Here is a 55,969-nt window from a genome sequence, read left to right as displayed (position 1 = left end):
CGTGACGCGCCCCGCCGCGTTGACCAGGGCGAGCGGCCGCCCGGCGGCGAGCATCCCGGGGAGCAGCTCGCGCTCCAGCCGCTTGACGTACACGTCGACCCCGACGACCCCGATCATCGCGCCCGAACGCTCCACCGGCGAGGTCACGGTGACGATGTAGTCGCACGCGCACAGATGGTCGACGTACGGGCCGGTGACGTGCGTGCGGTGGGTGGACTGCGGGATGCGGTACCACTCCAGCGAGCGGAGGTCGCGGAGGTACTCGGAGTACGAACGGGACGCGAGATCGAGCTTCGACGGCCCCGAGGTGGCGCCGAAGACGGGATTGTCGTCGAGCGCGCCCAGCCACCAGGCGAACCGCAGGTCGCCCTCCGGCCCCTCCGGCGCGGCGATGTAGCCCGCGCCGATGAGCAGCGGGTCGTCGGCGTCGAGTGCGGGCAGCACCAGCGCGGCGACACGCTCGTCCACCGTCCCGTCGCCCGGGCCGGGCAGCGCCTCGCGCCAGCCGTCGAGGGTCGCGTGGATGCGTGCGAACAGCTCCTCGACCTGAGCCGCCGCCGCGTCGACCGCCGCCGCGTCGACCGCCTCCGCGCCGTGCGCCGCCGGCGTCTCAGCCACCGATCGCACCCCCGGTCTCGATCCGCGCCTTCGCGGCGAGCAGCCACCGGGCGACGGCACCGAGGAGGGCGCTCACACCCGCACGGGCGCGCTCGGCGTCGCGGGCCGCGACCGCGTCGGCGACGCCGTGCACCGCATCCCGGGTCGCCGTCCGCAGGGCCGCGTCGCGCATCCCCAGCCAGAGCAGCGGCCCGAACTCGGCCTGCAGCCGCAGCTGCTCGCGCACCAGCCGGGTGGACTGGCTGAGCACGGCGAGTTCGAGCAGGAAGCCGCCGGCGCTGCGCCGCGCCTCCGGAGCCTTGGAGAAGTCCGCCGCCGCGAGCCAGGCGCGCAGGCGCGCGTCGTCCTCGGCGGTCGCACGCTCGGCGGCGCGGTCGGCGCAGCCCGCGGCGATCGCGGTGACGTACACCGCGAGGTCGCCCAGCTCGACCTGCGAGAGTCCGCGGAGACGCGTGGTGAGGAGGGCGTCGTCCGGGTCGCCCGGACGGACCACGAAGCTGCCTCCGTCACGTCCGCGACGAGTCTCCAGGAGTCCGTCCTGGCGCAGCATCCCCAGGCCCTCGCGAGTGGTCACCAGGGCGACGCCGAAGCGACGGGCGAGCTCCGCCTCGCTGGGCAGCCGCTCCCCCGGCGCGAGGACGCCGAGCACGATGGCGTCGGCGAGCCGCCGGGCGACCTGCTCCGCCCGGCCGGCGTCCGCGAGCTGAGCGAAGACGGCGTCGCGCGCACCCGGGACAGCGCGCGTCGTCTGCGGCACGGTGCGGGGCTCGCTGGTCACGGGACCACGATATCCCGCGCGATTCATCCGGTATAGGATGAATCGACGTCGAGCAAAGGAGCGCGGATGGCGGAGCCGACCCCGGAGGGCCTCCCGGCCGGCGTCCTCGCAGGTGTCCGCGTCGCCGACTTCTCGCGCGTCCTGGCCGGGCCCTACGCCACGATGATGCTCGCCGACTTCGGCGCGGACGTGGTGAAGATCGAGAGCCCGACGGGCGACGACACGCGCGCTTGGCGGCCGCCGGCCGACGAGGCGGGCGAATCCACCTACTTCGGCGCGGTCAACCGGAACAAGCGGTCCGTCGTCTGCGACCTCGGCACGTCCGACGGCCTCGCCGCCGCGCGCCGGCTGGCGGAGACCGCCGACATCGTCGTCGAGAACTTCCGCCCCGGCGTCATGGAGCGCTTCGGCCTCGACGAGGCGACGCTCCGAGCAGCGAACCCGCGGCTCGTGTACTGCTCGATCACCGGTTTCGGCCGCGACGCGGGCGCGGCGCTGCCCGGCTACGACCTCCTCGTCCAGGCGGTCGGCGGCCTCATGAGCATCACGGGATCACCCGGCGGCGAGCCCACGAAGGTCGGCGTCGCCCTGGTGGATGTGCTCACCGGCCTGAACGCGTTCTCCGGCATCCTGCTCGCCCTCCGGCAGCGGGAGGCGACCGGGCGCGGCTCGCGCGTCGACGTCGACCTCCTCGGCTCGCTGCTCGCCGCCCTCACCAACCAGGCGTCGGGCACCCTGGCGACGGGACGCTCCCCCGAGCGGCTCGGGAACGCGCATCCCAGCATCGCGCCCTACGAGCTGTTCCGGGCCGCCGACCGCGACCTGGTCGTCGCCGTCGGCAACGATCGTCAATTCGCCGCCTTCGCCGCCGCACTCGGGCGGCCCGCACTGGCGACGGACCCGCGCTTCGCGACCAACGAGGCGCGCGTCGCCCACCGCGCGGAGCTGCGCGAGGCGCTCGAACCGCTGCTCGCCGTCCGCCCCGCCGCGGACTGGGTCGCGACGCTGACCCGCGAGCGGGTCCCGGCGGGTCTCGTCAACGGCGTGGCCGAGGCGTTCGCGTTCGCGGCGTCGCTCGGCCTCGACCCGGTCGTCGAGACCGTGGACCCCGCCACCGGCCGCCGCTCCCGGCAGCCGGCGACGCCCATCCACCTGGACACGGCACCGGCCGTGCACCGCACCCCCGCCCCGCTGCTCGGCGCGCACGACGCGCGCTGGGCCGACGAGGACTGACCACCGGCGAGAGGACCCACCGTGACGACGACGCTCGACGAGGCGTTCAGCATCGACCATCTGCTCAGCGACGAGGAGCGGGGCTGGCGCGACCGCGCGCGCGCCTTCGCCGCCGACCGCATCCGGCCGGTGATCGAGCAGGACTTCGAGGACAAGCACTTCCGCCGCGAGCTGGTCGCCGAGCTGGGTGCGCTCGGCGTGCTCGGCATGCACCTGAAGGATGAGGGATGCGCGGGAGCGGGCGCGGTCAGCTACGGTCTCGTCTGCCACGAGCTGGAGGCGGCCGACAGCGGCTGGCGCACCTTCGTCTCGGTGCAGGGGTCGCTTGCGATGAGCGCGATCTCGAAATTCGGCTCCGACGAGCAGAAGGCCGAGTGGCTCCCGCCGATGGCGCGCGGCGAGAAGATCGGCTGCTTCGCCCTCACCGAGCCCGACGGCGGCAGCGACCCGGCGGCCATGCGCACCCGCGCACGGCGCGACGGCGACGACTGGGTCATCACGGGCAGCAAGCGGTGGATCGGCCTCGCCGCCCTCGCCGACATCGCCGTCGTGTGGGCCGCGACCGACGACGGCGTGCGCGGGTTCCTCGTCCCGACGTCGACCCCCGGCTTCACGGCCACGGCGATCGACGGCAAGCTCTCGATGCGCGGGTCGGTGCAGTGCGACATCGTGCTCGATGAGGTGCGCATCCCCGGCTCCGCGCAGTTGCCCGGGGCGCGCGGGCTCTCCGGGCCGTTCGCGTGCCTCAACGAGGCCCGCTACGGGATCGTCTGGGGAGCGATGGGCGCCGCACGCGACTGCCTGGAGGTGTCCATCGCGCGGGCGACGAGCCGGGAGGTGTTCGGCCGTCCGATCGGCGCCAACCAGCTCATCCAGGAGAAGCTCGCGAACATGCTCGTCGAGTACGAGAAGGGCGTGCTCCTCGCCCTGCACCTCGGGCGCCTCAAGGAGGCGGGAAATCTCACGCCGACGCAGATCAGCGTCGGCAAGCTCAACAGCGTGCGCGAGGCGCTCGCGATCGCGCGCGAGGCCCGCACCATCCTCGGCGGCGACGGCATCACGAACGCGTTCCCGGTCATGCGGCACATGGCGAATCTCGAGTCGGTGCGGACCTACGAGGGAACCGACGAGATCCACACCCTCGTGCTCGGCCGGGCGCTCACCGGGCTGGCGGCGTTCGCATGAGCGGCGGGACTGCGACGACGATGACCGCAGTGGATGACGCGGTCGCGGCCGCTTCACGCTCCGGGATCGCGCGCACCACGCGGGACGAGCGCGCCGACCGGCTGGAGGCGCTCGCCGACGCCCTGGAGGCCGACCGCGCGGACCTCGTCGCCATCGCCCACGACGAGACCCACCTCTCGACCGCGCGTCTCGACGGCGAGGTGACCCGCACGGCGGCGCAGCTCCGCTTCTTCGCGGGCGTCGCTCGCGAAGGCGGATACCTGGAGGCCGTCGTCGAGTCTCCCGACCCGTCGCTCGTGCCGCCGCGCCCGGATCTCCGCCGCATCCTGCGCCCGCTCGGCCCGGTCGCCGTGTACGCGGCCTCCAACTTCCCGTTCGCGTTCTCGGTGCTCGGCAACGACACCGCGTCGGCCCTGGCCGCCGGGTGTCCCGTGATCGTGAAGGCGCACCCCGGGCATCCAGAGCTCTCGCGCGCGACCGCTGCTCTCGCCGCGGCGGTTCTGCCCGCGGGCTGGTTCGGCTTGGTGGAAGGGATGGACGCGGGCGTCGAGCTGGTGCGTCACCCCGGCGTCCGCGCCGCCGGCTTCACCGGCTCCGTCCGCGGCGGCCGCGCGCTGTTCGACCTCGCGGTGTCGCGTCCCGACCCCATCCCCTTCTACGGCGAACTGGGCAGCATCAACCCGGTCGTCGTCACCCGGCAGGCCGCGGCGGAACGCGCGGCCGAGATCGGCACGGGACTCGTCGGCTCCTTCACCCGCGACGCCGGCCAGTACTGCACCAAGCCGGGGCTCGTCATCATCCCGGCGGGCGGCGGGGTCGAGGAGGCGGCGCGGGCCGCCCTCGGCGACGCGCCCGCGAGCCGGCAGCTGACGCCGCGGATGGCCGATGCGTTCGCGGACGGCGTCGAGGCGCTGGCCGCGCGACCGGAGGTGACGGTCACCCGCGGCAGCGGTGGCGATGGTGTCTCGACGCCCACCATCGTGTCGGTTCCGGCCGGCGCGTTCCTGGCGGATCCCGAGACCTTCCTCGCCGAGTGCTTCGGCCCGGTGACCGTGGTGGTGAGCTACGCGGACGACGAGCTCGACCGCATCCTGAGCGCCCTGGAGCACTCGCTCACCGCGACGATCCACCGCGGATCCGGGGAGGACGTCACCGCGCTCGCCGAGCGCCTGTCGGGCATCGCGGGACGTCTGCTCTTCGACGGCTGGCCGACCGGCGTCGCGATCGGCTGGGCGCAGCACCACGGCGGCGGCTGGCCGGCCACCACCGCGAGCGTGCACACCTCGGTCGGCGCGACGGCCATCCGCCGCTGGCTGACGCCGATCGCCTACCAGGACGCGCCCCAGGAGGTGCTCCCGCCGGAGCTCCGCGACGGCAACCCCCTCGGGATCCCGCGCCGCGAGTCCTGACCCGCCGCACGAGATTCGTGCCAAATCGCGGTCTCACCGAGGCGAGAACCGCGATTCGGCACAAATCGTGCGCTCAGACGGCGGCGTCGGGAGCGGTCGCCGCGGGGGCCGCATGCTCCGTGGGCGCCGCGCGCCGCGCGCGCAGCAGCTCGGCGACGCGGATCGCGTCGCCCTCCGGCGCATCCGAGTGACGGTCCGGCCGCGCGATGAACAGGTAGAGCAGACCGGCCCCGGCGACGATCCCGAGCCCGATGAGCACGATCCAGTCGTTGAACACGCTGCCCGTCGCCGTCGGCCACGCCAGCAGCACCATCGCGAACACGCCGTAGGCGAGCGCCAGGATGTTGACGACCAGACCGGCGCCGCCCAAACTGAACGGCCCGGCGGGACGCCACCCCTTCACCCGCTGCCGCAGCGACGCCAGCACGACCGACTGGAACGCCACGTAGATGCCGAGCACGGCGAAGGCGGTCACCTGCGTGATCAGGCCGTCGGGACCGACGTAGACGATCAGCGTGATGAGCACCGGGATGCTGCACGCCACGATCAGCGCGTTGACCGGCACCTTCGTCCGCGGCGACACCTTCGCCAGCCACCGGTGCGCCGGGATCATCCCGTCGCGGGCGAACGAGAACAGCAGCCGGCTCGCCGCCGCCTGCAGGCTCAGCACGCAGGACAGGAACGCGGTCACCGCGACGACGAGGAAGATCTTGGCGCCGACCGTGCCGAGCGCCGACTGCAGGATCTCGGGGATCGGGTCCACGTCCTTGCCCGCGACGATCTTCTCGAGGTCGGGAGCGGCGAGCACATAGCCGCCGAACGCGAACAGCGCCGAGACGCCGCCGACGAGGATCGTCATCGACATGGCCTTCGGGATGCGACGCGCCGGGTCCGCGACCTCCTCCGCCACATCCCCGCACGCCTCGAACCCGTAGAACAGGAACAGGCCGGCCAGGGCCGCGCCGAGGAACGCCACAAGGTACGACCCGTCGCCCTGCACACCCATGGTGTCGAAGAACACCGAGAACGGGTGCTTGCGCTGGAAGATCAGCAGGTACAGCCCGACCGCGATCACGCCGATCAGCTCCGCTGCGAGCCCGATGCGGGCGACGGTCGCCAGCGTCTTCGTCCCCGTGAAGTTGAGGGCAAGCGCCACCACCAGAAGCAGCACGGTGAGCCCGAGCGTGACCTCCTTGGTCGGCTCCAGCCCGAACAGGCTGGCGAGGAAGCCGCTCCCGTATCCGGCGACCGCGGTGATGGTCACGATCATCGCCCAGATGTAGATCCAGGCCGCCATCCAGGCGTACCTCCGGCCCCACAGCCGCCGCGCCCACGGGTAGATGCCGCCGTGGATCGGGTACTGCGAGACCACCTCGCCGAAGACGAGGGACACCAGGAGCTGCCCGGCGCCGACGATCACGATCCACCAGATGGAGGGCGGCCCGCCGGTGGCCATCGCCACGGCGAACAGCGAGTACACGCCGACCAGGGGCGACAGATAGGTGAAACCGAGGGCGAAGTTCGCCCAGAAGGTCATCGACCGGTTGAAGGAGTCCTCGTATCCGAGGACGGCGAGGTGCTCGCCGTCCCCGAGGTGCTCGGACGGGTGCTCTGCAGACATCGACTGCCTTTCGCTTCTGTTCCACACGACGATGTGTGTGGAGGCAGCGTAGCGGAGACGGCGGCTCGATACCTATAGGACAGGATGATTCACTCGCCGATGTACGACATCACGTGCTTGATGCGGGTGTAGTCCTCGAAGCCGTACTGCGAGAGGTCCTTGCCGTAGCCGGAGTGCTTGAACCCGCCGTGCGGCATCTCGGCCACGATCGGGATGTGCGTGTTGATCCACACGCAGCCGAAGTCGAGCCCCTTGGCGAACCGCATGGCGCGACCGTGGTCCTTCGTCCAGACGGACGACGCGAGCCCGTAGCTCACGCCGTTGGCGTTCGCCAGCGCCTCCCGCTCGTCGGAGAACCGCTGCACCGTCTGCACCGGGCCGAAAATCTCGTTCTGAACCGCCTCGTCGTCCTGCCGCAGCCCGGACACGATCGTCGCCTCCCAGAAGTAGCCGCGGTCGCCCTGACGGCGGCCGCCGGTCTCCACCCGTGCGTGGTCGGGCAGCCGGTCGACGAAGCCCTCCACCTGCGCGAGCTGGTTGGCGTTGTTGAGCGGACCGTAGAGGATGCCGGCCTCGCGCGGCGCTCCCGTGCGGGCGTTGTCGCGGGCGTACTGCGCGAGCGCCGCAACGAACTCGTCGTGGATGCCGTCCTGCACCAGCAGCCGGGTGGCCGCGGTGCAGTCCTGACCGGCGTTGAAGTACCCGGCCGCGACGATGCCCTCCACCGCCTTCTCGAGGTCGGCGTCGTCGAAGACGATCACCGGCGCCTTGCCGCCGAGCTCCAGGTGCACACGCTTCAGGTCGAAGGAGGCGGCGCGTGCCACCTCCATGCCCGCGCGGACGGAGCCGGTGATCGAGATCAGCTGGGGCACCGGGTCCGCGGTCATCGCGGCCCCCGTCGTGCGGTCGCCGAGCACCACGTTCAGCACGCCCGCCGGGAGGAACTCGGCGGCGACCTCCGCCAGCAGCAGGGTCGAGAGCGGCGTCGTGTCCGACGGCTTGAGCACGGTCGTGTTGCCGGCCGCCAGCGCCGGGGCGAACTTCCACACCGCCATGTTCAGCGGGTAGTTCCACGGCGTCACCTGGCCGACGACGCCGATCGGCTCGCGACGGATGAACGACGTGTGGTCGGGCATGTACTCCCCCGCCGAGCGGCCCTCCAGGTTGCGGGCGGCCCCGGCGAAGAAGCGGATCTGGTCGACGGAGAGCAGGATCTCGTCCTCGACGAGCGTGGCACGCGGCTTGCCGGTGTCCAGGGACTCGACGTCGGCGAACTCCTCGGCCCGCGCCTCCATCGCGTCGGCGATCCGGAACAGGGCGAGCTGCCGCTCGGCCGGCGTGGTCTGTCCCCACACGCCGAAAGCACGCTCCGCAGCACGGTAGGCGTCGGCCACATCCTCCGCCGTCGAGACGGGAGCCGTCCCGTACACGTCCTCGGTCGCGGGGTCGATCAGGGGGATGCCGGACGAGCCGCGCGCCTCCACGTGGCGGCCGTCGACGAAGTTCCGCAGTTCGGGTGTGCTCATGCCCGCAGCCTACTGATTTCGTCACCGGAATGGCCAGATACGTGCGGAATCGCTTGCCAGGTGCCTGATCCGCTGACAGAATCGGTCCATGAGTACCCCTCGGGCAACGAACGGCCAGAAGGCTGCGACGATCGACGACGTCTCGAAGGCGATCATCGAGCAGTTGCAGGTGGACGGCCGCAAGTCGTACGCGGAGATCGGCAAGGCCGTCGGTCTCAGCGAGGCGGCTGTGCGCCAGCGCGTGCAGAAGCTCACCGAGTCGGGTGTGATGCAGATCGTGGCCGTGACGGACCCGATGCAGCTCGGCTTCTACCGGCAGGCGATGATCGGCGTGCGCTGCACGGGCGACACGCGGGCGGTCGCCGACAAGCTGGCGGCCATGCCGGACGTGGACTACGTGGTGCTGACCGCGGGCACGTTCGACATCCTCGCCGAGGTGGTGTGCGAGAACGACCTCGACCTCATCACGATGCTCAATTCCGAGATCCGGACGCTGGAGGGCGTGCTCTCCACCGAGACGTTCGTGTATCTGAAACTCCACAAACAGTTCTACAACTGGGGAACGCGATAACCATGACGACAACCGTAGAAACGTTCGGCGAACCCATCGCGGCCGAGGAGGCGGCGCTGCAGGCCAAAGCGCGCGATCACCTCTGGATGCACTTCGCCCGCCAGTCGGTGATGGAGGAGGGCCACGGCGTCCCGATCATCACGCGCGGCGAGGGCCACCACATCTGGGACTCCCACGGCAAGCAGTACATCGACGGCCTCTCCGGACTCTTCGTCGTGAATGCCGGCCACGGCCGCAAGCGCCTCGCCGAGACGGCGGCCAAGCAGGCCGAGCAGCTCGCGTTCTTCCCCATCTGGTCCTACGCCCACCCGAACGCGATCGAGCTGGCCGACCGGCTGGCCTCCTACGCTCCGGGCGATCTGAACCGCGTCTTCTTCTCCACCGGCGGCGGCGAGGCGGTCGAGACCGCCTTCAAGCTGGCCAAGTACTACTGGAAGCTGCAGGGGCGCCCCACCAAGCACAAGGTGCTCTCCCGCGCCGTCGCCTACCACGGCACCCCGCAGGGCGCGCTGGCGATCACCGGCATCCCCGCCATGAAGGAGATGTTCGAGCCGCTGACGCCGGGCGGGTTCCGCGTCCCGAACACCAACTTCTACCGCGCCGACGAGATGGGCGCTCCGAGCGACGACATCGAGGCCTTCGGCGTCTGGGCGGCGAACCGCATCGAGGAGATGATCCAGTTCGAGGGTCCGGAGACCGTCGCCGCGATCTTCCTCGAGCCGGTGCAGAACTCCGGCGGATGCTTCCCGCCGCCCCCCGGCTACTTCCAGCGGGTGCGCGAGATCTGCGACAAGTACGACGTGCTCATGGTGAGCGACGAGGTCATCTGCGCCTTCGGCCGCATCGGCCACATGTTCGCGTGCGACGAGTACGGCTACGTGCCGGACATGATCACCTGCGCCAAGGGCATGACCAGCGGCTACTCCCCCATCGGCGCGACGATCATCAGCGACCGGATCTACGAGCCCTTCAAGCACGGCAACACGTCGTTCTACCACGGCTACACCTTCGGCGGTCACCCGGTCTCGGCCGCGGTGGCGCTCGACAACCTGGACATCTTCGAGGAGGAGCGCCTCAACGAGCGCGTCCGCGAGAACTCGCCGCTGTTCCGCGCCGAGCTCGAGAAGCTGCTCGACCTGCCGATCGTCGGCGACGTGCGCGGCGCCGGCTACTTCTTCGGCATCGAGCTGGTGAAGGACAAGAACACCAAGGAGACGTTCGACGACGACGAGTCGGAGCGCCTGCTCCGCGGGTTCCTGTCGAAGGCCCTCTTCGACGCGGGCCTCTACTGCCGCGCCGACGACCGCGGCGACCCCGTCGTCCAGCTCGCCCCGCCGCTCACCATCGGGCCGAGCGAGTTCGTCGAGATCCGCCAGATCCTGGAGTCGGTGCTCACCGAGGCGTCGAACCACCTGTAGGCCACCCGAGGGACGAGTCCGGGATCGCGCACGCGGTCCCGGACTCGTCTCTTAAGGAAGAGGAGCGCAATGGACTACCGCAGCGTCGGCTTCTGGTTCGACTCCATCGCGGAGGCGGAGGACGGCTTCCGCCCCCGCCCCGGCCTCGACGCCGACCTGGAGGCGGACGTCGCCATCGTCGGCGCCGGCCTGACCGGCCTGTGGACGGCGTACTACCTGCAGGAGCACGACCCGGCGCTCCGGATCGTGCTGCTGGAGAAGGAGGTCGCCGGGTTCGGCGCCTCCGGCCGCAACGGCGGCTGGTGCTCGTCCCTCTTCCCCTGGTCGGCGTCCAAGCTCGAGCAGCGGTACGGCTTCGACGCCGCTGTGGCCACACGGCGCGCGATGGTCGGGACCGTGGACGAGGTGGGCCGCGTCGCCGAGGCCGAGGGCATCGACATCGACTACGCGCGCGGAGGAACGGTGACCTTCGCGCGGTCCGCCCCGCAGGTGGCCGCCGCGCGCGCCGAGTTCGAGGAGTCGGAGCGCTTCGGCGTCGACCACGTGTCCCTGTGGGGCACCGAGACGGTGCGCGCCCGGTTCCGGGCGGCGGACGCCGTGGCCGCGATCTTCACGCCCGCGTGCGCGCGCATCCACCCGGCGAAGCTGGTGCGGGGCCTCGCCCGGGTCGTGGAGCGGCGGGGCGCCACGATCGCCGAGGGCACCACGGTGCAGTCGTGGGAGGGCGGGACCGTCCGGGTGCGCTCGGGAGGCGCGGACCGCGTCGTCCGGGCCGGAACCGTGGTGAACGCGACCGAGGGATACGGCTCGCAGCTCCCCCAGATCGGACGGCGCATCCTGCCGCTCTACTCGCTGATGATCGCGACGGAGCCGCTGCCCGACGCGACCTGGGAGCGCATCGGAATCGAGCACGGTCAGACGTTCACCGACTTCCGGAACCTCATCGTCTACGGGCAGCGCACCGCCGACAACCGCTTCGCGTTCGGCGGACGCGGCGCGCGCTACCATCTCGGCAGCGCCATCCGGCCGGAGTACGACCGGTCTCCGCGGGTACGCGAGCACCTCATCCGCACCCTGTTCGACCTGTTCCCGGATGCGGCGGGCGCCCGGGTGACGCACCACTGGGGCGGCCCGCTCGGCGTGCCCCGCGACTGGCACGCGAGCGTCGGCTACGACGCCGAGGCACGCGAGGCCTGGGCCGGCGGCTACGTCGGCGACGGGCTGAGCACGACCAACCTGGCCGGCCGCACGCTCGCCGACCTGCTCACGGGTACCCGTACCGAGCTGACCGCGCTGCCGTGGGTCGGGCACCGCTCGCCGCGCTGGGAGCCGGAGCCGCTGCGCTTCGCCGGCGCGAACGCCGGGCTCGTCGCGATGGAGTCCGCCGACCTCGAGGAGTCGGTCACCCGCCAGCCCTCCGTCGTCTCCCGCGCCCTCGGCCCGCTGATCGGTCACTGAACGGCGAACGCCCCGCCGTCGAGTCCACGATTTCTGCACGCTCGCGGGGCGATCAGCGTGCAGAAAGTGCGGACTCGACGACGGGGCGTCGTCGAGGGGGCGCGGAGGCTCAGGCGGCTGCGATCAGGCCTGAGCGAGGACGGCCTGGAGCTCCAGCGTGATGGTGACCTCGTCGCCGAGCAGCATGCCGCCGGTCTCGAGCGCGGCGTTGTAGGTGAGGCCGAAGTCCTCGCGGTTGATCTTGGTCTTGGCGGTCGCGCCGGCCTTGTAGTTGCCGTACGGGTCCTGACCGAAGCCGCCGAAGTCGAACTCGAAGGTGACGGGCTTGGTGACGCCCTTGATGGTGAGGTCGCCGTCGACGAGGAACTCGCCGCCCTCGTGGCGCACGCCGGTCGACACGAAGTCGATGGTCGGGTGCTCCTCGGCCAGGAAGAAGTCACCGGTGCGCAGGTGCGCGTCGCGGTTCTTGTCCTTGGTGTTGATGGAGGCGACGTCGGCCTTGGCGGTGACCTTCGACTCGAGCGGGTTCTCGGCGGTCACGAAGGTGGCGTCGAAGTTCTCGAACACGCCCTTGACCTTGCTGATCATCAGGTGACGGATGCTGAAGCCGACCTCGCTGTGGGCGGGGTCGATGGTCCAGGTGCCTGCCTTGTAGCCGGGGATCTCGATGGTCACGGTTGTCTCCTCGAAGTCGTGCGCGGGCGGCCTTTCCACCCTGCGTCGAATACATGCAAGCGCATCGAATCCCGCTTCATTCCCGATTCCGGAAAAAATGTTGACGCGTCACTCTTTCGGCGCGAGCGACCGCCGCAGTCGGAGCAGCTTCAGCACGTCGGCGTCGAGCTGGGCGGCGGGGATGCGGCCCTGCTGCACGGCGGCGACCACCGCATCCACCAAGGCCGCGGGATCGGAACCGGCCGGCAGCACATCCAGCACCATCGTGTTGCCCGCGGCGATCGCCTGCACGGCGTTCTCACCCGGGTCCTGGTACTGCGGCAGACCCGAGTCCTGCAGCATCCGCAGGTCGTCGGTGATGGAGGCGCCGCGGAAGCCGAGCCGGTCGGTGAGCACGCGGTGCCAGGCGGCGGAGAGGGATGCGGGGGCCGCATCCACCTGCGTGTAGGCGAGGTGCCCGAACATCACCAGCTCGGCGCCGGCATCCACCCCGGCGCGGAAGCTCGGCGCATCCCGTGCCGCCCAGTCGGCCTCGCTGACGCCGGTCGAGGGGATGGCGTGGTGCGAGTCGGCCTCGCTCTCGCCGTGACCCGGGAAGTGCTTGAGCGTGCTGAGGACCGTACCGCGCTCCCCCGCCACCGACGCGGCGACCCGGGCGGAGGACGCCGCGGGGTCGGTCCCGAGCACCCGGTCCGCGATGAAGGAGGCCGGGTCGGCGGTGACGTCGGCCACGGTCCCGAAGTTCACCGAGACGCCCGCCTGCTTCAGCAGCTGCGCCCGGCGGGCGAACGCGGCCTGGGTCGCGGTGGGAGCCTGGCCGCGAAGCACGTCCGCGCCGGGCTGGTCGTCCCACGGCAGGCGGGTGACGTCGCCGCCCTCCTCGTCGATGCCGATCAGCGGAGGCAGGCCCGGGTCCGAGGCGCCCATGGCCGCCGTCTCGGCGGCCAGCGCCGCGGGCGTCGCCGGGATGTTGTCGCCCATCAGGATCATGCCGCCGAGCCCGTAGCGGTCGACGAAGCCTCGCAGAGCCGCCGGGTCGGTACCGGGCAGGTGCAGCATCAACAGGCTCGCCGCCTTCTGGCGCAGCGTCATGTTGGCCAGCCGCTGCCGGGCGTAGGCGGCGACGGGGTCGGGCGCGGGCGTCGCCGTGGCTCGGGCGGAGGGCGACGAGGATGCCGTACCGGTGTGCCCGCTCGTGCTCGGCCGCGCGGCCGGCGCCGCCGAGGCGCACCCCGCCAGGGTCGCGCCGAGCACCGCCATCACGGCGGCGGCCACGATCGCGGTCGTCCTCCGCCCGGCTCTGCGCATCCCTCGATGCTAGCCGTCAGCCCTTGACGGCGCCTCCGAGTCCCGCGCTGCGCAGGAACAGCCCCTGGAAGACGAGGAACAGCGCGATCGGGATGAGCGTGGAGATCGCCAGCGCCGCCAGGTAGACGTCGAGCTGGATGGCCGCCTGCAGGGTGGGCAGCCGCACCGACAGCGGCTGCATGCCGGGGTCCCGCAGCACGAGCAGGGGCCAGAGGTAGTCCTTCCAGGCCGCGATGATCGCGAACACCGACACGACGCCGAGGATGGGCTTCGACATCGGCAGCACGATCGACCAGAACAGGCGGAACGGGCCTGCGCCGTCCGTCCGCGCCGCCTCGAACACCTCGCGCGGCAGGTTGTCGAAGAACCGCTTCACCAGCACGACGTTGAACGCGCTCGCCCCCGCCGGCAGCCAGACCGCCCAGAAGGTGTTGATCAGCGACTGCCCGAGCAGCGGCGGGTTCAGGATGGTGAGGTAGAGCGGCACGAGCAGCACCACCGACGGCACGAACAGCGTCGTGAGGATGAGCCCGTAGAGCACCTTCCCGTACGCCGGCCGCAGGACGCTGAGCGCGTAGCCGGCGGTCGTCGCCACGATCAGCTGCGCGGCCCACGAGCCGGCAGCGACCCAGATCGTGTTCATGAACTGCACGTCGATGTGGACGGTCGACCACGCGGTCGACAGGTTCGCCCAGTCCACCCCGTGCGGGAACAGGGCCATCGGCGTCCGGAGCGTGTCCTCGGTCGGCGTGATGGCCGACTTGGCGAGCCACAGGAGCGGACCGAGACCGACGATCACCAGCACCACGAGCAGGACGCCGTGGACCACGCGCGTGGTCCAGCGCACCCCGGCCCTACGCCGGTCCGACACCGAGAGGATGCCGCGGTCGGCCGACTCGGCGGCCCGTCGACGGCGGCGCCGGCGCCGCGGAGGCTCGGGCGACGCACCGTCCTCGATGACGTCCGTCAGGACGGTGCGGACTTCGGGCGGGAGCGACGTCGTGGTGGTCAATTCTGGCTCCAGGACTTGGTGAGGCGGAAGTACACGAGCGACAGCACGGCGAGGAAGGCGGCGAGCATCAGGCTGAGCGCCGTCGCCGCGCCGTAGTCGCCGCCGAGCGAGTTCTGGAACGCGTAGCGGTAGATCAGCAGCAGGATGGTCACCGTCGAGTCGACCGGCCCGCCGCCGGTGAAGAGGAACGGCTCGAGGAACACCTGCGCCGTGCCGATGATCTGCAGGATGAGCGTGATGAGCAGGATGCTGCGCAGCTGGGGCAGGGTGACGTGCCAGATCTTGTGCCAGATGCCCGCGCCGTCCACCTCCGCCGCGTCGTAGAGCTCGGGCGCCACACCGGTGATCGCGGCCAGGTAGATGATGATGGTCCCGCCGGCCGCCGCCCAGGTCGCCTCGACGACGAGGGACGGCATCGCCTGCGCCGCCGACTGGATCCACGGCTGCGGCGGGATGCCCACCCAGCCCAGGATGGTGTTGAACACGCCGTCGGGGCGGGCGTCGTAGAAGAACTTCCACAGCAGCACCGCCACGACCGGCGGCACGACGACCGGCAGGTACGCCAGCGCGCTGTACAGTCCCCGCGCCCGCTTGACCTCGCTCATCAGCACCGCCGCGATCAGCGGCACCGGGTAACCGAGCACTAGCGCCAGCAGGGCGAACCAGGCGGTGTTGCCGACCGCGGTCCAGAACAGCGGGTCGTTCACCACCTGCACGAAGTTGTCCCAGCCCACCCAGGTCGGCGCGCTGACGAGGTTGGTGTGCTGGAAGCTCATCACCACACTGCGAACGATGGGCCACCACGAGAAGATCCCGAAGATCACCAGCATCGGCAGGAGGAACAGGAGGGAGCTGAGGCCCCCGCCGCGCACCCAGGTGAGGGGCGTGCGGCGGGGACGGCTCAGCTGTCGATCGTGTGTCGTCACTTGTCTGCGTTCGTCACTTGTCTGTATTCGTCACTTATCGGCGTCGACGAGCTTCTGGATGTCGCTGTCGACCTTGCTGAGCAGCTGGTCGATGTCGGCCTTCTCATCCGTCAGCACGGCCTGGACGACCGAGTCGAGCGCGCCGTACAGCTCCTGCGTGTGCTTGTTCGGCTCCGGCACCAGGGAGGCGTCGAAGATCTTGTCGGTGAACGGCGCCACGTTCTCCTGCGGCACGTTCACCTCGTCCGCGATCCACTCCATGTTCTGGTCGTAGGTGGCCTTGTCGAACACCGGGAGCGTCGGGACGCCGACCGGCTGGTTCGACTTCACCAGCACCTTGGCGTCGGCGATCGCCTGCTCCTTGTTGAGCAGCTTCTGCATGTAGTAGAAGTCGATCCACTTCACCGCGGCCTCCTTCTGCGCCTGCGACGACTTGGGGCTGACCGCCGCCACGTTGCCGCCGACGAGCACTCCGGCGTCGCTGTTCGCGCTGTCGATCGGCAGCATCGTCAGGCCGTAGTTCTTCGGGTCGACGTTGTTCTGCTGCACCAGCGAGGTGAGCACGTCCGAGCCGGAGGGGTACATCGCGATCTGACCGGCGCCGAACGCCTGGTTGATGCCGCTCCAGTCGAGCAGGAAGTTGCTGCCGACCGAGTCGTCCTTCCAGCGGAGGTCGTGCAGCCACTGCAGCGCCTCCTTGGTGACCGGGTTGTTCGTGGTGACCTTCGTCTTCCCGCCGTCAGTGGTCTCCATCCGGCCGCCGCGCGAGTAGACCGTGGTGGTCAGCTCCCAGCCGCCGGTGTTGCCCTGCGTCATCTGCATGTAGCCGGCGACGCCGGGGACCTTCTCGGCGATCGTCTTCGCGTCGGCGCGCACCTCGTCCCAGGTGGTCGGCGGCTTGTCCGGGTCGAGCCCGGCCTTCTGGAAGATCTCGCGGTTGTAGGACAGGCCCATCGCGTACGGTCCGTACGGGATGCCGTAGATCTTGTCGCCGGACTTGGCGACCGCCAGCACGTTCTCGTTGAACTTGTCGGCGTAGGGCAGCTTCTTCACCTCGGCGGTGATGTCCGCGAGCTGGCCGGCCTGCAGCAGCGACTGCGAGTCGGTGAAGGGGACGTTGAACACGTCCGGGAGCGTGCCGCCCGCGAGCTGCGTCGCGAAGGTCGGGCCCGTCCACTGGTACTCCTCGGACTTGATGACGATGTCCGGGTTGGCCTTCTCGAACTCCTTCACCCGGTCGTCGAAGGCCTTGAAGGCGGCCTTGTCGCTGCCCGGGATGAGGCTGGCGACGGTGATGTGGACCTTGCCGTCGGCCGCGTCGCCGCCGGCGGACGAGCATCCCGCCAGGAGACCCGCTCCGGCGAGGGTGACCGCGGCTACGGCCGCGATCGTGCGTGGTGACTTCATTGTCTTGACCCTTTCGAGTGCGATGTGTTGCGTGGATGGTGCGTTTCAGGTGGTGAGGTGCCCCGCGGGCCGGGCGTGCGTGCGCAGCCAGGCCGTGGAGTCGGGAGGGAGCAGCCCGCCGACGAGCGGGCTGCTGCTGAGGAGGATCGCCTGGTGCTCCGGCAGCGGCACCGGCGCGGCGGAGAGGTTCGTGACGCTGGTGAAGACCGGCCCACGCGCGAAGGCGAGCACGCCGTCGGGGGCGTCCAGCCACTGCAGCGAGCCGTCGCCGAGTCCCGGCTCGGCGCGGCGGATGCGCAGCGCCTGCCGGTAGAGCCAGAGCATCGACGACGGGTCGCTCTGCTGCGCCTGGACGGTGAGCCCGGCCCACTCCGCCGGTTGCGGCAGCCAGGGAGGGGCGCTCGCGCCGTCCGGGCTGAACCCGAACGGTGCGGCGGTCCCGCGCCACGGCAGCGGCACCCGGCATCCGTCGCGCCCGGGGTCGATGCCGCCGGACCGCTCGTGCATCGGATCCTCCCGCAACTCGTCCGGCAGGTCCTCCACCTCCGGCAGCCCGAGCTCGTCGCCTTGATAGATGTAGAGCGATCCGGGCAGCGCCGCCGTGAGCAGCGCGGCGGCGCGGGCCCGGCGGCGGCCGAGCTCCGGGTCGGTGGGCGTGCCCTTGCGCTTGGTGGCGAAGGCGAACGACGAGTCCTCGCGGCCGTAGCGGGTCACCGCGCGGGTGACGTCGTGGTTCGACAGCACCCACGTACTGGGTGCGTGCACGGGAGCGTGCGCCCGCAGCGTCTCGTCGATGGAGGCGCGGAGCTCGCGAGCATCCCACGGCCGCGCGAGGAAGTCGAAGTTGAACGCCGTGTGCAGTTCGTCGGGGCGCAGGTACGCCGCGAACCGCTCGATGTCCGGCAGCCACAGCTCGCCCACCAGCACACGGGCGCCGGGGTAGCCGTCGGCGAGAGCCCGCCAGGCGCGGTAGATGTCGTGCAGCTCGTCGCGGTCCTGTGTGGGATGCGCGCCCGGCGCCGGCTCCTCGGGCACTTCGGGAAGGGACGGGTCCTTGACCAGCAGGGCGGCCGAGTCGATGCGGACGCCCGCGACGCCGCGGTCGAACCAGAAGCGCAGGATGTCCTCGTGCTCGCGACGCACATCCGGGTGGTTCCAGTTGAGGTCCGGCTGCTGCGGGCTGAACAGGTGCAGGTACCACTCGCCGGGCGTGCCGTCCGGGTTCGTCGTGCGCGTCCACGTGTCCCCGGAGAAGTTCGATCGCCACCCGGTGGGCATCCGGTCGCCGTCGGGCCCCAGGCCGCGCCGGAACCAGAACCGCTCCCGCTCCGGGGAGCCCGGTCCCGCCGCGAGAGCCTCCTGGAACCACCGGTGACGGTCGGAGACGTGGTTGGGGACGACGTCGACGATGGTGCGGATGCCGAGGGCGAGCGCGTCCCGGATGAGCGCCTCGGCCTCGGCGAGGTCGCCGAACGCCGGGTGGATGCGGCGGTAGTCCGCGACGTCGTACCCGCCGTCGGCGAGCGGCGACGCGTACCAGGGCGTGAACCAGAGCGCGTCGACCCCGAGATCGGCCAGATACGGCAGGTGCTGGCGGACGCCGGCGAGGTCGCCGACCCCGTCGCCGTTCCCGTCGGCGAAACTGCGGGGGTAGATCTGGTAGATGACCGCGCTGCGCCACCAGTCGGGATCGTCGCCGGGAAGCGTCGGGAAGCCCGCGCCGCGCGCCGCGGTCGCGGTGCTGTCGCCGTCCATCACGGAGAGATCCACGCTCAGCCTTTCGGTCGTCGGAGCCGACGGACCGTGCGGCGCCGTCGTCGTTCACCGAAATGTAGCTAAGCCGACAGAATGACGCAAGAACTCAACAATACGTAATTGGTTTGCGCACTTTTGCGTGCGATTGCGTGTTTCAGGCCATGTGCGGGGCCGGGCCGGTGGATCCGCGGACCACCAGCTCGGGCTCGAACAGCAACTCGTCCCGCAGGGCCGAATCGCTCGAGATCTGCCGCAGCAGGAGTTCGATCACCGTGCGCCCCATGGGCTCGATCGGTTGCCGGATGGTGGTCAGCGGAGGCTCGGTGCAGTTCATCAGCGCAGAGTCGTCGTAGCCGACGATCGACACATCGCCGGGCACCGAGAGCCCGGCCCGGCGTGCTGCGCGGATCGCCCCGAGCGCCATCGGGTCGCTCGCGCACAGGATCGCCGTCACGCCCGCGGCGAGCAGGCGGGCGGCGGCGGCCTGGCCGGCCTCGAGCGAGTAGAGCGAGTGCACGACGAGGGACTCGTCCAGAGGCGTCCCCCATCCGTCGGCCAGCCGGCGCGCCGCCTCCAGCTTGCGCTGCGACGGGACGTGGTCGCGCGGCCCGAGCAGCAGCCCGATCCGCTCGTGGCCGAGGGAGCGGAGGTGGCTCAGCGCCTGCTGCGTGGCGACGGTGTCGTCGCACGAGACCGTGGCGAAGTGCAGCGAGTCCACGGGCGCGTTGACCAGCACCGTCGGCAGGTTGAGGTCCGCCAGGCGCCCGTAGTGCGTGTGGTCCGCATCCTGCTGCGCGTAGGCGCCGCCGACGAACACGACGCCCGACACCTGCTGCTGCAGGAGCAGGTCGACGTAGTCGGACTCCGTGATGCCGCCGGCCGTCTGCGTGCACAGCACCGGTGTGTAGCCGTTCTGCGCGAGCGCGCCGCCGATGATCTCGGCGAACGCCGGGAAGATCGGGTTCTGCAGCTCCGGCAGCACCAGGCCCACCAGGCGCGCGCGCTCCCCGCGGAGCTTGGTCGGCCGCTCGTACCCGAGCACGTCGAGCGCGGTGAGTACCGCGCGGCGCGTGGCCTCCGAGACACCGGGCTTGTCGTTGAGCACCCGGCTCACCGTCGCCTCACTCACCCCGACCTTGCGGGCCACCTCGGCCAGACGTTTCGACATGCCGACAGTGTACGCAAGTGTTTGCGTATTCGCGCAAGATCTTTGCAGCCGGGGATCGGGATACGATGACCAGCATGGCGAAGAAGGTGCTCTCCCTCCTCCTCGCCAGCCATCCCGGCCCCACCGTCGTCGTGACGGTCATCGCGACGGGCCTCGGACTCGGCCTCGGCTATCCGCCCCTCCGGCTCGCCGTGCTCGCCCTGGCCGTCCTGCTGGGCCAGCTCTCCATCGGATGGTGCAACGACTGGCTCGATGCGGCGCGTGACCGCGCAGTGGCGCGCACCGACAAGCCGGCGGCGCGTGGGGATGTGTCCGTCGCCACCGTCCGTGCCTCCGCCTTCGTGGCGCTCGTCGGCGGCATCCTCGTCACCCTCCCGCTCGGCGCAGGCGCGCTGGTCGCCCACGTCATCGCGATCGCGAGCGGATGGGCGTACAACCTCGGCCTCAAGGCCACCGCCTGGTCGTGGCTGCCGTTCGCCGTCGCCTTCGGGGTGCTGCCCGCCATCGCGACCCTCGGCCAGGAGACGCCGGCGCTCCCCCAGTGGTGGGTGTTCGTCGCGGGCGCCCTCCTGGGCGTGGCGGCGCACGTGACCAACGTGCTGCCCGACCTCGACGACGACGCCCGCACGGGCATCCGCGGCCTGCCTCACCGGCTGGGCGCGCGCGTCAGCGGGCTGCTCGCCTTCGCGGCGCTCGCGGTCGCCACGCTCCTGATCACGTTCGGTCCGGGCCTTCCCGTCCGTCCGCTGCTGATCGTCGGGCTCGTCATCGGCCTGGCGGCGACCGTCGCCGGCGTCGTCCTGCTGCTGCGCCGCAGCCCGACGCGCCTGCTGATGCAGCTCATCATGACCTGCGCCATCGTCGACGTCGCGATGCTGGCGCTCTCCGGTCAGTCCGTCACGGTCTGAACCTTCGCCGCCGCCCGGGCGCGGTTCTGGATGCCGACGGCCGAGACCACGCCGCCGACCAGCAGCAGCAGGGCCGCGGTGAGCATCGCGCGGTGGAGGCCCGCCGTGTCGAGCGTCCCGCCGATGATCATGCCCGCCGCCGCGATCGCCAGCAGGCCCGCGATGCGCGAGACCGCATTGTTGACGGCGGAGGCGATGCCCGCCTGCTCCGGGTGGATCGCGCCGAGGATCGCGCTGGTGAGCGGTGCGACGGTGATGGAGAGGCCGACGCCGAACAGGAGGACGGCGGGGAGCAGCGTGGTCCAGTAGTTCACGTTGCTGCCCATCATGAGCAGCCAGACGAACCCGGTGGCCGCGATCATGGGACCGACCGCCATGAACAGCCGGGGACCGTAACGCCCGGCCAGACCGCCGAACAGACCGGACAGGAGGAGCATGCACAGGGTCGACGGGATGAAGACGAAACCGGCGGCGATGGCCGAGAACCCGGCGACCTGCTGGAGGTACAGCGTCACGATCAGCGGACCGAACGAGAGGGCGGCGTAGACGAAGAACGTGGCGATGTTGCCGACCCAGAAGTTGTGCACGCGGAACAGACCCAGCGGCAGCATCGGCTGCTTCACGCGGGTCTCGACCACGAAGAACGTCGCGAGGCAGAGCAGTCCGACGACCAGCGGGATCCAGACGCGCGGGTCCGACCAGCCGTACGTCCCCTGCTCGATGAGTGCGAACACGGTGCCGGCGAGGCCGACCGAGCCGAGGACCGCTCCGACGTAGTCGACGCGGCCGCCCCTCCCCGTGTCCGTGGTGCCGAGGGTCATCATCAGCACGAGCGTGATCGCGATCGGGATCACATTGATGACGAACACCCAGCGCCAGCCGAGGGTGTCGACGAAGATGCCGCCCACCACGGGACCCGCGATCATCGCGACGCCCGTCCACGCCGTCCAGCGGCCGATCGCCTTCGCCTGAGCGGGCCCCTCGAAGCGGGAGATGATGATCGCGAGGGAGCTCGGCACCAGCAGCGCCCCGGCGACACCCTGCAGTGCCCGCGCGAGCACCAGGAAGATGCCGGTCGGCGCGAATGCGCACAGCAGCGACGTCACGCCGAACCCGATCAGCCCCGCGTAGAGCACGCGCTTGCGCCCGAACACATCGGAGAGCGACCCGGCGATCAGGATGAGCGACCCGAGGGTGACGAGGTACGCATCCACCACCCACTGCTGGAGTGGCAGCCCACCGCCCAGATCCCGTGAGATCGCGGGCAGCGCGACGTTGATGACGGCGCCGTCGAGGAAGGCGACGAAACTCGACAGGATCGCGATGATGAGCACCCGAAGCTGGAGCGACGTCATCGGCTCGATCCGTGTGTTGGTCATGTCCTCAGTTAACGTGTCCGGCCCCGGTCGTGGCAAGCGCGATGCCCCGCCCCGCCCCTCGGAAGGCGGAGCAGGTCAGTCGTTGCCCTTGGTGCACGTCTGCTGCGCGGCGGTCTGACCCGTGATCGTGGAGGGCAGCTCGACCGGCGCGCCGGCACTGTCCGTCGGCGCCGGGGTGGCGCCCGGCGCGGGCGCCGCGGGAGCCGCGGGCGCGGCGGGGGTCGCCGGGGTCACCGGCGAGGGTTCGCCGCCCGCCCCGGCGTCGGGCGCCGGCGATGCGGTCGCGGTCGGATCCTCCGCGGCCCGGCCGGTGGAGCCCGTCAGCTTGACCGGCTGGTCGTTCACCAGGGCCTCGTCGAGCGCATCCGCCGCCGAGTCCTGAGGCACGACACGGTTCGGGTTGTCGGGATCCGTCACCGCCGGGTACTGGACGAAGACCATGTTGTCGAGCCCGGTGTCCTTGAGCGCGAGCGCGATCTGGACGAGGGTCGTCGGATTCGTGAGCGTCTCGGACGGCGTGATGTTGTTGACCGCGGCCTTCGCCAGGGCGTAGAGCTCGACCGGGTTGGACAGCACGCCGCCGCTCACGACCTTGCGGGCGAGCGCCGAGAGGAACACCTGCTGGTTGGAGATTCGGCCCAGGTCGCTGCCGTCGCCCACGCCGTGGCGGCTGCGCAGGAACGACAGCGCCACATCCCCGACGATCGTGTTCTCACCGGCCGGGAGGTCGAGCGGCGGGTTGGTGTAGTCGTCGGTGACCGGGCTGGCGAGGCAGACGGTCACGCCGCCGACCGCACTCGACATCGCGCTCACGCCGTTGAAGTTGATGACCGCGGCGAACGGGATGGTGAGGCCGGTCATCTTGGACACGGTGGCCACGACGCAGTTCAGCCCGCCGCGGGAGAGCGCGGTGTTGAACTGGGCGTAGGAGCTGCCGTCGATCGTGCCCTGACCGTCGGGAGACGGGCAGTCCGGGATGGGGACCATCAGGTCGCGGGGGAAGCTGACCACGACCATGCTCTTGTGGTCCTGGGCGATGTGCAGCAGCATCGTCACGTCGTTGTTGCCCGCGCCGCTGCTCGCATCCTGCTCGTCGGCGCTGTTGTAGACCCCGCCCAGGTCGCTGCGGCTGTCGGTGCCGGCGAGCAGCAGGTTGACGCCGCCGGGTATCGCGGACACGTTCGGGATGTCCTGCGGGATCGCCGAGTGGCCGGGCAGCGCCTGGAGGTGGACGCCGGTCTTGATCGAGTGGGCGACATCCCAGACGGCGTAGGCCGCGACCGAGCCGACACTGACGACCACCACGGCGACGAGTGCGGCCAGCAGCTTGAGCGCCGCCACGCCGCCACGCCTCCGCGGCAGCCGGCCGTGACGCACGCCCTCCGGTCCGCGGGCGCGCTGGTGACGTCGCGGCAGATCGGTCATCGGCATCCCTCGGGTCGTCGGTCGTTGTCGAAATCCTAGTCGGCGGCGCTTTCCGTCCGCTGCGAGACGCGCTCGGCGGATGAAGGGGTTCACACACGCACCCTGCCGCTGCGGGGTTCCCCCCAATTCCGTGTCCAGCGGGGACGGCGGTGGGGGTTTCCCGGATGCCGCGGGCGCCGCGCCCGGTCCAGTCTCGGACCGCGGCGGCCGACCGGCCGCCGGTCACGCGACCCAGGAGCTCTACCATGACCATCGCCGAACCCCGCCCGGACGCCGACAGCTCCCCCGCCGCCGTCCGCCCCTTCACGTACACCGCCTCGCAGGACGAGCTCGACGACCTCCGGCGCCGGATCCGCGCCACACGCTGGCCGGAGCGCGAGACCGTCGACGACACGTCGCAGGGCGTCCGCCTCGAGACGATGCGCGCGCTCGCCCAGTACTGGGCCGAGGACTACGACTGGCGCGGCGTCGAAGCCCGGCTGGCCGACCTCCCCCAGTTCACGACGGAGATCGACGGGCTCGACATCCACTTCATCCACGTGCGCTCACCCCACGAGGACGCCCTTCCGATGATCGTCACCCACGGGTGGCCCGGCTCCATCATCGAGCAGCTCAAGATCGTCGGGCCGTTGACCGACCCCACCGCCCACGGCGCGGACGCCGCCGACGCGTTCCATCTGGTCATCCCGTCGCTTCCCGGGCACGGCTTCTCCGGCAAGCCGACCGCGACCGGGTGGGACCCCATCCGCATCGCCAAGGCCTGGGCCGAGCTCATGACCCGGCTCGGCTACGACCGGTACGTCGCGCAGGGCGGCGACTGGGGCAACGCGGTCACCGAGCAGCTCGCGCTGCTCACCCCGCCCGGCCTGATCGGCATCCACACCAACATGCCGGCCACGGTGCCCGACGCGATCCAGAAGGCTCTGGATGCGAAGGAGGAGCCGCCCGCCGACCTGAACGACGAGGAGCGCGGCGCCTGGAACCAGCTCGCCTTCTTCTACGCGCACGGCCTCGCCTACGCGCAGGAGATGGGCAACCGCCCGCAGACCCTGTACGCCCTCGCCGACTCCCCCGTCGGCCTGGCCGCGTGGATGCTCGACCACGACGCCCGCAGCCACGACCTGATCGCCCGCGTCTTCGCCGGCGGCTCGGAGGGCCTCAGCAGGGACGACGTGCTCGACAACGTGACCCTGTACTGGCTCACGAACACCGCCGTCTCCTCCGCGCGGCTCTACTGGGAGAGCAAGCTCGCGTTCTTCGCCCCCAAGGGCGTGCCGCTCCCGACCGGGGTCAGCGTCTTCCCCGACGAGATCTACGCCGCTCCGCGGACGTGGGCGACGGCGGCGTACCCGCACCTCATCCACTTCAACCGGCTCGACCGGGGAGGGCACTTCGCGGCCTGGGAGCAGCCGGAACTGTTCTCGCAGGAGATGCGCGCCACCTTCCGGTCGCTGCGCTGAACCGGCACGGACATGACCGAACTCCGACAGGTGGATGCCGGCGACCTGAACGTCGGCTACACGGACAGCGGACCGGCCGACGGCCCCGTCGCGCTGCTGCTGCACGGCTGGCCGTACGACCTCCACAGCTTCGACGCCGTGGTGCCGCTGCTCGTGGACGCCGGGTTCCGCGTCGTCGTGCCGTCCCTCCGCGGCTACGGGACGACGACCTTCCGGGATCCGTCCGCGCCCCGCAACGCGCAGCAGGCGGTCTTCGCGCTGGACGCCGTCGCCCTGCTGGATGCGCTGAGCATCCGGTCGGCGGTGGTCGGCGGCTTCGACTGGGGCGCGCGCACGGCCAACATCCTCGCGGCGCTGTGGCCGGACCGCTGCCGCGCCCAGGTGACCGCGAGCGGCTACCTGATCGGCAGCCGGGCGGTGAACGCGCAGCCGCTGCCGCCCGCAGCCGAGCTCGCCTGGTGGTACCAGTTCTACTTCGCCACCGAGCGCGGCCGCCTCGGCTACGACCAGAACCGCGTCGAGTTCGCACGGCTGATCTGGCACACCGCCTCCCCGGGGTGGGACTTCGACGACGACACCTTCGCCCGCTCGGCGGAGTCGTTCGCGAACCCCGACCACGTCGACATCGTCATCCACAACTACCGGTGGCGGCTCGGGCTCGCGGAGGGCGACCCGGCCTACGACGAGCTGGAGGACCGGCTCGCCGCGCGGCCGCCCATCGCGGTGCCCGCCATCACGCTCGAGGGCGACAGGAACGGCGCGGCGCATCCCCCGGCGTCCGCGTACCGGTCCGCCTTCACCGGACCGTACGAGCACCGGGAGGTCGGCGGCGGCGCCGGCCACAACCTCCCGCAGGAGCGGCCGGAGGTTTTCGCCCAGGCGATGATCGACGCGGCGCGGATGGCGGACGAGCGCGACGCCGTCGCAGCGGGCGAGGTGCGTCATGGCGGATGAGCGCGAACGCGGGCCGTTCCGGTCCCTGGCGCACCGGCTGGCGGGCGACCCCGAGCGGCTGCCCGACGAGGGACGCCTCCCCGGGTTCTCCCGGGCCACCGGCTGGCTGAACAGCGAACCTCTCACCCCGGAGGGGCTGCGGGGCCGCGTCGTGCTGGTCGACTTCTGGACCTACACGTGCGTCAACTGGCTGCGGACGCTGCCCTACCTGCGGGCCTGGCACGACAAGTACGCGGCATCCGGGCTGACGATCGTCGGCGTCCACACCCCCGAGTTCGGGTTCGAGCACGACCGGTCCAACGTCACCGCGCGGACCGCCGCGCTCGGTGTCCGCTACCCCGTCGCCGTCGACGACGACTACGGGGTGTGGGAGGACTTCGCCAACCACTACTGGCCGGCCCTCTACCTCGCCGACGCCGACGGGAGGCTGCGGTACCACCACTTCGGCGAGGGCGAGTACGCGCGCACCGAGATGATGATCCAGCGGCTCCTGCTCGACGCCGGAGCGGCGGACCTCGACCTCGACCTCGTCATGGTGGAGCCGGCGGGGCTCGAGGTGGCCGCCGACTGGCGGGACCTCCGTTCGCCCGAGACCTACCTCGGCTACGGGCAGAGCAGCGGGTTCGTCGCCGAGTCGCCCGAACGCTACGATCGCCCGTGGCCCTACGAGACCCCGCGCGAGCTGCCGCTCAACGGCTGGGCGCTGTCCGGGCGCTGGACGCAGGCCCGCGCAGCGGCCGTCCTCGACGAGGCGGGCGGCGGACTGGCGTACGCCTTCCACGCGCGCGACGCGAACCTGGTGATGGGTCCGGCCGCGGGCGAGCCCGGCATCCCCTTTCAGGTGCTGCTGGACGGGCATCCCCCCGGCGACGCGCACGGCACCGATGTGGACGCGGACGGCCGCGGGACGCTCGACCGTCAGGACACCTTCCAGCTGATCCGGCAGAACGGCGGCATCGCCGAGCGGGTCATGGAGGTGCGGTTCGAGCGGGCGGGCGCGGAGGCGTACTGCTTCACCTTCGGGTGACGGGCGGCAGGTCTCCGTCCGTCGTCAGAACCGCGCGATCCACGCCCGCAGAGCGTTGTACGCGCCGGAGGCGATCAGGCCGGAGCCCGTGGCGATGAGGAGCACGTTCCCGAGCGGCAGCGTCAGGAGCGATGCGAATGCACCGTAGAGGCCCGACGCCGCGTCCGGGTGGACGGTGACCGCGGCCACGACGAACAGCACGCCGGCGACAGCGAGCACGAAGCCTTTGGCGATGTAGCCGACGACGCCGAGGACGGAGACGACGGTCGCCATCCCCGTCAGCTCCGGGACATCGATGTCGCGCAGGAAGCGACGGCGCACGCCCTTGACGACGAGGTAGCCGCCGATCCCGACGATCGCCAGCCCGACCAGCACGAGCAGCGCCGCGCCTCCCGGCAGTGCCAGGATGTGCACGCTCATCACCCGCGTCGACGAGCTGGCGTCATCGTGGTGCCCCTGCGCGACGCCCAGCGCCGTCAGGGCCAGCGCAGCGTACGCGAGCGCCTTGCCGACGTTCTGGAGCCGGCGCGCCCAGAGGACCGACGGCTTGCCGCCCCGCATGGCGGCCGCCTCGATCACGAGCCACGCCCCGAGGGAGAACAGACCGACCACGCTCACCCACAGCAGCACGACGCCGCCGGGCAGCTGCGCGAGCTGCTCCATCGCGCCCGACTGGTCGGCGTCGGCGAAATGGTTGACCCCGAGCTGGATGGCGAGCGCGCCGAGCAGCACCTGCACCAGTCCGCTCGCCGCGAAGCCGACGCGGGCGAGGACGTGGAAGACGGTGCTGTCGCGTGCGCCGCGGGCGACCTCGCGGACGCGTTCGCCCGCATCCGCACCCGTGGAGCCGCCGCCGCTCATGTGCCGTCCACCTGCGGCTGCGAGAGCTCGCCCTCGATCTTCTCGCCCTCGACCCGCACGGTGCGGCGGGTGTCGAGGGCGATCACGCCTCCCACGACGGCGAGGGACAGCGCGACGGAGCTCGTCGTGTCGCTGATCCAGTGGTAGCCGAGGTACAGCCGGCTCGCGACCTGCAGCACGATCAGGGCGGCGGCGACGACGAACGCCACGACGGTGAACCAGCGCTTCTGCATGCGGCTCGCCAGCAGGAACGCGAGGAGGAGGAAGAAGTCGGAGGCCCCGAGCACGTGTCCGGACGGGAACGAGTACGTGTGATCGGGCTCCATCAGCATGAGCGACAGCGGCGGCCGGGGGTGCCGGATGAGCGGCGCCAGGATCAGCGCGAGCACGACGCCGGTCAGCATCCCGGCGCCCAGCAGGAGGGGCCGCCAGACGTGCCGTGCCGTCACCGCCCACACGATCACGGTGATCCCCACGATGAAGGGCATGGCGACGGGGCCGAAGATGATCGCAAGGACGGTCATGAACCCGGTCGTCTCGGCGGACCGCTGCGCGTTGAACCAGCGCTCGACCGGCAGATCCAGCCGCTCGTAGCCGGTGTGCGTCATGACGTTCACCGCGAGGATCACGAACGCCGTCAGGCCGACGGCCACCAGGACGACGGACGTCAGGTACAGACGCCGCCGGGCCTCGGCGGGGAGGTAACGCTCCTCGACGACGAACCGTCGGTTCCAGTCGGACAGGCGGCTCGGACGAGCGTCAACGGCTGTGGGCACAGGATTCGGGCCTTTCGGGAGGGCTGCACAGGCGACCCGTCATACGGGCCCCATGCACTGTACGCGCGATCCCGCTCGCGGGGAGAATCGCGACGGCCTCCGGTATTCGCGGGGCCCGGTCGGAGGCGGTCGCCCCGGGCTCAGGCGATCCCGTGCCGCAGCGCGTACGCGGTCGCCTCGCTGCGCCGGGCCACGCCGATCTTGCGGTAGAGACCGGTGATGTGCCGCTCCACGGTCCGGTCGCTCAGCCACATGACCGCCGCCATCTCCTTGTTGCTGAGTCCTTGTGCGAGCAGACCGAGCACCTCCAGCTCGCGGCGCGTCAGGTTCGGTGCGTCGACGGGATGCGCCGCCTCCCTCGCCGCGTCGCGTGCCACCTCGCGCGAGGCCTCCTCGATGCGCCGGGAGGCCGCCCCGAGCACCGGGCCGACCTCCTCCACCAGAGACCGCAGGACCCGGCTCTGACGCTCGAGCGCCTGCTCCGCCTCCCGTCGCGCATTCTGCTCGGCCGCCAGCCGGCGCGCGGTGTGCAGGGCGATCGCCGCCTGCCCGACCGCCACGCGCAGCAGGTGGGTCTCCCGCTCCGTCGGGAAGTCCGGCCTCGCCGCCGAGACGGCGATGAGCCCGGTGCCCCACGGGAGGGTGAGCGCCAGCGTGGTCATCCGAGCGAGGAGCGGGGGCTCCGGCGGCGAGCCTCCTGCCCGGACGGCCGTCGTCTCGATCCCGCTGTCGATGGCCGGCGCCTCCGCGCCCGTGCCGTCGACCGCCCGGACGAGCTGCCCGGGCGGCTCCGCGCCGGTGGGACGCCACGACTCCAGCGCAGGCCCCCCGTCGAAACCGTGGAAGCGTGCGTACGCCGCATCCAGCCGCAGCATCCCGGTGACGACGCTCAGCAGGCCGTCGGCGATCTCGGGCGGCGTGTGATCCACCCAGAGCGACGGCAGAGCAAGGAGCGCGCCGAGGTCGCGCATCCACGTCCGCTCCTCCGCGTCCATCGGCCGTCAGCCGCCGCTCCCGGTCGCGCGCTCGTCGAGGAACTCGGACGGCGCCACGAAGAACGGGTTCTGCTGCAGGATGCCGCCGACCAGCACCATCGGATGCGTGCGCAGGATGTCGATGATGAACGCGCCGTCGAACCGCGAGGTGTCGTAGATGCAGATGACCACGTGCCGGTGCCGGGCGTGCACGAAGTTCGCCCGCGCCTCGAACTCGATCAGCCGCTGGGCCGCTCCCCGGTCGGACGCCGCCCACCCCATGTCGGCGAGCAGGCGGATGCGCGGCATCGCCGCTCCCCGCAGCATCCCGTCGAGCTGCTGGAGCATGTCGTCCTGGTCGAAGTCGCCCGTCCGCAGGTACGTGTCCGCCCAGGTGCGCACCTCGGCCCGGCCCTCGGCGAGCAGCGCGACCGGGTCGTAGCCGAGCCGGCGCAGGCGGACTCGCGGGGCTCCGGGGGTGGCCGTGTCGACGAAGTAGAGCAGCCGGTCACCGCGGTCGACGCCGTCGCGCACGAACGGGTCGAGCACCGCATCCGCCTCGGCCTGCCCGTTCACGAAGGCGCAGACATGGCGATAGGGATCGAGCACGCCGCCCGCGAAGGTGACGGCGTCCGCCGCGTGTCCGTTCTGCATGGTCATGGTCGACATCCACCCCGTCGGAGGCTAACGCAGCGTCCGGAAGCCGCACAACGCCGACTCTGCGCCCGGCCACACGAAAGAACCCCCGGCCGGAAGCGGAAAAGCTTCTGACCGGGGGTTTTCGGTGGACCGACGTTGTTTTCGAGTGGATCTGAGGGGACTCGAACCCCTGACCCCCTGCATGCCATGCAGGTGCGCTACCAGCTGCGCCACAGACCCGGACGCTGCTCGTCCGGACCTTTCGGACCGGCCGGAACAACTCGTCCAGCGTACTACATCGCGAGCTTCAGAAAAAACTGAGCGGCGCTCGCCTCAGTCGAACAGCTCGCTGAGCCAGTTCTCGCGCTTCTTCTTGTACGGACGCTGCCCGTACGGCGGCGCCTCGTCGTACTGCGGCCGGCCGTACTGCGCTTCGCGGTGGTCGCGCTCGCGGTACCGGGCGTCGTCGTACGCCTGCGCCGGCTGCGCCGCAGCGGTCGGCGGCGTGCCCGCCCGGTCGATGATCTTGTCGAGCTCTCCGCGGTCGAGCCAGACGCCCCGGCACTCCGGGCAGTAGTCGATCTCGATGCCGTGGCGCTCGCTCATGACCAGGGTCGCGTTGTCGGTGGGACACTTCATGCGCCCATCCAAGCGGCCGACCATGAGAGGGTTCTCAGGCGAACCCGCGAGAAGCCTGGGAGCGGCTACTCCGCCGTCTCGTGGACGGGGAGCTCGATCGGGAGCACCGGGCAGTCCTTCCACAGGCGCTCGAGCGCGTAGTACATCCGGTCCTCCTCGTGGAAGACGTGGACGACCAGGTCGCCGAAGTCCAGGAGCACCCAGCGGCCCTCGGCCTTGCCCTCGCGGCGCAGCGTCTTGACGCCTGCCTCGTTGAGCTTGTCCTCCACCTCGGAGGCGATGGCGAGCACGTTCCGCTCGACACGGCCGCTGACCAGCAGGAACGCGTCGGTCAGGGGCAGCGGCCCGGAGACGTCGAGGGCGACGAGATCCTGGCCGCCCTTCGAGTCGGCGGCGGCTGCTGCCACCTGCAGGATCTCGCGGGCGTGCGGGGATGCGGTCACGGACGGTCCTCCGGTCGCGTTCGGTGCGTCAGGGTGGAAAGGAATGCGAGGGCGCGGATGATCAGAACACCTTCAGGACGTAGGCCGCGACGAGCAGCCCGATGACACCGACCGCGAGCACGCCCGCGGTCACCATGAGGATGACGGGGAGGGCGTTGCCGCGCTTCTTCGGCGGGGCGATGACACCGCGCGTCGACGTGTGCGTGCTGATCGCGCGGGACGCGCGGACGGGCTGCACCTCGGACGTGTTGAACTCGTTCTCCTCGCCGTCGAGCAGGCGGTCGATGTCGGACGAGTCGATGCGGTCGGGATGCGCGCCGGTCGCGCCCATGCCGCGGGGCAGGTCGATCGATCCGGTCACCAGGATCTCGCCCGTGCTCGTGAGCGGAGCCTTGGTGTCCGGCTGCGGGATGACCGGGAGGATGAGCGCGTTCGTCGTGGTCGCAGCCGTGGACTGGGCGACGTTGCGCGTCGTGATCGGCTGGTTCTGGTCCTCCAGCTCCGCGGCGGTCGACCAGTGGCCGGTCGGCGGAGTGAACGGACGGCGCTCCTGCGCCGAGGTGTCTTCGGCGGGCTCCTCGGGGGCGGCCACCGCGGCCGGCTCCTCCGGCGCATCGGACGCGGGCTTCGCGGCGACCGGCGCCCCGAAGGCGGCGAACGGCGAGGTCGGGCTCTGCGTCACCGTCGGCTCGTCCTGGGCGGAGCGCGACGAGGTCGGAGCCGTCGCGGCGGACGACGGAGCGAAGGACGCGAACGGCCACGACGACTTCTCGTTCGACGGCGTTCCGGCGGGGGCGGGGATCGAGGTCGCCGCGGTCGCGGTGCCCTCGGTCGCCGCGGTGCCGTCGGACGACGTGTCTGCCTCAGCCTCCGCCGATCCGCCCTCGGGGCCCGAGGTGAAGGACACGGGGAAGACGGCCTCGCCGGGCGCAGCCGCGTGGTTGGCCTGGGCGTTCGCCTCCTGGGCCTGCAGCATCGCGCGCAGCTCGCGCCGGGTGAGCGTGCGCTCGCCCGTCGGCGTCTGAGTCGACGGAGCCGTGGCGCCAGCCGCAGGAGCCTGGGCCGACGGGGCCGGCTGAGCCGACTGAGTCGCTTGGGCCGACTGGGCCGGCTGCAGGATCGCCATGGGCTGGGTCACCGGCTCGGGCTGCGACGGGTCGGGAGACTGGCGGAAGAAGTCGAAGGCGTCGCGGGAGGGCGACGTGACGCCGGGCTCGGCGAAGGCGCTGGCCGGGATGGCCGGGCGCTCGTCCGCGGGGGCCGCGGCTTTGGCGGTCGGCACGGCCGGGGCCTCGTCGACGCGGGTCTCGTCGGCCTGTGCCTCCTCGACGCTGGGCTCCTCGACACGGGCCTCGTCGGCGACGGCGTCGGTCTCGACCGGCCGCTCGTCGCGGGGTGGTGCCGTCGTGGTCATCTCGGGGATCTGGCCGCCGGGCGTCGGCTCGGACGTGCCCGCGCGGCGCGCTGCAGAGCGCTCGAACTCCCTCGCCTGTCGCCGCGTCTGCGCCTGCGGCTGGCCCGTCGGCGGCTGTTCAGGCCACGATGTCATGCCACGCTCCGATACAGATGGTGTTTGGAGATGTACTGAACGACCCCGTCCGGTACCAGGTACCAGACCGGGAATCCCCTGCTCACCCGGCTCCGGCAATCGGTCGACGAGATCGCCAGGGCCGGAACTTCCAACAAGCTTACGTCTTGCTCCGGCAATCCAGAAATACTCAAGTCGTGTCCCGGACGACTCACAGCTACGAAGTGCGCGAGCTCCCAGAGCTCGGTGACGTCGCGCCAGCTGAGGATCTGCGCGATGGCGTCGGCGCCCGTGATGAAGAAGAGTTCGGCATCCGGACGCTCGCGGTGGAGGTCACGCAGGGTGTCGATCGTGTAGGTGGGGCCCTCGCGGTCGATGTCCACCCGGCTCACGGTGAAGCGGGGGTTGGATGCGGTCGCGATCACGGTCATCAGGTAGCGGTGCTCCGCCTCCGTGACCGGACCCTTCTGCCACGGCTGGCCCGTCGGGACGAAGATCACTTCGTCCAGGTCGAACGACTGCGCGACTTCGCTGGCGGCGACGAGGTGGCCGTGGTGGATGGGGTCGAAAGTGCCGCCCATCACGCCGATGCGCGGCCGGCCCGTCTCCGTCAGCTCCATGCCCGGGCGGCTCAGTGCCCCTGGGTCGGGTGGCCGGTGCCGTGGTGCGTGGCGCCGGGGGCGCCCGCGTGGGCCGCCGCGTCGGGGGCCGACCGGTGGCTGTGCCGGTTGGCGACGTCCTTGAAGCTCCACGCGACGAAGGCGAGAGCGATGAACAGCGCGATGGCGATCGCCCCGAACGCCCAGGTGGGCATCGGCAGCTCGACGTGGGTCTCCGCCTCGGCGAGGACGGTCGTCAGAAATGACATCGTGCGTAATCCTTTCTCCGGGCCGTGAGGCCCGCTGTCGAGTCTAGCGGTCGCCTACGCCCGGATCTGCCCGGACCCGCGGACGATCCACTTCGTGCTCGTCAGCTCGGGGAGGCCCATCGGCCCGCGTGCGTGCAGCTTCTGGGTCGAGATGCCGACCTCGGCGCCGAAGCCGAACTCGCCGCCGTCGGTGAACCGGGTGGAGGCGTTCACCATCACGACCGCGGAGTCGACCTCGGCGAGGAACCGCTCGGCGTTCGCCAGGTCGTTCGTCACGATGGACTCGGTGTGCTGCGTCGAGTAGCGGCGGATGTGCTCGATCGCCTCGTCGAGGTCGTCCACGACCTTCACCGAGATGTCGAGGCTCATGTGCTCGGTCGCATAGTCCTCGTCGGTGACCGGCACAGCGTCCGCGGCGAGCGGCAGGGCGCGCTCGTCGGCGTGGATGGTCACCCCCGCGTCGCGCAGGGCGCTCAGCACCGGCGGCAGCAGCCGGTCGGCGGCCGCGCGGTGCACCAGCAGCGTCTCGACGGCGTTGCAGACGCTGGGGCGCTGCACCTTAGCGTTCCGGACGATGTCGACCGCCCAGTCCTCGCGCGCGGACTCGTCGAGCACGACGTGCACCACGCCGGCGCCCGTCTCGATGACCGGCACCGTGGACTGCGTGACGACCGCCTGGATGAGCTCCGCGCTGCCGCGCGGGATGAGCACGTCCACGTACCCGCGGGCCGTCATGAGCTCCCCCGCGCCCTCGCGGCCGAAGTCGTCGATGGTCTGCACCGCGTCGGCGGGGAGGCCCGCGGAGGCGAGCGCCTGCTGGATGACGCGGACGAGCACGCGGTTCGTCTCGATCGCCGCACTGCCGCCGCGCAGGACCGCCGCGTTCCCGCTCTTGATCGCGAGGGCCGCGATGTCGATGGTCACGTTCGGCCGCGCCTCGTAGATGACGCCGACGACACCGAACGGGACCCGCACCTGCGTGATCTGGATGCCGTTGGGGAGCGCACTGCCGCGGACCGCCTGGCCGACCGGATCGGTCAGCCCGACGACCTCGAGCACCGCGTCCGCCAGCCCCTGCAGTCGCGCCGGGCTCAGCGTCAGCCGGTCGAGCAGGCCGGTGGTCAGGCCGTTCTCACGCCCGTTGGCCAGGTCGAGCTCGTTCGCGGCGAGCACGTCGGCCGACGCCGCGAGCACGCCGTCGGCGATGGCGCGGAGGGCGCGGTTCTTCTGGTCCGTGTTGGCCGTCGCGAGAGCGCGGGACGCCGTCTTCGCGGCCTCGAGGCGCTCCTGCAGCGACAGGGTCGCGGCGGGCGCCGATTCGGTGATCGAGGACATGCGTCGATTCTAGGACGCGGCGGCGTCGGCGGGGGTGGACGCCGTGGCGGTGGACGCGGCGGCCGCACCGGACACGGGCGCGGGTGCGAACCAGGTGCCCACCTGCTCGCCCCGCAGGGCGCGCGAGACCAGGGAGGTCGCCGTCAGCACGACCGCGGTACCGCGCTCGGCCGCCTGACGGGCGGCGGAGACCTTCGTGACCGCTCCCCCGCTGCCGACGCCGGAGAGGCCGGTCGAGCCGATCTCGACGCCGTCGAGCTCGTCGTCCCACCCCACGTACTCGATGCGGGCGGCGCCGGGCTCGTGCGGCGGCCGCGTGTACAGGGCGTCGACATCCGACAGCAGCACCAGCAGGTCGGCGTCGATGAGCAGTGCGACCAGCGCGGCGAGCCGGTCGTTGTCGCCGAACCGGATCTCGTGCGTGGCGACCGTGTCGTTCTCGTTGACGATCGGCAGGATGCGCAGGTCGAGCAGCCGCTCCATGGCCCGCTTGGCGTTGCTGCGGTGCGTCGGGTTCTCCATGTCACCGGCGGTCAGGAGCACCTGGCCCGCCACGATGTCGTAGCGGTCGAAGCTGTCCTGGTAGCGGTAGATCAGCACGTTCTGGCCGACCGCGGCGGCGGCCTGCTGCGTGGGCAGGTCGGTCGGGCGCTCGGTGAGCGACAGGTACGGGATGCCCGTCGCGATGGCGCCCGACGAGACGAGGACGACCTGCGTGCCGCGGCCGTGGGCCTCGGCGAGGGCGTCGACCAGCGGCGCGATCTGCCCCGCGTTCTCGCCGCTGATGGACGAGGAGCCCACCTTGACGACGATCCGGCGGGCGGAGGGGATCTGGCTGCGGTCGTCGATCGTCATCCCTCGCTGGTCTCCCTGTCTGCGCTCGCGCTGTCGTCGCGCACGTCCGCCTCGCGGACCGCGTTCTCGTCGTAGCTGTCGTCCGCCCAGAGACCGGCGGCGCGCTCGCGCTGGAGCTCCTCGCGGGCCTCGGCCTTGGCGTCCATGCGCTCGAAGTAGTCCTCGCGGCGCTGCGCGCGGGTCGGGCGCTGGTTGGTGTCGAGCCGGGCGTCCGTTCCGCGGGGCGCCGTGATGAGCTCGGCGGTCGAGGTGAGCGTCGGCTCCCAGTCGAAGACGACGCCGTTGTTGCGGCCGATGACCACAGTGGAGCCGGCGACGGCTCCGGCGCGGACCAGCTCGTCCTCGACGCCCAGCTTGGCGAGGCGGTCGGCGAGGTAGCCGACGGCCTCGTCGTTGGCGAAGTCCGTCTGGGCGACCCAGCGCTCGGGCTTGGCGCCGAGGATTCGGTACACCGGTCCGTCGGTGCCGCCCTCGACCTTGACCACGAAGCCGGAGTCGTCGACGGCCTTCGGGCGCATCACGATGCGCGGCCGCGCCTCTTCGAGGGCCGCCTGCTCGGCACGGGCCGTCTCGACGATCTCGCCGAGCGCGAAGGACAGCGGACGGAGGCCCTCGTGGCTGACCGTCGAGATCTCGAAGACGCGGTAGCCGCGCTGCTCGAGCTCCGGCCGGACGAAGTCGGCGAGCTCACGCGCATCCGGCACGTCGATCTTGTTCAGCGCGACGAGTTGCGGGCGCTCCAGCAGCGGCGTCTGGCCCTCGGGCACCGGGTAGGCGGCGAGCTCGGCGAGGATGACATCCAGGTCGCTCAGCGGGTCGCGGCCCGGCTCCAGCGTGGCGCAATCGAGCACGTGCAGGAGCGCCGAGCAGCGCTCCACGTGGCGGAGGAACTCCAGGCCGAGACCGCGTCCCTCGCTCGCGCCCTCGATGAGGCCGGGAACGTCGGCGACGGTGTAGCGCACGTCGCCGGCCTGCACGACGCCGAGGTTGGGGTGCAGCGTGGTGAACGGGTAGTCGGCGATTTTCGGCTTCGCGGCGGAGAGCGCGGCGATGAGGCTCGACTTGCCGGCGGACGGGTAACCCACCAGGGCGATGTCGGCGACCGTCTTCAGCTCGAGGCGGATGTCGCCCTCCCAGCCGGGAGTGCCGAGCAGCGCGAAGCCGGGCGCCTTGCGCTTCGGGTTGGCGAGGGCCGCGTTGCCGAGGCCTCCGACGCCGCCGGGGGCCGCGACGAAGCGCATCCCCGGCTCGGTCAGGTCGGCGAGCTCGTTGCCGGCCTCGTCCTTGACGACCGTGCCGACCGGGACGGCAAGCTCGAGGTCTTCGCCGGTGTGGCCGCTGCGGTGGTCGCCCATCCCGAAGCCGCCGTTCTCGCTGGAACGGTGCGGGTGGCGGTGATAGCCGAGCAGCGTGGTGACCTGCGGGTCGGCGACCAGCACGATGTCGCCGCCGTTGCCGCCGTTCCCGCCGTCGGGGCCGGCCAGCGGCTTGAACTTCTCGCGCCGGACCGAGACGCACCCGTTGCCGCCGTTTCCGGCGCGCAGATGCAACGTCACGCGATCAACGAACGTCGCCATGGTGCTTCTCCTACTGCTCTTTACTGCTCAGTGTCTATTCACTGCTCAGTGCTTATTCACTGCTCAAACGGCGGATGGGCGGGCCGAAGCCCGCCCATCCGGAAGGTGTTGCTCGTGGTGAGGCTCAGGCCGAGGCTTCCACGATGTTGACGACCTTGCGGCCGCCCTTGGTGCCGAACTCGACCGCACCGGCGGCGAGGGCGAAGAGGGTGTCGTCGCCGCCACGGCCGACGTTCACGCCGGGGTGGAAGTGGGTGCCGCGCTGGCGGACCAGGATCTCACCCGCGTTGACGGTCTGGCCGCCGAAGCGCTTCACGCCGAGGCGCTGAGCGTTGGAGTCGCGGCCGTTGCGAGTGGAGCTCGCTCCCTTTTTGTGTGCCATGGTGTCTTCTCCTCGAGGCTGTCGGGCTACGTGGCCGTCGGTTACTTGATGCCGGTGATCTTGACGCGCGTGAGCTCCTGACGGTGGCCCTGGCGCTTCTTGTAACCGGTCTTGTTCTTGAACTTCTGGATGACGATCTTCGGGCCACGGAGGTCGCCCAGGACCTCGGCGGTCACGGTGACCTTCGCGAGCGACGCGGCATCGGAGGTGATCTTGTCACCGTCGACGAGCAGCACCGGTGCGAGCTCGACCGTGCCGTTCTCGTCGGCCTTGATGCGGTCCATCGTCACGATGGTGCCGACCTCGACCTTCTCCTGCCGGCCACCGGCGCGCACAACTGCGTAAACCACTTGTCAGTACCTTTTCGTCGGGGAACAGCTCCCGGCGCAGCCGCGGATCTGGTCCTGCTCTTCAACTTTTCTGGAATTCGCCTTGATCGCAAGGCACTGGCGAGTCCGCCCGGGAGCTCTCACACCCGGCGGCTCTCAGAAAACCAAGATGGTGATGCGGGCGACGCCCGACACACACCAACGGTCAACTTTACCCGACGCCCAGGATGGCGTCAATTCGGCACAACCTCGGCGGACTGGCCCGCAGAGGGCCGTCGGGACCGCGCGGCTCCGCCAGCGGAACCGGTTCCTAGAATCATTCTATGACGGTCCTGATCGATCCCCCGGCATGGCCGGCGCACGGCATGTTGTGGTCGCATCTGGTCAGCGACGCGTCGCTGGACGAACTGCACGCGTTCGCGGAGGCCAACGGCATCCAGCGCCGGGCCTTCGACCTCGACCACTACGACGTGCCCGACCGGCGCTACGACGAGCTCGTCGCGGCGGGGGCGCATCCCGTGCCCGGCAAGGAGCTCGTCTCGCGGCTCATCGCCAGCGGCCTGCGGGTGCGTGCGCGCGACCGTCACCGCCCGGGCCACTGACCCGGACGGTGACGAGGCGCGACGTCAGTCGGACGTCGGGAGCTTCTCGCCGCCCGCGATGACGGCGGTGCTGGCGCGACGGCTGCGGCTGCGGCCCTGACCCGGCTCCTTCGGCTGCGGCAGAGCGTCCAGCACGGAGTCGAGCAGGTGCTCGGTCTCCTCCGGGGAGCGGCGGACCGGGGTGTGCGTCGGAGCGGGTTCGGGCAGCTCGATGAGCGGGACGGCCGCCTCGTCCGCCTCGTCCGCCTCGCCGGTCTCGACGTCGATCTCCGTCACGTCCAGCTCGGCGACCTCGACCTCGACCGCGACCTGCGTGTCGTCGTCCGAGGCGCGCGGGTCGCCGGACTGCTCGCCGCCCTGCTGCGTCTCGGCTCCGGCGCCGTCGGCCTGCTCGGCGGCCGGACGCTGCCGGTCGCCCTTGCCCTTGCGGCGGCGCTTCTTGGTGGCCGTGACCTCGGTCACCGTCACCTCGGCGATGGTGACCTCGGAGACCTCGCCGGGCTCCGAGGGCTTCGTGCCGTCCTCGTGGTGGTGGATGGTCGACGCGGCGATCTGCGCGAGCGCGTTCTTTGCGTCGTCGGTGATGGCGTGGGTGCCGCTGTGGCCGTTGGCGGCGGGGGCGCCGTTCGCTCCCCCGTTGCCGCCGCCGTTTCCGCCGCGGCCGCGACGGCGCTCGTTCTGCGGCTGCTGCTGCGGCTGGCGGTGCTTGACCACCGGGTCGTGGTGCACGATGACGCCGCGGCCCGCGCAGACCTCGCACGCCTCGCTGAACGTCTCGAGCAGGCCGAGGCCCAGCTTCTTGCGGGTCATCTGCACGAGACCGAGCGAGGTGACCTCGGCGACCTGGTGCTTCGTCCGGTCGCGGCTCAGGCACTCGACCAGGCGGCGGAGCACGAGGTCGCGGTTCGACTCCAGCACCATGTCGATGAAGTCGACGACGATGATGCCGCCGATGTCGCGCAGGCGCAGCTGGCGGACGATCTCCTCGGCCGCCTCGAGGTTGTTCTTGGTGACGGTCTCCTCGAGGTTGCCGCCCGAGCCGACGAACTTGCCGGTGTTGACGTCCACGACCGTCATCGCCTCGGTGCGGTCGATGACGAGCGAACCGCCCGAGGGCAGCCAGACCTTGCGCTCGAGCGCCTTCTCGATCTGCTCCGTGATGCGGAACTCGTCGAAGGCGTCCCGCTCGCCGGTGTAGGCCTCGACGCGGTCGAGCAGGTCGGGGGCGACCTGGCGGAGGTAGTTCTCGATCGTCTGGCGCGCGTCGTCGCCCGCGATGACGAGCTTCTGGAAGTCCTCGTTGAAGACGTCGCGGATGATCTTGATCAGGAGGTCGGGCTCGCTGTGCAGGAGCGCGGGCGCCTGCTGCGTCTCGACGCGCGAGCTGATGTCGGCCCACTGCGCGGTGAGACGGTTGACGTCGAGCGTCAGCTGCTCCTCCGTGGCTCCCTCGGCGGCCGTACGCACGATCACGCCGGCGCTCTCCGGGAGCACCTCCTTGAGGATCTTCTTGAGCCGCGACCGCTCGGTGTCCGGCAGCTTGCGGCTGATGCCGTTCATGGAGCCGTTGGGCACGTACACGAGGTAACGGCCCGGCAGCGAGATCTGGCTGGTGAGGCGCGCACCCTTGTGGCCGACCGGGTCCTTGGTGACCTGCACCAGGACGCGGTCGCCCGCCTTGAGGGCCAGCTCGATGCGGCGCGGCTGGTTGCCGGTCTCCACCGCATCCCAGTCGACCTCGCCGGAGTACAGCACGGCGTTGCGGCCGCGGCCGATGTCGACGAAGGCGGCCTCCATGCTGGGGAGGACGTTCTGCACGCGACCCAGGTACACGTTGCCGATGAGCGACGCCTCCTGCGAGCGGGCGACGTAGTGCTCGACGAGCACCTTGTCCTCCAGCACGCCGATCTGGATACGGCCGCCCTTCGAGCGCACGATCATCTGGCGGTCCACGGACTCGCGGCGCGCGAGGAACTCGGCCTCGGTGATGACCGGACGGCGGCGCCCGGCGTCGCGGCCGTCGCGGCGGCGCTGCTTCTTGGCCTCGAGCCGCGTGGAGCCCTTGACCTTCTGCGGCTCGGTGATCAGCTCCGGCTCGCGCGGGGTGCGGACCTTGACGACGGTGTTCGCGGGGTCGTTCGCGCCCTCGCGCCCGGTCTCGCCCGCGCGACGGCGGGAGCGGCGGCGGACCCCGCTGGCCGGCTCCTCGTCGGCGTCGGGCAGCGGCGGCAGCGGGAGGATGTCGGGCGCCTGGAAGAGCAGGGTGGTCGGCGGCAGGCCGGGGGCGGCCGCGGCGACGAGCGGCGGATCGTCCTCGCCGTGCTTCTCCGGCAGGGCCGGGGGCTCGTGCGCCACGACGGGCGCGGCGGCGCCGCTCACTGCGTCGGCTGCCGGGGTGTCCGCGGCGACGGGCGCTTCGGTCTCCACCGGGGCCGCGGCCTCGGGCGCCCGCTCAGCGGCCTCGGGCGCCTGCTCGACGTCCTCGGCCGGCGTCTGGGCTGCGGCCTGCTCGGAAGAAGAAGCGGCAGAGTCGGAAGCGGATTCGGCCGGTGCGTCACCGAACGCCGGCGAGGCCTTCCTCACCACGCGTCGCGTGCCGAAGAGCCCTTTGCGCTTCCGTCCTCCTGTCTCCGTCTCGTTGTTGTCCGTGTTGTCGATATTCTCGTTATCCACCATCGCTGGTGCACTCCTCGACCGGTCGGCGGTTCCCCGCTCGCCGGGTACTCTCCGTCGGGAGGCGGCGCGCGCGGCGCCTCCCTCAATCCTGTTCGGATGCCGCCGGGCTCGTGGCGCCGTCTGCATCCGGTTCACTGTTCGCGCCGGCCTCCAGGGCCGGCATTTCCCGGGCGCTCCAGGCGCCCGCAAGCCTTCTGTCGCTGTTCCCGGCCGGGGCCGGGACGACTGCTGCAACGATTATCGCACGGCTGCGCCTCGCAGCGGTCGCCTCCCAGGACGACACGCAGGGGGCATGCCATAATCCGAGGGTGTCAGCCAGTCCCGCCGAGGCCGCCTACCGCCGCCCGACCGCTCTCGCCGTCTTCCTGATCATCGCCGGACTGATCGGCGTCTGGGCGGCCTTCATGCTGACGGTGGACAAGTTTCACCTGCTCGAGAACCCGGGCGCCCAGCTGTCCTGCAACTTCTCGGTGCTGGTGGGCTGCTCGAAGAACCTGAACTCGTGGCAGGGATCGCTGCTCGGCTTCCCGAACCCGCTGCTGGGCATCGGCGGGTGGACAGCCACGATCGCCGTCGGCGTCGGGCTGCTGGCGACCCGGGGGCGTTTCGCCCGCTGGTACTGGATCGCATTCAACGTCGGCGTGGTGCTTGCGCTGGTGCTGGTCATCTTCCTGATCACCCAGTCGCTCACCGTCCTCAACGTGCTGTGCCCCTGGTGCATGGTGACCTGGGTCGTGACCATCCCGACCTTCTGGGCGGTGACCCTCTACAACCTCAAGGAGGGCAACATCCCGCTGCCGGAACGCGCCCGTGCGTTCTTCCGCACGCTGTACGGCTGGGTGCCGCTGATCACGATCGTCTGCTACGCGATCGTCGCGGTGCTGGCGCAGCTGCAGCTGGACTGGATCCACCGCGCCTTCATCTGACCCGGCGCACCACCGCTCGCCGGACGCATTCGTGCCGAATGTCCCCTCTCAGCGTGCTGGAGGCGACATTCGGCACGAATGCTGCGCGGCGGGATGCGCGGTGCGGGTCAGCCGAACCAGAGGGCCAGCTCGCGCTGGGCGGACTCGGGCGAGTCGGAGCCGTGCACGAGGTTCTGCTGCACCTTGAGGCCCCAGTCGCGGGCGAGGTCGCCGCGGATGGTGCCCGGGAGGGCGGTCGTCGGGTCGGTCGCGCCGGCGAGCGAGCGGAAGCCCTCGATGACGCGGTTCCCGGCCAGGCGGATCGCGACGATCGGGCCCGACTCCATGAACTCCACCAGCGGCTCGTAGAAGGGCTTGCCCTCGTGCTCGGCGTAGTGCTGGGCGAGCAGGTCGCGGTCGGCCTGCAGCATCCGGAGGTCGACGAGCGAGTAGCCCTTGGCCTCGATCCGGCGCAGGATCTCGCCGGTCAGGTTGCGGGCGACCCCGTCGGGCTTGATGAGGACGAGGGTCTCTTCGACGGCGGTGGTCATGGATTCTCCGTTCCGTTGTCGGCCGCGGATGCGGCCGCTCGATTGTTGCGGTCGATGCGTGCGGCGGCGATCATGCAGTACGCCCACATGGCGGTGAAGATCGCGCCCACGATGAAGAAGGCGGGGACGAGGATGCCGGCGGCGACCACGACCAGCTGGACGATCCAGCCGAGCACGACGCCCGCGGTGTTCCGCAGCAGCCCGATCGCGATGATCATGAGCACGATCAGCGCCGCTCCCCCGCCGAGCGCCAGCCAGGCCGGCAGCGAGTGCAGGCCGAACAGCACGAGCGCGCCGAGGAACACCACGAGCAGCTCGAAGCCGAGCACGATCGAGCCGAGCAGCTCGCGGAGCGAGCGCTGACGGCGGACCCGGCCCTGCGGCGCGTCGGTCACGACGCGGCCTGCTTCCATTCCTGCTCCTCGGCGTACGCCATCGCCTGGCCGACGAGCACGATGCTCCCGGCGACGACGACCGCGCGGCGCGGCTCCTCACCGGCCCAGTCGCGGGCCGACTCGAGCGCGTCGATCGGGTCCGAGTAGACGATCGTCGCCTCGTCGCCGACCTCCTCGCGCACCAGGTCGCCGAAGTCCTCCGCCTCCCGCGCCCGCTCCGAGTCGGGCCGGGTGACGAAGAACTGCGTGGCCACCGGGGCGAGGGCGCGGATGACGCCGCGCGCATCCTTGTCGCCCAGGATGCCGATGACGAAGGTGATCTCGTCGAAGTCGAAGTAGCTGCGCAGCGCGTCGGCCAGGGTCTCGGCGCCCGCGGGGTTGTGCGCCGCATCCACCAGGATGCTCGGCTCGATGCCGATCAGCTGCAGACGGCCGGGCGACGTGGCCGTCGCGAAGCCCTCCTCGACGAGATCCGTCTTGAGCGGCTGCGTGCCCCGGCCGAGGAACGTCTCGACCGCGGCGACCGCCACGGCGGCGTTCTGCGCCTGGTGGTCGCCGTACAGCGGCAGGAAGACGTCCTCGTAGGTCGCCGCCCGTCCGCGGACCGTCACCAGCTGGCCGCCGACCGCCACGCGCGTGCTGTCGACCCCGAAGTCGGCGGGCTGCTCGGCGAAGGTCGACTCGGTGAGCTCCGACGCCTCGCGCAGCACGCGATCCGCTTCAGGGGTCTGCGCCGACGAGACGACGTCGGCGGACGGCTTGATGATGCCGGACTTGGTGCGCGCGATCTCCTCGATGGTGTCGCCCAGCGCCTTCGTGTGGTCCAGCGCGATCGGCGTGAACACGGCCACCTGGCCGTCGCCGACGTTGGTCGAGTCCCACTCGCCGCCCATGCCGACCTCGATGACCGCGACATCCACCGGGGCGTCCGCGAAGGCCGCGTAGGCGAGGGCGGTGAGCGCCTCGAAGAACGTCAGCGGCTGCTTGCCCACCTCCGTCAGCTCCGCATCCACGATCTCCAGGTACGGGCTGATGTCCTCCCAGTTGCGCACCAGCGCCTCGTCGTCGATCGGCTGCCCGTCGATGACGATGCGCTCGTTGAAGCGCACCAGGTGCGGGCTGGTCAGGAGGCCCGTGCGCAGACCGTAGGCGCGCAGCAGGCTCTCGGCGATGCGGCTGGTCGAGGTCTTCCCGTTGGTGCCCGTCACGTGGATGATCGGGTACGCCCGCTGCGGATCGCCGAGCAGCTCGACGGCCCGCCGGGTCGCGTCGAGGCGGCGCTCGGGCGCGCCCTCCCCGACCCGGGCCAGCAGCGCCTGGTAGACCTCCTCCGCGCGTTCGCGGAAGTCCTCCTCGTCGGTCACGACTCCACCTCCACCTTGGTCACGCCGACGGTGAACGCGCCGGCGTTGGCGAACTGCCCCGCCTCGAACCGCTTTTGGAACGCGCCGTCCGCCGCGGCGATCTCCATCGCCAGCGCGAGCGTCTCGGTCGCGATGTCGACGTCGCCCGCGAGGTCGAGCGCACGGGCGTCGTCCTCGTGGTCGAACGCCAGGCTGAGCCGGATGCGGTCGCTCACGTCGAGCCCCGCCGCCTTGCGCGTGTCCTGAACGGCGCGGATGATGTCCCGCGCGAGGCCCTCGGCCTCCAGTTCCGGCGTGGTCGCGGTGTCGAGCAGCACGAAGCCGCCGCCCGCGAGCAGCGCGAGCGCCGACGAGTCGTCGCCGCCCGATGCGGTCTCGAGCACCAGGTCGTACTCGCCGTCGATCAGCTCGACGCCGCCGACGGTCACCACGCCGTCCACCTCGGTCCAGTCGCCGGCGCGGGCGGCCTGGATGACCTGCTGCACCTGCTTGCCGAGGCGCGGCCCCGCGGCGCGGGCGTTGACCGTGAGGCGGCTCGTGATGCCGTACTCCGCTGCGCTGTCGTCGCGCAGCTCGACCAGCTGGACCGCCTTCACGTTGAGCTCGTCGCGCAGGATGCCCTCGAACGGGCGAAGCGCCTCGGCGTTCTGCGCCACCACGGTCAGCGACGCGAGCGGCAGGCGCACGCGGCGGCCCGCCTGCTTGCGCAGCGACAGGGCGGTCGAGCTGATCGCGCGGATGCGGTCCATCGCATCCACCAGCGCGTCGTCGGCGGGGAACTCGCCGGCCTGCGGCCAGTCCGTGAGGTGCACGGAGCGGCCGCCGGTGAGGTCCTTCCAGATGCGCTCGGCGACGAGCGGCAGGAGCGGCGCGGCGACCCGGGTGAACGTCTCGAGCACGGTGTAGAGCGTGTCGAAGGCCTCGGCGCCGGAGCCGTCCTCGCCCACACCCTCCCAGAACCGGTCGCGCGACCGGCGCACGTACCAGTTGGTGAGCACGTCGGCGAAGTCGCGCAGCTTGGCGGCGGCGAGCGTCGAGTCCAGCCCCTCCAGGTCGGCCGTCACGGCCTCCACCAGATCGCGGGTCTTGGCCAGCAGGTAGCGGTCGAGCACGTCGGTGGACGCGGTCGAGCGCTTCGCCTCGTAGCCCGCGGCGTTGGCGTACAGCGAGAAGAAGTACCAGGTGTTCCACAGCGGGAGCAGCACCTGGCGGACGCCCTCGCGGATGCCCTCCTCGGTGACGACCAGATTGCCGCCGCGCAGCACCGGGCTCGACATGAGGAACCAGCGCATCGCATCCGACCCGTCGCGGTCGAAGACCTCGTTCACGTCCGGGTAGTTGCGGAGCGACTTGGACATCTTCTGCCCGTCGCTGCCGAGCACGATGCCGTGGCTGATCACGTTCTTGAACGCCGGACGGTCGAACAGCGCGGTCGCGAGCGTGTGCAGCAGGTAGAACCAGCCGCGGGTCTGCCCGATGTACTCGACGATGAAGTCGGCCGGGTTGTGGGTGTCGAACCAGTCCCGGTTCTCGAACGGGTAGTGCACCTGGGCGAACGGCATCGACCCGGAGTCGAACCACACGTCGAGCACGTCCGGGATGCGGCGCATCGTCGAGCGGCCCGTCGGGTCGTCCGGGTTGGGGCGCGTGAGCTCGTCGATGAACGGGCGGTGCAGGTCCGGCTCGCCGGCGGCGTTCAGCGGCAGGCGGCCGAAGTCGCGCTCCAGCTCCTCGAGCGAGCCGTACACGTCGACGCGCGGATAGGCGGGGTCGTCGCTCTTCCACACCGGGATCGGCGAGCCGAAGTACCGGTTGCGCGACACCGACCAGTCGCGGGCGCCGGCCAGCCACTTGCCGAACTGGCCGTCCTTGACGTTCTCGGGAACCCAGGTGATCTGCTGGTTGAGCTCGCCCATCCGGTCGCGGAAGTCGGTGACACGCACGAACCAGCTGGAGACGGCCTTGTAGATGAGCGGATTGCGGCAGCGCCAGCAGTGCGGGTACGAGTGCTCGTAGCTCGCCTGGCGCAGCAGCCGGCCCTGCTCCTTGAGCAGCCGGGTCAGCGTCTTGTTCGCCTCGAACACCTGCACGCCGGCGACCTCGGGCACGTCGGGCAGGAAGCGCCCGCCGTCGTCGACCGAGATGATGACGGGGATGCCCGCCGCCTCGGTGACGCGCTGGTCGTCCTCGCCGTAGGCGGGTGCCTGGTGGACGATGCCGGTGCCGTCCTCGACGGTCACGTAGTCGTCGACGAGGATGCGCCACGCGTTCTGCGTGCCCCACTTCTCGGTGTCGGCGTAGTAGTCCCAGAGCCGGTCGTACTCGACGCCGGCGAGCTCGGAGCCGCTGAGCGTGCCGGTGACCGCCGCCAGCGCGTCCGCCGGGGAGTCGTAGCCGAGGTCCTTGGCGTAGTTGCCGACGAGGTCCTTGGCGAGCAGGTAGCGTCCGCTCAGGACCTCCTGGTCGGGGTCGCCGTACGAGTCGGCGGCGCCGTTCGGACCGGAGGGCAACACGGCGTACTCGATGTCGGGGCCGACCGCGAGCGCGAAGTTCGTCGGCAGGGTCCACGGGGTCGTCGTCCACGCGAGGGCGCGGGTGCCGGTGAGCCCGAGGACCTCCGCCTTCTCGCCGACCAGCGGGAAGGTGACGGTGACCGTCTGGTCCTGCCGCATCTTGTAGACGTCGTCGTCCATCCGCAGCTCGTGGTTGGACAGCGGGGTCTGGTCGCGCCAGCAGTACGGCAGCACGCGGTAGCCCTCGTAGGCGAGGCCCTTCTCGTGCAGCTGCTTGAAGGCCCAGATCACCGACTCCATGTAGGTGGTGTCGAGCGTCTTGTAGTCGTTGTCGAAGTCGACCCAGCGCGCCTGGCGGGTGACGTACTCGCGCCACTCGCGGGTGTAGCGGAGCACCGAGTCCTTCGCCGCCTGGTTGAAGGCGGCGAGCCCCATCTCCTCGATCTGGCTCTTGTCGGTGATCCCGAGCTGCCGCTCGGCCTCGAGCTCCGCGGGCAGGCCGTGCGTGTCCCAGCCGAAGCGGCGCTCCACCTTCTTGCCGCGCATGGTCTGGAAGCGCGGGAAGACGTCCTTCGCGTACCCGGTCAGCAGGTGGCCGTAGTGCGGGAGGCCGTTGGCGAACGGGGGGCCGTCGTAGAAGACCCACTCCTCGGCGCCGTCGCGGTTGTCGATGGAGGCGCGGAAGGTCCCGTCCTTCTCCCAGAACGCGAGGACGTCGGTCTCGATCTCGGGGAAGACCGGGCTCGCCACGACTTCCTGGCGCTGAACGTCGGGGCGCTGGTCGCCGGGGCGCTGGTCGTCGTCGCGCGACGAGTCCGGCGCGGACTTGGGGTACGGCATCTCTCTCCTGGCAGATTCTCACGTGCTGCACGAGGACGCCGGACGCTCTCACGCCCGTCGCGGTACCACCCCGCTTGCCCGCTCCGCCTCCGTCGCCGGGGAGGGCCACTCATCTCGCGGCTGTGACGGGCCGTACCCGTTCGGTTCTACTGAGCGCTGCGCGCCGTTCTTCCGAAGACTCGCCGGCGATACCCGGGTCGCTGTCTGTGCCCTCCATCCTACCGGCTCCGCCGCCGCTTGTGGGCGGCCGGCCGCGACTGCCGCGTCCCGGAACGTCTGCGCCTGCGCGACCGGCCGCAGAGGCGACGAACGACCGCAGTCGCTCAGAGGACGGGGGCGTAGCCGGCGCAGACGGGGGCGACGGCCGTCCGCACGAGCGGGGTGAGCGGGCCACGGCGCACGCCCGCGCGGGCCCAGGCAGCAGCGGCCGAGACCGCGGCGCCGACGACCGCGGTCGCGGCGGCGCGCGGGAGGAGGGCGTCGGACGGCAGGCCGGCCCGGGCGGCGATGAACGCCTCCAGCCTCCGCACCAGCGCGAGGAAGCGCGGCAGCGCCGAGGCCTGCAGCTCCGCATCCGTGCCCATGAGGTCGACCTGCGTGACCGCGAGCGGGAGGCGTCCGGGGCCGAACGCGTCGGCGAGGCGGGTGACCGCGTCGAGCACCGCATCCATCGGCGCCAGATCAGCGGGGACGGATGCCACGGTCGTGTCGAAGGCGGCGAGCGCCTCGTCGACCTCGAGCCAGAGCAGGTCGCTCTTCGAGCCGACGTAGTTGAAGAAGGTGGCCCGGCTGACCCCCGCCCGGCGGGCGATGTCGTCGACCGTGGTGCCCGCGTACGTCTGCTCGAGGAACAGCTCCGCAGCCGCCTCGGCGAGCATCGCACGCGACGACGAGCGGGGCCGTCCGCTGCCGGAGGCGCGGGCTCCCGCCCCGGCGGATGTGCCCGGGGAATGCGGCTGCGGCATGCGGCGTTCCCTTCTCGTGCCATTATTGGACCCGGTCCACATACTATTCACCTCCGAAGGACTCCCGTGACTACCACCACAGCCCCCGTCCGCAGCGAGACCGACCGCCCGGGAATCACCCCGGGCACCGCGCGGCGCGTCACCATCGCGTCGTTCGTCGGCACGGCGCTCGAGTCGTACGACTTCTACCTCTACGCGTACTTCGCGGCGTTCTTCGTCGGCCCGCTCTTCTTCGCGCCGCTCGGAACCTTCGGCGGGGCGCTGGCCGGGTTCCTGGCGATCGCCGCCGGCTTCGTCATCCGCCCGATCGGCGCAGTCGTGTTCGGCAACCTCGGCGACCGGATCGGCCGGCGCCCGACGCTGCTCATCACCATCCTGCTCATGGGCCTCAGCACCGGTCTCGTCGGCGTGCTGCCCACCTACCAGGCGGCGGGATGGTTCGGCGCGATCGCGATCGTCCTCCTCCGCCTCGTGCAGGGCTTCTCGGTCGGCGGCGAGTGGGGCGGCTCGATCCTCCTCGCGACCGAGTACGCGAACCCGAAGCGCCGGGGCTTCTACGCGGCCCTCCCCCAGCTCGGCTCGCCGGTGGGCTCCATCCTGAGCGCCGTCGTGTTCATCGTGCTCACCCTGAGCATGTCGTCGGCCGACATCGCGGCGTGGGGATGGCGCATCCCGTTCCTGACCGCGTTCCCGCTGCTGCTCGTGTCGCTCTACCTGCGGTGGTCGATCGACGAGACCCCGGTCTTCCGGAAGCTGCTGGAGACCGGCCAGCGTGACCGTTTCCCCGTCGTCGACGTGTTCCGCAAGGCGCCGACCGGCTTCGTCATCGCCATCGGCGCGGCCGTGCTCGGCATCGGCTCCTACTCGCTCATGAACACCTACATGGTGGACTACGGCACCGCGGTGCTGGGCTTCAAGTACCAGGACCTGCTGGTCGCCACGACCATCGGCGGCCTGCTGCAGCTCGTCACCATCCCGCTCTTCGGCCTGTGGGCGACCCGGATCGGGTCGGCGCGCGTCGTCGCGATCGGCGCGGTCGGGACGCTGCTGGTCGCGTTCCCGATGTACTTCCTGCTGCAGTCCGCCTCCTTCGCCGTGCTCGTCGGCAGCATGATCATCGGCGGCATCCTGCCCACCCTGTCGTGGGCGGGCCTCGGCGGACTGATGTCGGACCTCTTCCCGAGCGAGGTCCGCTACAGCGGTCTCTCCGTCGCCTACAGCCTCGCGGCGCTGGTCACCTCGTTCGTCCCGGCGCTCACGCTGATCTTCGGGCAGGCGACCGGGAACGCCTGGTGGCACCCCGGCATCGTCCTGGCCGTCATGTCGCTGATCACCCTGGTCGCGGCCCTCTTCGCCGCGCGCCGTAAGCCGATCATCGACGAGGTCTGACGAACGGGCGGACGCGTCGTCCGACGCGTCCGCCCCCGGGTTTCGGTACGCTGGAGGGGATCCCTACACTCAGGCACCCCGTGGACACGGTGCCGCACATATCGACTCGGAGGACCCCCATGAGCGAGAACACGCCCGCCGCTCGCGTTCCGGACAAGCCCGCACTGGAGGGCCTCGAGTCGAAGTGGGGTGACCGCTGGCAGCAGGACGGCACCTTCCTGTTCGACCGCGAGGGCGCCCTGGCCGCCGGCCGTGACGGCGTGTACTCGATCGACACCCCGCCGCCGACCGCCTCCGGGTCGCTGCACATCGGACACGTCTTCAGCTACACGCACACGGACGTGATCGCCCGGTTCCACCGCATGCGCGGCCGGAAGGTGTTCTACCCGATGGGCTGGGACGATAACGGCCTGCCGACCGAGCGCCGCGTCCAGAACTACTACGGCGTGCGCTGCGACCCGTCGCTCCCCTACGAGCCCGACTTCACACCTCCCTTCGAGGGCGGCGACAACAAGAGCACGAAGGCGGCGGACCAGAAGCCGATCTCGCGCCGCAACTTCATCGAGCTCTGTGAGCGGCTGACCGAGGAGGACGAGAAGCAGTTCGAGGCGCTCTGGCGCACGCTCGGCCTCTCCGTCGACTGGTCGCAGACCTACCGCACCATCGGACGCGACTCGATCCGCACCTCCCAGCTGGCGTTCCTGCGCAACATCGCGCGCGGCGAGGCGTACCAGGCGCAGGCGCCGACGCTGTGGGACATCACCTTCCGCACCGCCGTCGCCCAGGCCGAGCTGGAGGACCGCGAGCAGCCGAGCGCGTACCACCGCGTCGCCTTCCACAGCGCCGACGGCCCGGTGTACATCGAGACGACCCGTCCGGAGCTCCTTCCCGCCTGCGTGGCGCTGGTCGCGCATCCCGACGACGAGCGGTACCAGCCGCTGTTCGGCACGACGGTGCGCACGCCCCTGTTCGACGTCGAAGTCCCCGTGGTCGCTCACCACCTGGCGCAGCCGGACAAGGGATCGGGCATCGCGATGATCTGCACCTTCGGCGACATCACCGACGTCACCTGGTGGCGCGAGCTCGACCTGCCGAACCGCGCGATCATCGGCTTCGACGGCCGCATCCTGCCCGAGCCGCCCGCGGTGATCACCTCGGAGGCCGGCAAGGAGGCGTACGCCCAGCTGGCCGGCAAGACCGTGTTCTCGGCGAAGCAGGCGGTCGTGGAGCTGCTGCGCGCCTCCGGCGACCTCGAGGGCGAGCCCAAGCCCATCCAGCACCCGGTGAAGTTCTTCGAGAAGGGCGACAAGCCGCTCGAGATCGTCTCGACCCGCCAGTGGTACGTGAAGAACGGCGCCCGTGACGAGGAGCTGCGCGCGCGACTCATCGAGCTCGGCCGCGAGATCGACTGGCACCCCGACTTCATGCGCATCCGCTACGAGAACTGGGTGAACGGCCTCACCGGCGACTGGCTCATCTCGCGCCAGCGCTTCTTCGGCGTTCCGATCCCCGTCTGGTACCCGCTCGACGCGGACGGCAACCCGCTGTTCGACCAGCCGATCCTCCCCTCCGAGGAGTCGCTGCCGGTCGACCCGTCGTCCGACACAGCGCCCGGCTTCGACGAGGCCCAGCGCGGGCAGGCCGGCGGCTTCGTCGGCGAGCACGACGTGATGGACACGTGGATGACGTCCTCGCTGACCCCGCAACTCGCCGGCGGGTGGATGCGCGACGACGAGCTCTTCGGCGCCGTCTTCCCGTACGACCTGCGCCCCCAGGGTCAGGACATCATCCGCACCTGGCTGTTCTCGACCCTCCTGCGCGCGAAGCTCGAGGCGGATGTCGCCCCGTGGCGCAACGCCGCCCTCTCCGGCTTCATCGTCGACCCCGACCGCAAGAAGATGTCGAAGTCGAAGGGCAACGTGGTGACGCCCGCCGACATCCTGGAGCGTCACGGCTCGGACGCGGTGCGCTACTGGGCCGCGTCGAGCAAGCTCGGCACGGACGCGGCGTTCGACCCGCAGAACCCGACCCAGATCAAGATCGGCCGCCGTCTGGCGATCAAGCTGCTCAACGCGGCGAAGTTCATCCTCGGCTTCGAGGCCCCCGCCTCGCTCGACCTCGACCGGGTCACCAGCCCGCTCGACCGCAGCATGCTGCAGAACCTCGCGGCTGTCGTCGCCGACGCCACCACGGCTCTCGAGAACTACGAGCATTCGCGGGCGCTGGAGATCGTCGAGCCGTTCTTCTGGACGTTCTGCGACGACTACCTGGAGCTCGTGAAGGAGCGCGCCTACGGCGAGGCGGGCGAAGAGCAGGCCTCGGCCGTCGTCGCACTCCGTGTCGCGCTCTCGACGTTCCTCCGCCTGTTCGCGCCGGTGCTGCCGTTCGCGGCCGAGGAGGCGTGGAGCTGGTCCGAGGAGGGCTCGGTGCACGTGGCGCCGTGGCCGGTGGCGACCGAGGTCGCCCTCGACTGGAGCGCCGACCGCGAGGTCCTCGCGATCGTCGGCCGCGCGCTCACCGGCATCCGCGGCGCCAAGACCGCCGCCAAGGCGTCCCAGCGCACCCCGGTCGACTCGGCCGTCATCGCCGGTCCGGCCGCGGAGATCGCCGCCGTCGAGTCCGCCGCGGGCGACCTCCGCTCGGTGGGCAGAATCGCCGACCTGCGGTTCGCCTCCGCCGACGAGCTGCAGGTGACCGATATCCTGCTCGCCGCGGCCCCGACCGAGGAGGAACGATGACCATCACCGTCCGAGGAGTCCAGGACAACGAATTCTTCACCTGGCTCGACCTCTACGTCGGCTACGGCGAGTTCTACGACAGCCCCGTCACCGACGAGAAGGCGCTCCTGGTGTGGAGCTGGATCTCCGACCCGGAGAACGAGCTCGAGGCGTACTTCGCCGTCGACGAGGAGGGCACCCCGATCGGGCTGGCGCACGTGCGCGAGTTCGTCCGTCCCCTCGACGGCAGCAAGGGCCTCTACCTCGACGACCTGTTCGTGAGCCCCGACGCACGCGGCGCGGGAGCCGGCTCCGCCCTCCTCGAAGCGGTGCGCGAGGCAGCGCGCGAGCGCGGTCTGTCGGTCGTCCGCTGGATCACGGCGAAGGACAACGAGACCGCCCGCCGCCTCTACGACAAGTTCGCTCAGAAGACCAGGTGGGTCACCTACGATCTCGTCCCCTGAACGGGACCGTTATATGGTCGGAACACGCACCGGACTCGCAGCCGGGCGCGAAACGCGAACGGAGGAATCCATGTCGATCGAGGTTCGACCGGTCAAGGACGGCGATTTCTTCGCCTGGCTCGACGTGTACGCGAAGTACGCGGAGTTCTACGACACCCAGCTGACCGACCAGAAGGCGCTCGTCCTGTGGTCGTGGCTGACGGCTCCCGAGCACGAGGAGAGCGGCTACGTCGCCGTCGACGGCGACCGCATCGTGGGCCTCGCCCACGTGCGCGAGTTCGCCCGTCCGCTGGAGGGCGACCGCGGCCTCTTCATCGACGACCTGTTCGTCGTCGAGGACGAGCGCACCAAGGGCGTCGGCAGCGCGCTGCTGCAGAAGGCGCGGTCGATCGCCGAGGAGCGCGGGCTCGGGGTCGTGCAGTGGATCACCGCCCACGACAACCAGACCGCCCAGCAGCTCTACGACTCGGTCGCGGAGCGCACCTCCTGGTTGACCTACGAGATCGACCTCGCCAAGGCGAACGCCACGGCCACGACCGAGGCGGGACGCGCCTGATGCAGCTCGGCACGCGCTGGGCCGTCGGCGAGGCGGCGCCCTCCTCCCTGCCCGAGGTCGTCGCCTACGCGGTGCAGACGGTCGAGGAGGAGCTCGTCGCCACCGATGTCGAGACCACCGGCTGGAGCTGGACGCTCACCTGGCTCGAGGGCAAACCGGTCGTCTCGCTCGACGACGGCACCGAGATCCGCTACAACCCGCAGGAGGACTCGGCCACCATCACGCAGCAGATCGAGGCCGACGCGTCGGACTACGACGAGGACGAGGCCTAGCACCCTCGCGGCGACAGGGTCACCGCGGGAGCTGCGGCAGCATCCGGGCGGCGGTGTCGCGCGTGCCCTCGATGCGGGCGACACGCTCGGCGTGACGCAGATCGCGGGCGGGCGGACGGTCTCCCCAGGCGGTCAGCGCCCGGCCGAGGCGGACGGCGACGCGGTGGGTGAGCGGACGGTGCACGGGGACGAGGACGGCGGTCATGACGGTTGTCCTTCCGGAACGGGTTCGGCGGCGGGCGCCTGAGCGGACGCCGACAGGATGAGACGGGACGCGATGAGCGTCAGGACGACCACCAGCCCGCCGCCGATGACGAACGGCAGCCGGAGGTCGATGCGGGCGACGAAGCCGCCCAGGACGGTGGCGATCGGGGTGAGCCCCCACCCGATGGTGCGCACGATGCCGAGCGCACGCCCGAGCATGTCGCCGGGGATGACGGCCTGACGGAGCGCGCCCCACGGCACGTTCCAGACGGCCACGCCGAAGGCGCCGATCGCGTACGCGGCGATCGCGACGCCGACGTTCGCGGTGAGGCCGACGCCCAGGATGCCGACCCCGCTGACGAGGATGGCCCAGAACATCACCTGGCCCCGGCCGAAGCGGACGACGAAGCGGCTGGAGACGAGCGCTCCGACCAGGGCGCCGACGCCGATGGCCGCGGTGACCACGCCGATCAGGGCGGCCGGCACGCTGAAGGTCTGCAGCAGGAGCAGCACGACGCTGCCCTGCGCGAAGGCGAGCGCGGATGCGGTGATCGAGGTGAGCACGATCATCCAGCGCAGGAAGCGGTACTCCCAGAGGAAGCGGATGACGGCCGACAGCGGCGGGCGCTTGACGGCGTTCTCTCCCGCGACGCCCGCGCGCGGTGCGGCGTGGGCGGCGGCGGCCGGGATCGTCAGCGCGAGGAGACCCGCGATGAGGAACCCCGCCCCGGTGAGCCACACCGGCAGCACGATGGCCACGGCGAACAGGAACCCGGCGACCGGTGTCGCGATGAAGTTCTGGATGGTGATCTCGGCCGACTGCATCCGCCCGTTCGCGCGATCCAGCTGATCGCGGGACACCAGCGCGGGCACCACGGTCGTCGTCGCGTTGTCGAAGACGGTCTCCCCCAGCCCGAATGCCAGCACGCAGGCGTAGAGCAGCCAGATGGTGAGGGCATCCGTCGTGATCAGCACGGCGAGCAGGGCGGCGACGGCGAAGCGGAGCGAGTTCGCGACGGCCATCGCGACCCGCCGGTCGACCCGGTCGAGCAGCATCCCGGCCGGGATGCCGAAGAGCAGCCACGGCAGGAACGTCACCGCGCTGACGCCGGCGATGAGCGCCGGGTCG

The 55,969-nt window shown here is 71.1% G+C and carries 52 protein-coding genes and 1 tRNA gene (2 of these 53 running past the window's edge); 17 read left to right on the top strand and 36 right to left on the bottom strand.

Annotation, left to right across the window (positions count from 1 at the left end):
- Both J2W45_RS03615 and J2W45_RS03610 read right to left on the bottom strand, forming a co-directional pair.
- On the bottom strand, nt 1–618 hold the 5' portion of the coding sequence (locus J2W45_RS03615) for a cache domain-containing protein (RefSeq protein WP_310129083.1). It extends 111 nt beyond the left edge of the window; the window shows 618 of its 729 coding nt (coding positions 1–618); its start codon is at nt 616–618; its stop codon lies beyond the left edge, outside the window.
- Nucleotides 611–1,396 (bottom strand): FadR/GntR family transcriptional regulator, encoded by a 786-nt coding sequence (locus J2W45_RS03610; RefSeq protein WP_310129082.1) that lies wholly within the window; start codon nt 1,394–1,396, stop codon nt 611–613. The genes J2W45_RS03615 and J2W45_RS03610 overlap by 8 nt, the downstream gene beginning before the upstream one ends.
- A gap of 66 nt (nt 1,397–1,462) precedes the next feature.
- On the opposite strand from J2W45_RS03610, the gene J2W45_RS03605 reads away from it, so the two are divergent.
- From J2W45_RS03605 to J2W45_RS03595, 3 genes are read left to right on the top strand one after another with little or no spacing between them, the layout of a single operon-like run.
- The gene (locus J2W45_RS03605; protein ID WP_310129081.1) at nt 1,463–2,629 is read left to right on the top strand and encodes a CaiB/BaiF CoA transferase family protein; all 1,167 of its coding nucleotides are present in this window, start codon (nt 1,463–1,465) and stop codon (nt 2,627–2,629) included.
- A gap of 21 nt (nt 2,630–2,650) precedes the next feature.
- Complete coding sequence (locus J2W45_RS03600) at nt 2,651–3,814, top strand: acyl-CoA dehydrogenase family protein (RefSeq protein WP_310129080.1); 1,164 nt, start codon at nt 2,651–2,653, stop codon at nt 3,812–3,814.
- Nucleotides 3,811–5,223 (top strand): aldehyde dehydrogenase (NADP(+)), encoded by a 1,413-nt coding sequence (locus J2W45_RS03595; protein ID WP_310129079.1) that lies wholly within the window; start codon nt 3,811–3,813, stop codon nt 5,221–5,223. The genes J2W45_RS03600 and J2W45_RS03595 overlap by 4 nt, the downstream gene beginning before the upstream one ends.
- A gap of 73 nt (nt 5,224–5,296) precedes the next feature.
- Here the strand turns inward: J2W45_RS03595 and J2W45_RS03590 are convergent, their stop codons facing one another.
- Complete coding sequence (locus tag J2W45_RS03590) at nt 5,297–6,844, bottom strand: APC family permease (RefSeq protein WP_310129077.1); 1,548 nt, start codon at nt 6,842–6,844, stop codon at nt 5,297–5,299.
- A gap of 89 nt (nt 6,845–6,933) precedes the next feature.
- Entirely contained in the window at nt 6,934–8,370 is a 1,437-nt protein-coding gene (locus J2W45_RS03585; protein ID WP_310129076.1) for a gamma-aminobutyraldehyde dehydrogenase, read from the bottom strand.
- Between the two features lie 88 nt (nt 8,371–8,458).
- Between J2W45_RS03585 and J2W45_RS03580 the strand changes: the two genes are divergently transcribed.
- The 3 genes from J2W45_RS03580 (at nt 8,459) to J2W45_RS03570 (ending at nt 11,817) form a co-directional block, all read left to right on the top strand.
- Nucleotides 8,459–8,941, top strand: a complete 483-nt coding sequence (locus tag J2W45_RS03580; protein ID WP_310129075.1) for an Lrp/AsnC family transcriptional regulator — start codon at nt 8,459–8,461, stop codon at nt 8,939–8,941.
- A 2-nt stretch (nt 8,942–8,943) separates the two neighbouring features.
- A complete protein-coding gene (locus tag J2W45_RS03575) occupies nt 8,944–10,359 on the top strand; it encodes an aspartate aminotransferase family protein (RefSeq protein ID WP_310129074.1) in 1,416 nt (471 codons plus the stop codon).
- 69 nt (nt 10,360–10,428) lie between these two features.
- Nucleotides 10,429–11,817, top strand: coding sequence for an NAD(P)/FAD-dependent oxidoreductase (locus tag J2W45_RS03570; RefSeq protein ID WP_310129073.1), 1,389 nt, complete (start codon nt 10,429–10,431; stop codon nt 11,815–11,817).
- A 123-nt stretch (nt 11,818–11,940) separates the two neighbouring features.
- Here the strand turns inward: J2W45_RS03570 and J2W45_RS03565 are convergent, their stop codons facing one another.
- The 7 genes from J2W45_RS03565 to J2W45_RS03535 form a co-directional block, all read right to left on the bottom strand.
- A complete protein-coding gene (locus J2W45_RS03565) occupies nt 11,941–12,492 on the bottom strand; it encodes a YceI family protein (protein WP_310129072.1) in 552 nt (183 codons plus the stop codon).
- A 108-nt stretch (nt 12,493–12,600) separates the two neighbouring features.
- Complete coding sequence (locus tag J2W45_RS03560) at nt 12,601–13,800, bottom strand: glycoside hydrolase family 3 N-terminal domain-containing protein (protein WP_310129071.1); 1,200 nt, start codon at nt 13,798–13,800, stop codon at nt 12,601–12,603.
- A 16-nt stretch (nt 13,801–13,816) separates the two neighbouring features.
- Nucleotides 13,817–14,812 (bottom strand): carbohydrate ABC transporter permease, encoded by a 996-nt coding sequence (locus J2W45_RS03555; protein ID WP_396427058.1) that lies wholly within the window; start codon nt 14,810–14,812, stop codon nt 13,817–13,819.
- Complete coding sequence (locus tag J2W45_RS03550) at nt 14,809–15,738, bottom strand: carbohydrate ABC transporter permease (protein WP_310129069.1); 930 nt, start codon at nt 15,736–15,738, stop codon at nt 14,809–14,811. Before J2W45_RS03550 ends, J2W45_RS03555 begins: the two co-directional genes overlap by 4 nt.
- 30 nt (nt 15,739–15,768) lie before the next feature.
- Nucleotides 15,769–17,145, bottom strand: a complete 1,377-nt coding sequence (locus tag J2W45_RS03545; protein WP_310129067.1) for an ABC transporter substrate-binding protein — start codon at nt 17,143–17,145, stop codon at nt 15,769–15,771.
- 45 nt (nt 17,146–17,190) lie between these two features.
- Nucleotides 17,191–18,900, bottom strand: a complete 1,710-nt coding sequence (locus J2W45_RS03540; RefSeq protein ID WP_310134892.1) for a glycoside hydrolase family 13 protein — start codon at nt 18,898–18,900, stop codon at nt 17,191–17,193.
- Nucleotides 18,901–19,054: 154 nt separating this feature from the next.
- Nucleotides 19,055–20,068: a LacI family DNA-binding transcriptional regulator gene (locus J2W45_RS03535; RefSeq protein ID WP_310129066.1), complete on the bottom strand. Its 1,014-nt coding sequence runs from the start codon at nt 20,066–20,068 to the stop codon at nt 19,055–19,057.
- Between the two features lie 74 nt (nt 20,069–20,142).
- Between J2W45_RS03535 and J2W45_RS03530 the strand changes: the two genes are divergently transcribed.
- Entirely contained in the window at nt 20,143–20,976 is an 834-nt protein-coding gene (locus J2W45_RS03530) for a UbiA family prenyltransferase (RefSeq protein WP_310129065.1), read from the top strand.
- Here J2W45_RS03530 and J2W45_RS03525 read toward each other — a convergent pair.
- Both J2W45_RS03525 and J2W45_RS03520 read right to left on the bottom strand, forming a co-directional pair.
- Entirely contained in the window at nt 20,958–22,355 is a 1,398-nt protein-coding gene (locus tag J2W45_RS03525; protein ID WP_310129063.1) for an MFS transporter, read from the bottom strand. The genes J2W45_RS03530 and J2W45_RS03525 overlap by 19 nt on opposite strands.
- 75 nt (nt 22,356–22,430) lie before the next feature.
- Nucleotides 22,431–23,780, bottom strand: coding sequence for an LCP family protein (locus J2W45_RS03520; protein WP_310129062.1), 1,350 nt, complete (start codon nt 23,778–23,780; stop codon nt 22,431–22,433).
- Nucleotides 23,781–24,025: 245 nt separating this feature from the next.
- Here J2W45_RS03520 and J2W45_RS03515 point away from each other — a divergent pair, with 245 nt between their 5' ends.
- The 3 genes from J2W45_RS03515 to J2W45_RS03505 are packed head-to-tail and all read left to right on the top strand — an operon-like array spanning nt 24,026 to nt 27,221.
- On the top strand, nt 24,026–25,240 hold the full coding sequence (locus tag J2W45_RS03515; RefSeq protein WP_310129060.1) for an epoxide hydrolase family protein: 1,215 nt from the start codon (nt 24,026–24,028) through the stop codon (nt 25,238–25,240).
- A gap of 12 nt (nt 25,241–25,252) precedes the next feature.
- The gene (locus tag J2W45_RS03510; RefSeq protein ID WP_310129058.1) at nt 25,253–26,194 is read left to right on the top strand and encodes an alpha/beta hydrolase; all 942 of its coding nucleotides are present in this window, start codon (nt 25,253–25,255) and stop codon (nt 26,192–26,194) included.
- On the top strand, nt 26,184–27,221 hold the full coding sequence (locus tag J2W45_RS03505; protein WP_310129055.1) for a redoxin domain-containing protein: 1,038 nt from the start codon (nt 26,184–26,186) through the stop codon (nt 27,219–27,221). Before J2W45_RS03510 ends, J2W45_RS03505 begins: the two co-directional genes overlap by 11 nt.
- 24 nt (nt 27,222–27,245) lie before the next feature.
- Here the strand turns inward: J2W45_RS03505 and J2W45_RS03500 are convergent, their stop codons facing one another.
- The 15 genes from J2W45_RS03500 to rplU all read right to left on the bottom strand — a co-directional run bounded on the left by J2W45_RS03500 (nt 27,246) and on the right by rplU (nt 38,448).
- Entirely contained in the window at nt 27,246–28,082 is an 837-nt protein-coding gene (locus tag J2W45_RS03500) for a DUF1206 domain-containing protein (RefSeq protein ID WP_310129054.1), read from the bottom strand.
- Nucleotides 28,079–28,858 (bottom strand): phosphatase PAP2 family protein, encoded by a 780-nt coding sequence (locus tag J2W45_RS03495; RefSeq protein WP_310129053.1) that lies wholly within the window; start codon nt 28,856–28,858, stop codon nt 28,079–28,081. The genes J2W45_RS03500 and J2W45_RS03495 overlap by 4 nt, the downstream gene beginning before the upstream one ends.
- A 140-nt stretch (nt 28,859–28,998) precedes the next feature.
- The gene (locus tag J2W45_RS03490; protein WP_310129051.1) at nt 28,999–29,829 is read right to left on the bottom strand and encodes a helix-turn-helix transcriptional regulator; all 831 of its coding nucleotides are present in this window, start codon (nt 29,827–29,829) and stop codon (nt 28,999–29,001) included.
- Between the two features lie 30 nt (nt 29,830–29,859).
- Nucleotides 29,860–30,492, bottom strand: a complete 633-nt coding sequence (locus J2W45_RS03485) for an MEDS domain-containing protein (RefSeq protein WP_310129050.1) — start codon at nt 30,490–30,492, stop codon at nt 29,860–29,862.
- A 146-nt stretch (nt 30,493–30,638) separates the two neighbouring features.
- A tRNA-Ala gene (locus tag J2W45_RS03480) sits at nt 30,639–30,711 on the bottom strand.
- A 93-nt stretch (nt 30,712–30,804) separates the two neighbouring features.
- On the bottom strand, nt 30,805–31,110 hold the full coding sequence (locus J2W45_RS03475; protein ID WP_310129049.1) for a TFIIB-type zinc ribbon-containing protein: 306 nt from the start codon (nt 31,108–31,110) through the stop codon (nt 30,805–30,807).
- Between the two features lie 65 nt (nt 31,111–31,175).
- A complete protein-coding gene (gene rsfS, locus J2W45_RS03470; protein ID WP_310129048.1) occupies nt 31,176–31,553 on the bottom strand; it encodes a ribosome silencing factor in 378 nt (125 codons plus the stop codon).
- Between the two features lie 61 nt (nt 31,554–31,614).
- Complete coding sequence (locus tag J2W45_RS03465; protein WP_310129047.1) at nt 31,615–33,102, bottom strand: hypothetical protein; 1,488 nt, start codon at nt 33,100–33,102, stop codon at nt 31,615–31,617.
- Nucleotides 33,099–33,701, bottom strand: a complete 603-nt coding sequence (nadD, locus tag J2W45_RS03460) for a nicotinate-nucleotide adenylyltransferase (protein WP_310129045.1) — start codon at nt 33,699–33,701, stop codon at nt 33,099–33,101. The genes J2W45_RS03465 and nadD overlap by 4 nt, the downstream gene beginning before the upstream one ends.
- A gap of 11 nt (nt 33,702–33,712) precedes the next feature.
- A complete protein-coding gene (locus tag J2W45_RS03455) occupies nt 33,713–33,949 on the bottom strand; it encodes a hypothetical protein (protein ID WP_310129043.1) in 237 nt (78 codons plus the stop codon).
- 54 nt (nt 33,950–34,003) lie between these two features.
- On the bottom strand, nt 34,004–35,284 hold the full coding sequence (locus J2W45_RS03450) for a glutamate-5-semialdehyde dehydrogenase (RefSeq protein WP_310129042.1): 1,281 nt from the start codon (nt 35,282–35,284) through the stop codon (nt 34,004–34,006).
- A 9-nt stretch (nt 35,285–35,293) separates the two neighbouring features.
- A complete protein-coding gene (gene proB, locus J2W45_RS03445) occupies nt 35,294–36,139 on the bottom strand; it encodes a glutamate 5-kinase (RefSeq protein ID WP_310129040.1) in 846 nt (281 codons plus the stop codon).
- A complete protein-coding gene (obgE, locus tag J2W45_RS03440; protein ID WP_310129039.1) occupies nt 36,136–37,716 on the bottom strand; it encodes a GTPase ObgE in 1,581 nt (526 codons plus the stop codon). Before obgE ends, proB begins: the two co-directional genes overlap by 4 nt.
- A 124-nt stretch (nt 37,717–37,840) precedes the next feature.
- A complete protein-coding gene (gene rpmA / locus J2W45_RS03435) occupies nt 37,841–38,098 on the bottom strand; it encodes a 50S ribosomal protein L27 (RefSeq protein WP_064108854.1) in 258 nt (85 codons plus the stop codon).
- Between the two features lie 41 nt (nt 38,099–38,139).
- Entirely contained in the window at nt 38,140–38,448 is a 309-nt protein-coding gene (rplU, locus tag J2W45_RS03430; RefSeq protein WP_310129035.1) for a 50S ribosomal protein L21, read from the bottom strand.
- A 302-nt stretch (nt 38,449–38,750) separates the two neighbouring features.
- Between rplU and J2W45_RS03425 the strand changes: the two genes are divergently transcribed.
- A complete protein-coding gene (locus J2W45_RS03425; RefSeq protein WP_310129034.1) occupies nt 38,751–39,029 on the top strand; it encodes a DUF4031 domain-containing protein in 279 nt (92 codons plus the stop codon).
- 24 nt (nt 39,030–39,053) lie between these two features.
- Here J2W45_RS03425 and J2W45_RS03420 read toward each other — a convergent pair whose 3' ends face one another.
- Complete coding sequence (locus J2W45_RS03420) at nt 39,054–41,705, bottom strand: Rne/Rng family ribonuclease (RefSeq protein WP_310129032.1); 2,652 nt, start codon at nt 41,703–41,705, stop codon at nt 39,054–39,056.
- Nucleotides 41,706–42,013: 308 nt separating this feature from the next.
- Between J2W45_RS03420 and J2W45_RS03415 the strand changes: the two genes are divergently transcribed.
- Nucleotides 42,014–42,631: a vitamin K epoxide reductase family protein gene (locus tag J2W45_RS03415; RefSeq protein WP_310129030.1), complete on the top strand. Its 618-nt coding sequence runs from the start codon at nt 42,014–42,016 to the stop codon at nt 42,629–42,631.
- Nucleotides 42,632–42,738: 107 nt separating this feature from the next.
- Here the strand turns inward: J2W45_RS03415 and ndk are convergent, their stop codons facing one another.
- From ndk to J2W45_RS03390, 5 genes are all read right to left on the bottom strand, one after another.
- Nucleotides 42,739–43,161: a nucleoside-diphosphate kinase gene (gene ndk / locus J2W45_RS03410; protein ID WP_310129028.1), complete on the bottom strand. Its 423-nt coding sequence runs from the start codon at nt 43,159–43,161 to the stop codon at nt 42,739–42,741.
- Nucleotides 43,158–43,574 carry a DUF4233 domain-containing protein gene (locus J2W45_RS03405; protein ID WP_310129026.1) on the bottom strand — a complete coding sequence of 139 codons (417 nt, stop codon included), beginning with the start codon at nt 43,572–43,574 and terminating at the stop codon, nt 43,158–43,160. The genes ndk and J2W45_RS03405 overlap by 4 nt, the downstream gene beginning before the upstream one ends.
- Nucleotides 43,553–44,920, bottom strand: a complete 1,368-nt coding sequence (locus tag J2W45_RS03400) for a bifunctional folylpolyglutamate synthase/dihydrofolate synthase (RefSeq protein WP_310129024.1) — start codon at nt 44,918–44,920, stop codon at nt 43,553–43,555. The genes J2W45_RS03405 and J2W45_RS03400 overlap by 22 nt, the downstream gene beginning before the upstream one ends.
- Nucleotides 44,917–48,273 (bottom strand): isoleucine--tRNA ligase, encoded by a 3,357-nt coding sequence (gene ileS, locus J2W45_RS03395; protein ID WP_310129022.1) that lies wholly within the window; start codon nt 48,271–48,273, stop codon nt 44,917–44,919. The genes J2W45_RS03400 and ileS overlap by 4 nt, the downstream gene beginning before the upstream one ends.
- A 323-nt stretch (nt 48,274–48,596) precedes the next feature.
- Nucleotides 48,597–49,238, bottom strand: a complete 642-nt coding sequence (locus J2W45_RS03390; protein WP_310129021.1) for a TetR/AcrR family transcriptional regulator — start codon at nt 49,236–49,238, stop codon at nt 48,597–48,599.
- Nucleotides 49,239–49,304: 66 nt separating this feature from the next.
- On the opposite strand from J2W45_RS03390, the gene J2W45_RS03385 reads away from it, so the two are divergent.
- The 5 genes from J2W45_RS03385 (at nt 49,305) to J2W45_RS03365 (ending at nt 54,636) form a co-directional block, all read left to right on the top strand.
- Nucleotides 49,305–50,627 (top strand): MFS transporter, encoded by a 1,323-nt coding sequence (locus J2W45_RS03385; RefSeq protein WP_310129020.1) that lies wholly within the window; start codon nt 49,305–49,307, stop codon nt 50,625–50,627.
- A gap of 119 nt (nt 50,628–50,746) precedes the next feature.
- Complete coding sequence (gene valS, locus J2W45_RS03380; protein WP_310129019.1) at nt 50,747–53,365, top strand: valine--tRNA ligase; 2,619 nt, start codon at nt 50,747–50,749, stop codon at nt 53,363–53,365.
- Nucleotides 53,362–53,808 (top strand): GNAT family N-acetyltransferase, encoded by a 447-nt coding sequence (locus tag J2W45_RS03375; RefSeq protein ID WP_310129018.1) that lies wholly within the window; start codon nt 53,362–53,364, stop codon nt 53,806–53,808. The genes valS and J2W45_RS03375 overlap by 4 nt, the downstream gene beginning before the upstream one ends.
- A gap of 70 nt (nt 53,809–53,878) precedes the next feature.
- The gene (locus J2W45_RS03370; protein WP_310129017.1) at nt 53,879–54,364 is read left to right on the top strand and encodes a GNAT family N-acetyltransferase; all 486 of its coding nucleotides are present in this window, start codon (nt 53,879–53,881) and stop codon (nt 54,362–54,364) included.
- The gene (locus J2W45_RS03365; protein WP_310129015.1) at nt 54,364–54,636 is read left to right on the top strand and encodes a hypothetical protein; all 273 of its coding nucleotides are present in this window, start codon (nt 54,364–54,366) and stop codon (nt 54,634–54,636) included. The genes J2W45_RS03370 and J2W45_RS03365 overlap by 1 nt, the downstream gene beginning before the upstream one ends.
- Nucleotides 54,637–54,655: 19 nt before the next feature.
- On the opposite strand, the gene J2W45_RS03360 is transcribed toward J2W45_RS03365, so the two are convergent.
- The gene (locus tag J2W45_RS03360) at nt 54,656–54,841 is read right to left on the bottom strand and encodes a hypothetical protein (protein WP_310129014.1); all 186 of its coding nucleotides are present in this window, start codon (nt 54,839–54,841) and stop codon (nt 54,656–54,658) included.
- Nucleotides 54,838–55,969: the 3' portion of an MFS transporter gene (locus J2W45_RS03355; RefSeq protein ID WP_310129012.1), read on the bottom strand. It continues 143 nt past the right edge of the window; 1,132 of the gene's 1,275 nt are visible here — the last part of the coding sequence; its start codon lies off the right edge, out of view; its stop codon occupies nt 54,838–54,840. Before J2W45_RS03355 ends, J2W45_RS03360 begins: the two co-directional genes overlap by 4 nt.

Source organism: Leifsonia shinshuensis (genome assembly GCF_031456835.1).
In the GTDB taxonomy this organism is placed as follows: domain Bacteria; phylum Actinomycetota; class Actinomycetes; order Actinomycetales; family Microbacteriaceae; genus Leifsonia; species Leifsonia shinshuensis_C.
The sequence above is the reverse complement of the archived record's forward strand: the minus strand, read 5'-3'. Positions and strand labels throughout refer to the sequence as shown.

What these genes read in the sequence shown, in the direction of transcription:
- rpmA (WP_064108854.1), bottom strand. Translation starts at nt 38,098, where the DNA reads ATGGCACACAAAAAGGGAGCGAGCTCCACTCGCAACGGCCGCGACTCC.
- J2W45_RS03540 (WP_310134892.1), bottom strand. Translation starts at nt 18,900, where the DNA reads ATGGACGGCGACAGCACCGCGACCGCGGCGCGCGGCGCGGGCTTCCCG.
- J2W45_RS03450 (WP_310129042.1), bottom strand. Translation starts at nt 35,284, where the DNA reads ATGTCCTCGATCACCGAATCGGCGCCCGCCGCGACCCTGTCGCTGCAG.
- J2W45_RS03590 (WP_310129077.1), bottom strand. Translation starts at nt 6,844, where the DNA reads ATGTCTGCAGAGCACCCGTCCGAGCACCTCGGGGACGGCGAGCACCTC.
- proB (WP_310129040.1), bottom strand. Translation starts at nt 36,139, where the DNA reads ATGACGATCGACGACCGCAGCCAGATCCCCTCCGCCCGCCGGATCGTC.
- J2W45_RS03545 (WP_310129067.1), bottom strand. Translation starts at nt 17,145, where the DNA reads ATGAAGTCACCACGCACGATCGCGGCCGTAGCCGCGGTCACCCTCGCC.
- J2W45_RS03525 (WP_310129063.1), bottom strand. Translation starts at nt 22,355, where the DNA reads ATGACCAACACACGGATCGAGCCGATGACGTCGCTCCAGCTTCGGGTG.
- J2W45_RS03570 (WP_310129073.1), top strand. Translation starts at nt 10,429, where the DNA reads ATGGACTACCGCAGCGTCGGCTTCTGGTTCGACTCCATCGCGGAGGCG.
- J2W45_RS03510 (WP_310129058.1), top strand. Translation starts at nt 25,253, where the DNA reads ATGACCGAACTCCGACAGGTGGATGCCGGCGACCTGAACGTCGGCTAC.
- ndk (WP_310129028.1), bottom strand. Translation starts at nt 43,161, where the DNA reads ATGACCACCGCCGTCGAAGAGACCCTCGTCCTCATCAAGCCCGACGGG.
- J2W45_RS03560 (WP_310129071.1), bottom strand. Translation starts at nt 13,800, where the DNA reads ATGCGCAGAGCCGGGCGGAGGACGACCGCGATCGTGGCCGCCGCCGTG.
- J2W45_RS03370 (WP_310129017.1), top strand. Translation starts at nt 53,879, where the DNA reads ATGTCGATCGAGGTTCGACCGGTCAAGGACGGCGATTTCTTCGCCTGG.
- J2W45_RS03425 (WP_310129034.1), top strand. Translation starts at nt 38,751, where the DNA reads ATGACGGTCCTGATCGATCCCCCGGCATGGCCGGCGCACGGCATGTTG.
- J2W45_RS03535 (WP_310129066.1), bottom strand. Translation starts at nt 20,068, where the DNA reads ATGTCGAAACGTCTGGCCGAGGTGGCCCGCAAGGTCGGGGTGAGTGAG.
- J2W45_RS03505 (WP_310129055.1), top strand. Translation starts at nt 26,184, where the DNA reads ATGGCGGATGAGCGCGAACGCGGGCCGTTCCGGTCCCTGGCGCACCGG.
- J2W45_RS03530 (WP_310129065.1), top strand. Translation starts at nt 20,143, where the DNA reads ATGGCGAAGAAGGTGCTCTCCCTCCTCCTCGCCAGCCATCCCGGCCCC.
- valS (WP_310129019.1), top strand. Translation starts at nt 50,747, where the DNA reads ATGAGCGAGAACACGCCCGCCGCTCGCGTTCCGGACAAGCCCGCACTG.
- J2W45_RS03455 (WP_310129043.1), bottom strand. Translation starts at nt 33,949, where the DNA reads ATGTCATTTCTGACGACCGTCCTCGCCGAGGCGGAGACCCACGTCGAG.
- J2W45_RS03500 (WP_310129054.1), bottom strand. Translation starts at nt 28,082, where the DNA reads ATGAGCGGCGGCGGCTCCACGGGTGCGGATGCGGGCGAACGCGTCCGC.
- ileS (WP_310129022.1), bottom strand. Translation starts at nt 48,273, where the DNA reads ATGCCGTACCCCAAGTCCGCGCCGGACTCGTCGCGCGACGACGACCAG.
- J2W45_RS03515 (WP_310129060.1), top strand. Translation starts at nt 24,026, where the DNA reads ATGACCATCGCCGAACCCCGCCCGGACGCCGACAGCTCCCCCGCCGCC.
- J2W45_RS03375 (WP_310129018.1), top strand. Translation starts at nt 53,362, where the DNA reads ATGACCATCACCGTCCGAGGAGTCCAGGACAACGAATTCTTCACCTGG.
- J2W45_RS03585 (WP_310129076.1), bottom strand. Translation starts at nt 8,370, where the DNA reads ATGAGCACACCCGAACTGCGGAACTTCGTCGACGGCCGCCACGTGGAG.
- J2W45_RS03475 (WP_310129049.1), bottom strand. Translation starts at nt 31,110, where the DNA reads ATGAAGTGTCCCACCGACAACGCGACCCTGGTCATGAGCGAGCGCCAC.
- J2W45_RS03485 (WP_310129050.1), bottom strand. Translation starts at nt 30,492, where the DNA reads ATGACCATGCAGAACGGACACGCGGCGGACGCCGTCACCTTCGCGGGC.
- J2W45_RS03405 (WP_310129026.1), bottom strand. Translation starts at nt 43,574, where the DNA reads ATGGAAGCAGGCCGCGTCGTGACCGACGCGCCGCAGGGCCGGGTCCGC.
- obgE (WP_310129039.1), bottom strand. Translation starts at nt 37,716, where the DNA reads ATGGCGACGTTCGTTGATCGCGTGACGTTGCATCTGCGCGCCGGAAAC.
- J2W45_RS03575 (WP_310129074.1), top strand. Translation starts at nt 8,944, where the DNA reads ATGACGACAACCGTAGAAACGTTCGGCGAACCCATCGCGGCCGAGGAG.
- J2W45_RS03360 (WP_310129014.1), bottom strand. Translation starts at nt 54,841, where the DNA reads ATGACCGCCGTCCTCGTCCCCGTGCACCGTCCGCTCACCCACCGCGTC.
- nadD (WP_310129045.1), bottom strand. Translation starts at nt 33,701, where the DNA reads ATGGAGCTGACGGAGACGGGCCGGCCGCGCATCGGCGTGATGGGCGGC.
- J2W45_RS03605 (WP_310129081.1), top strand. Translation starts at nt 1,463, where the DNA reads ATGGCGGAGCCGACCCCGGAGGGCCTCCCGGCCGGCGTCCTCGCAGGT.
- J2W45_RS03365 (WP_310129015.1), top strand. Translation starts at nt 54,364, where the DNA reads ATGCAGCTCGGCACGCGCTGGGCCGTCGGCGAGGCGGCGCCCTCCTCC.
- J2W45_RS03420 (WP_310129032.1), bottom strand. Translation starts at nt 41,705, where the DNA reads ATGGTGGATAACGAGAATATCGACAACACGGACAACAACGAGACGGAG.
- J2W45_RS03580 (WP_310129075.1), top strand. Translation starts at nt 8,459, where the DNA reads ATGAGTACCCCTCGGGCAACGAACGGCCAGAAGGCTGCGACGATCGAC.
- J2W45_RS03595 (WP_310129079.1), top strand. Translation starts at nt 3,811, where the DNA reads ATGAGCGGCGGGACTGCGACGACGATGACCGCAGTGGATGACGCGGTC.
- J2W45_RS03390 (WP_310129021.1), bottom strand. Translation starts at nt 49,238, where the DNA reads ATGCCGCAGCCGCATTCCCCGGGCACATCCGCCGGGGCGGGAGCCCGC.
- J2W45_RS03490 (WP_310129051.1), bottom strand. Translation starts at nt 29,829, where the DNA reads ATGCGCGACCTCGGCGCGCTCCTTGCTCTGCCGTCGCTCTGGGTGGAT.
- J2W45_RS03465 (WP_310129047.1), bottom strand. Translation starts at nt 33,102, where the DNA reads ATGACATCGTGGCCTGAACAGCCGCCGACGGGCCAGCCGCAGGCGCAG.
- J2W45_RS03520 (WP_310129062.1), bottom strand. Translation starts at nt 23,780, where the DNA reads ATGACCGATCTGCCGCGACGTCACCAGCGCGCCCGCGGACCGGAGGGC.